General features: G+C 71.5%; 48 protein-coding genes and 2 pseudogenes (2 of these 50 only partly in view). 24 read left to right on the forward strand and 26 right to left on the reverse strand.

Features of this window, described 5'->3' with window-relative positions; genetic code table 11:
• The 5 genes in view from pabB to I8N67_RS05780 are tightly spaced (at most 42 nt apart) and all read left to right on the forward strand, a layout consistent with a single transcriptional unit that may run on beyond the window.
• Window positions 1-1,861, forward strand: the 3' portion of a protein-coding gene (pabB, locus tag I8N67_RS05760; RefSeq protein ID WP_200301483.1) for an aminodeoxychorismate synthase component I. Its footprint begins 260 nt before the window's first position; the window shows 1,861 of its 2,121 coding nt (coding positions 261-2,121); its start codon lies off the left edge, out of view; it ends in the stop codon at window positions 1,859-1,861.
• Window positions 1,858-3,474 carry a benzoate-CoA ligase family protein gene (locus I8N67_RS05765; protein ID WP_200301484.1) on the forward strand — a complete coding sequence of 539 codons (1,617 nt, stop codon included), beginning with the start codon at window positions 1,858-1,860 and terminating at the stop codon, window positions 3,472-3,474. Before pabB ends, I8N67_RS05765 begins: the two co-directional genes overlap by 4 nt.
• A gap of 42 nt (window positions 3,475-3,516) precedes the next feature.
• Window positions 3,517-5,100, forward strand: a complete 1,584-nt coding sequence (locus tag I8N67_RS05770; protein WP_200301485.1) for a class I adenylate-forming enzyme family protein — start codon at window positions 3,517-3,519, stop codon at window positions 5,098-5,100.
• Window positions 5,097-6,278 carry an FAD-dependent monooxygenase gene (locus tag I8N67_RS05775; protein ID WP_200301486.1) on the forward strand — a complete coding sequence of 394 codons (1,182 nt, stop codon included), beginning with the start codon at window positions 5,097-5,099 and terminating at the stop codon, window positions 6,276-6,278. Before I8N67_RS05770 ends, I8N67_RS05775 begins: the two co-directional genes overlap by 4 nt.
• A 25-nt stretch (window positions 6,279-6,303) precedes the next feature.
• Window positions 6,304-7,098, forward strand: coding sequence for an aminotransferase class IV (locus I8N67_RS05780; RefSeq protein ID WP_200301487.1), 795 nt, complete (start codon window positions 6,304-6,306; stop codon window positions 7,096-7,098).
• A 120-nt stretch (window positions 7,099-7,218) separates the two neighbouring features.
• Here I8N67_RS05780 and I8N67_RS05785 read toward each other — a convergent pair whose 3' ends face one another.
• Window positions 7,219-7,704 (reverse strand): carboxymuconolactone decarboxylase family protein, encoded by a 486-nt coding sequence (locus I8N67_RS05785; RefSeq protein ID WP_200301488.1) that lies wholly within the window; start codon window positions 7,702-7,704, stop codon window positions 7,219-7,221.
• Between the two features lie 134 nt (window positions 7,705-7,838).
• Here I8N67_RS05785 and I8N67_RS05790 point away from each other — a divergent pair, with 134 nt between their 5' ends.
• A complete protein-coding gene (locus I8N67_RS05790) occupies window positions 7,839-8,537 on the forward strand; it encodes a L,D-transpeptidase family protein (protein ID WP_200301489.1) in 699 nt (232 codons plus the stop codon).
• A 30-nt stretch (window positions 8,538-8,567) separates the two neighbouring features.
• On the opposite strand, the gene I8N67_RS05795 is transcribed toward I8N67_RS05790, so the two are convergent.
• The 4 genes from I8N67_RS05795 to I8N67_RS05810 are packed head-to-tail and all read right to left on the reverse strand — an operon-like array spanning window position 8,568 to window position 13,017.
• On the reverse strand, window positions 8,568-9,767 hold the full coding sequence (locus I8N67_RS05795) for a Gfo/Idh/MocA family protein (protein WP_200301490.1): 1,200 nt from the start codon (window positions 9,765-9,767) through the stop codon (window positions 8,568-8,570).
• A 26-nt stretch (window positions 9,768-9,793) separates the two neighbouring features.
• The gene (locus I8N67_RS05800) at window positions 9,794-11,137 is read right to left on the reverse strand and encodes an ABC transporter substrate-binding protein (RefSeq protein WP_200301491.1); all 1,344 of its coding nucleotides are present in this window, start codon (window positions 11,135-11,137) and stop codon (window positions 9,794-9,796) included.
• 11 nt (window positions 11,138-11,148) lie between these two features.
• Entirely contained in the window at window positions 11,149-12,099 is a 951-nt protein-coding gene (locus tag I8N67_RS05805) for a carbohydrate ABC transporter permease (RefSeq protein ID WP_200301492.1), read from the reverse strand.
• A gap of 18 nt (window positions 12,100-12,117) precedes the next feature.
• Window positions 12,118-13,017, reverse strand: a complete 900-nt coding sequence (locus I8N67_RS05810; protein ID WP_200301493.1) for a carbohydrate ABC transporter permease — start codon at window positions 13,015-13,017, stop codon at window positions 12,118-12,120.
• 170 nt (window positions 13,018-13,187) lie between these two features.
• On the opposite strand from I8N67_RS05810, the gene I8N67_RS05815 reads away from it, so the two are divergent.
• Entirely contained in the window at window positions 13,188-14,348 is a 1,161-nt protein-coding gene (locus I8N67_RS05815) for an ROK family transcriptional regulator (RefSeq protein WP_200301494.1), read from the forward strand.
• Between the two features lie 90 nt (window positions 14,349-14,438).
• Window positions 14,439-14,609 carry a hypothetical protein gene (locus tag I8N67_RS05820; RefSeq protein WP_200301495.1) on the forward strand — a complete coding sequence of 57 codons (171 nt, stop codon included), beginning with the start codon at window positions 14,439-14,441 and terminating at the stop codon, window positions 14,607-14,609.
• Between the two features lie 27 nt (window positions 14,610-14,636).
• Here I8N67_RS05820 and I8N67_RS05825 read toward each other — a convergent pair whose 3' ends face one another.
• From I8N67_RS05825 to I8N67_RS05840, 4 genes are all read right to left on the reverse strand, one after another.
• Entirely contained in the window at window positions 14,637-16,004 is a 1,368-nt protein-coding gene (locus tag I8N67_RS05825) for a S1 family peptidase (RefSeq protein ID WP_200301496.1), read from the reverse strand.
• Window positions 16,005-16,102: 98 nt separating this feature from the next.
• A complete protein-coding gene (locus I8N67_RS42305) occupies window positions 16,103-16,624 on the reverse strand; it encodes a GNAT family N-acetyltransferase (protein WP_234045162.1) in 522 nt (173 codons plus the stop codon).
• Window positions 16,624-17,463, reverse strand: coding sequence for an SAM-dependent methyltransferase (locus I8N67_RS05835; protein WP_200301497.1), 840 nt, complete (start codon window positions 17,461-17,463; stop codon window positions 16,624-16,626). The genes I8N67_RS42305 and I8N67_RS05835 overlap by 1 nt, the downstream gene beginning before the upstream one ends.
• 90 nt (window positions 17,464-17,553) lie before the next feature.
• Window positions 17,554-18,558, reverse strand: coding sequence for a hypothetical protein (locus I8N67_RS05840; RefSeq protein ID WP_372443641.1), 1,005 nt, complete (start codon window positions 18,556-18,558; stop codon window positions 17,554-17,556).
• Window positions 18,559-18,747: 189 nt separating this feature from the next.
• On the opposite strand from I8N67_RS05840, the gene I8N67_RS05845 reads away from it, so the two are divergent.
• Together I8N67_RS05845 and I8N67_RS05850 are read left to right on the forward strand one after the other, a co-directional pair.
• The gene (locus tag I8N67_RS05845; RefSeq protein WP_200301498.1) at window positions 18,748-19,383 is read left to right on the forward strand and encodes an HAD family acid phosphatase; all 636 of its coding nucleotides are present in this window, start codon (window positions 18,748-18,750) and stop codon (window positions 19,381-19,383) included.
• A 110-nt stretch (window positions 19,384-19,493) separates the two neighbouring features.
• Window positions 19,494-19,883: a PPOX class F420-dependent oxidoreductase gene (locus I8N67_RS05850; RefSeq protein ID WP_200301499.1), complete on the forward strand. Its 390-nt coding sequence runs from the start codon at window positions 19,494-19,496 to the stop codon at window positions 19,881-19,883.
• Between the two features lie 46 nt (window positions 19,884-19,929).
• Here the strand turns inward: I8N67_RS05850 and I8N67_RS05855 are convergent, their stop codons facing one another.
• The 4 genes from I8N67_RS05855 to I8N67_RS05870 all read right to left on the reverse strand — a co-directional run bounded on the left by I8N67_RS05855 (window position 19,930) and on the right by I8N67_RS05870 (window position 24,008).
• Window positions 19,930-20,613, reverse strand: coding sequence for a response regulator (locus I8N67_RS05855; RefSeq protein WP_200301500.1), 684 nt, complete (start codon window positions 20,611-20,613; stop codon window positions 19,930-19,932).
• A gap of 69 nt (window positions 20,614-20,682) precedes the next feature.
• Window positions 20,683-22,683, reverse strand: a complete 2,001-nt coding sequence (locus I8N67_RS05860; protein ID WP_200301501.1) for an FtsX-like permease family protein — start codon at window positions 22,681-22,683, stop codon at window positions 20,683-20,685.
• A 157-nt stretch (window positions 22,684-22,840) separates the two neighbouring features.
• Window positions 22,841-23,563: an ABC transporter ATP-binding protein gene (locus I8N67_RS05865; RefSeq protein WP_200301502.1), complete on the reverse strand. Its 723-nt coding sequence runs from the start codon at window positions 23,561-23,563 to the stop codon at window positions 22,841-22,843.
• A 76-nt stretch (window positions 23,564-23,639) separates the two neighbouring features.
• Window positions 23,640-24,008, reverse strand: coding sequence for a hypothetical protein (locus I8N67_RS05870; protein WP_200301503.1), 369 nt, complete (start codon window positions 24,006-24,008; stop codon window positions 23,640-23,642).
• A 163-nt stretch (window positions 24,009-24,171) separates the two neighbouring features.
• On the opposite strand from I8N67_RS05870, the pseudogene I8N67_RS05875 reads away from it, so the two are divergent.
• The 3 genes and pseudogenes from I8N67_RS05875 to I8N67_RS05885 all read left to right on the forward strand — a co-directional run bounded on the left by I8N67_RS05875 (window position 24,172) and on the right by I8N67_RS05885 (window position 28,738).
• A pseudogene (locus tag I8N67_RS05875) lies at window positions 24,172-25,427 on the forward strand (sensor histidine kinase).
• 76 nt (window positions 25,428-25,503) lie between these two features.
• A complete protein-coding gene (locus tag I8N67_RS05880; protein WP_200301504.1) occupies window positions 25,504-26,265 on the forward strand; it encodes a peptidoglycan-binding domain-containing protein in 762 nt (253 codons plus the stop codon).
• Between the two features lie 82 nt (window positions 26,266-26,347).
• A complete protein-coding gene (locus I8N67_RS05885; RefSeq protein WP_200301505.1) occupies window positions 26,348-28,738 on the forward strand; it encodes a SpoIIE family protein phosphatase in 2,391 nt (796 codons plus the stop codon).
• A 54-nt stretch (window positions 28,739-28,792) separates the two neighbouring features.
• On the opposite strand, the gene I8N67_RS05890 is transcribed toward I8N67_RS05885, so the two are convergent.
• Window positions 28,793-30,697 (reverse strand): phosphatase PAP2 family protein, encoded by a 1,905-nt coding sequence (locus tag I8N67_RS05890; protein WP_200301506.1) that lies wholly within the window; start codon window positions 30,695-30,697, stop codon window positions 28,793-28,795.
• A gap of 94 nt (window positions 30,698-30,791) precedes the next feature.
• Window positions 30,792-31,706, reverse strand: coding sequence for a BadF/BadG/BcrA/BcrD ATPase family protein (locus tag I8N67_RS05895; protein ID WP_200301507.1), 915 nt, complete (start codon window positions 31,704-31,706; stop codon window positions 30,792-30,794).
• Between the two features lie 242 nt (window positions 31,707-31,948).
• Here I8N67_RS05895 and I8N67_RS05900 point away from each other — a divergent pair, with 242 nt between their 5' ends.
• The 6 genes and pseudogenes from I8N67_RS05900 to I8N67_RS42310 form a co-directional block, all read left to right on the forward strand.
• Window positions 31,949-33,070 (forward strand): ROK family protein, encoded by a 1,122-nt coding sequence (locus tag I8N67_RS05900; RefSeq protein WP_200301508.1) that lies wholly within the window; start codon window positions 31,949-31,951, stop codon window positions 33,068-33,070.
• A 278-nt stretch (window positions 33,071-33,348) separates the two neighbouring features.
• Window positions 33,349-34,671 carry an ABC transporter substrate-binding protein gene (locus I8N67_RS05905; protein WP_200301509.1) on the forward strand — a complete coding sequence of 441 codons (1,323 nt, stop codon included), beginning with the start codon at window positions 33,349-33,351 and terminating at the stop codon, window positions 34,669-34,671.
• 129 nt (window positions 34,672-34,800) lie between these two features.
• Window positions 34,801-35,721 (forward strand): carbohydrate ABC transporter permease, encoded by a 921-nt coding sequence (locus I8N67_RS05910; RefSeq protein WP_200301510.1) that lies wholly within the window; start codon window positions 34,801-34,803, stop codon window positions 35,719-35,721.
• Window positions 35,718-36,620, forward strand: a complete 903-nt coding sequence (locus I8N67_RS05915) for a carbohydrate ABC transporter permease (protein WP_200301511.1) — start codon at window positions 35,718-35,720, stop codon at window positions 36,618-36,620. Before I8N67_RS05910 ends, I8N67_RS05915 begins: the two co-directional genes overlap by 4 nt.
• Window positions 36,621-36,622: 2 nt before the next feature.
• Complete coding sequence (locus I8N67_RS05920) at window positions 36,623-38,341, forward strand: hypothetical protein (protein WP_200301512.1); 1,719 nt, start codon at window positions 36,623-36,625, stop codon at window positions 38,339-38,341.
• A gap of 48 nt (window positions 38,342-38,389) precedes the next feature.
• Window positions 38,390-38,620, forward strand: a pseudogene (locus I8N67_RS42310) (hypothetical protein); the annotation flags it as partial.
• Here the strand turns inward: I8N67_RS42310 and I8N67_RS05925 are convergent.
• Window positions 38,619-39,272 (reverse strand): nucleoside/nucleotide kinase family protein, encoded by a 654-nt coding sequence (locus I8N67_RS05925; protein ID WP_200301513.1) that lies wholly within the window; start codon window positions 39,270-39,272, stop codon window positions 38,619-38,621. The pseudogene I8N67_RS42310 and the gene I8N67_RS05925 overlap by 2 nt on opposite strands.
• Before the next feature lie 94 nt (window positions 39,273-39,366).
• Here I8N67_RS05925 and I8N67_RS05930 point away from each other — a divergent pair, with 94 nt between their 5' ends.
• Window positions 39,367-40,245: an ANTAR domain-containing protein gene (locus I8N67_RS05930; RefSeq protein ID WP_200301514.1), complete on the forward strand. Its 879-nt coding sequence runs from the start codon at window positions 39,367-39,369 to the stop codon at window positions 40,243-40,245.
• A gap of 81 nt (window positions 40,246-40,326) precedes the next feature.
• On the opposite strand, the gene I8N67_RS05935 is transcribed toward I8N67_RS05930, so the two are convergent.
• The 5 genes from I8N67_RS05935 to I8N67_RS05955 all read right to left on the reverse strand — a co-directional run bounded on the left by I8N67_RS05935 (window position 40,327) and on the right by I8N67_RS05955 (window position 44,939).
• On the reverse strand, window positions 40,327-41,490 hold the full coding sequence (locus I8N67_RS05935; RefSeq protein WP_200301515.1) for a serine hydrolase domain-containing protein: 1,164 nt from the start codon (window positions 41,488-41,490) through the stop codon (window positions 40,327-40,329).
• 197 nt (window positions 41,491-41,687) lie between these two features.
• Complete coding sequence (locus I8N67_RS05940; protein WP_200301516.1) at window positions 41,688-43,019, reverse strand: CAP domain-containing protein; 1,332 nt, start codon at window positions 43,017-43,019, stop codon at window positions 41,688-41,690.
• Window positions 43,020-43,059: 40 nt separating this feature from the next.
• On the reverse strand, window positions 43,060-43,377 hold the full coding sequence (locus I8N67_RS05945; RefSeq protein WP_200301517.1) for a YkvA family protein: 318 nt from the start codon (window positions 43,375-43,377) through the stop codon (window positions 43,060-43,062).
• 105 nt (window positions 43,378-43,482) lie between these two features.
• Complete coding sequence (locus I8N67_RS05950; RefSeq protein WP_200301518.1) at window positions 43,483-43,866, reverse strand: hypothetical protein; 384 nt, start codon at window positions 43,864-43,866, stop codon at window positions 43,483-43,485.
• Between the two features lie 149 nt (window positions 43,867-44,015).
• Entirely contained in the window at window positions 44,016-44,939 is a 924-nt protein-coding gene (locus I8N67_RS05955; protein ID WP_200301519.1) for a MurR/RpiR family transcriptional regulator, read from the reverse strand.
• Window positions 44,940-45,140: 201 nt separating this feature from the next.
• On the opposite strand from I8N67_RS05955, the gene I8N67_RS05960 reads away from it, so the two are divergent.
• On the forward strand, window positions 45,141-45,527 hold the full coding sequence (locus tag I8N67_RS05960; RefSeq protein ID WP_200301520.1) for a hypothetical protein: 387 nt from the start codon (window positions 45,141-45,143) through the stop codon (window positions 45,525-45,527).
• Window positions 45,527-46,360, forward strand: a complete 834-nt coding sequence (locus I8N67_RS05965; protein ID WP_200301521.1) for a DUF1206 domain-containing protein — start codon at window positions 45,527-45,529, stop codon at window positions 46,358-46,360. Before I8N67_RS05960 ends, I8N67_RS05965 begins: the two co-directional genes overlap by 1 nt.
• Before the next feature lie 71 nt (window positions 46,361-46,431).
• Here the strand turns inward: I8N67_RS05965 and I8N67_RS05970 are convergent, their stop codons facing one another.
• Complete coding sequence (locus I8N67_RS05970) at window positions 46,432-48,126, reverse strand: cholesterol oxidase substrate-binding domain-containing protein (RefSeq protein WP_200301584.1); 1,695 nt, start codon at window positions 48,124-48,126, stop codon at window positions 46,432-46,434.
• Between the two features lie 168 nt (window positions 48,127-48,294).
• Here I8N67_RS05970 and I8N67_RS05975 point away from each other — a divergent pair, with 168 nt between their 5' ends.
• Window positions 48,295-48,816 carry a DUF6328 family protein gene (locus I8N67_RS05975; protein ID WP_200301522.1) on the forward strand — a complete coding sequence of 174 codons (522 nt, stop codon included), beginning with the start codon at window positions 48,295-48,297 and terminating at the stop codon, window positions 48,814-48,816.
• A gap of 92 nt (window positions 48,817-48,908) precedes the next feature.
• Window positions 48,909-52,112, forward strand: coding sequence for an amidohydrolase family protein (locus I8N67_RS05980; RefSeq protein ID WP_200301523.1), 3,204 nt, complete (start codon window positions 48,909-48,911; stop codon window positions 52,110-52,112).
• A 49-nt stretch (window positions 52,113-52,161) separates the two neighbouring features.
• Here the strand turns inward: I8N67_RS05980 and I8N67_RS05985 are convergent, their stop codons facing one another.
• From I8N67_RS05985 to I8N67_RS06000, 4 genes are all read right to left on the reverse strand, one after another.
• Complete coding sequence (locus tag I8N67_RS05985) at window positions 52,162-53,379, reverse strand: 4-hydroxybenzoate 3-monooxygenase (RefSeq protein WP_200301524.1); 1,218 nt, start codon at window positions 53,377-53,379, stop codon at window positions 52,162-52,164.
• Between the two features lie 48 nt (window positions 53,380-53,427).
• A complete protein-coding gene (locus tag I8N67_RS05990) occupies window positions 53,428-54,393 on the reverse strand; it encodes a threonine/serine dehydratase family protein (RefSeq protein WP_200301525.1) in 966 nt (321 codons plus the stop codon).
• Between the two features lie 139 nt (window positions 54,394-54,532).
• A complete protein-coding gene (locus I8N67_RS05995) occupies window positions 54,533-56,038 on the reverse strand; it encodes an ATP-binding protein (protein ID WP_200301526.1) in 1,506 nt (501 codons plus the stop codon).
• Window positions 56,039-56,081: 43 nt separating this feature from the next.
• Window positions 56,082-56,956 carry the 3' portion of an NAD(P)/FAD-dependent oxidoreductase gene (locus I8N67_RS06000; RefSeq protein ID WP_200301527.1) on the reverse strand. It continues 802 nt past the right edge of the window, so 875 of the gene's 1,677 nt are visible here — the last part of the coding sequence; its start codon lies beyond the right edge, outside the window — the gene reads right to left on this strand; the stop codon is at window positions 56,082-56,084.

Below are 56,956 nucleotides of genomic sequence, written 5' to 3' on the forward strand. Positions count from 1 at the left end.
AATCGCGGCGGGGGAACGGGCCGAGGTCGAGCCCGCCCCGTGGCCGCGCCACGGGCACCTGTCCACGGTCCGGCACGACGGGCGCGACCTGTTCCAGGGTCTGCCGCAGAACTTCACCGTCGTCCGCTACCACTCGTTGTCCGTGCGCGAGCCGCTGCCGCCCACCCTGGAGGCCACCGCCTGGTCGGAGGACGGCGTCCTGATGGGGCTGCGCCACCGCGAACGGCCACTGTGGGGCGTCCAGTTCCACCCCGAGTCCGTCCTCACCGACCACGGCCACCGGCTGCTGGTCAACTTCCGCGACCTCACGGCGGAACGGGCCGGCACCACGCGGACCGGGAAAACCTCGGTCACCTCCCTCTCCGGCAAGATCCCCCGCCCCCGGCGGGCCCCCGCCCCCGCCTACCGGCTGCACACCCGCCGGATCGCCGGCGCGATCGACCCCGAGGCCGCCTTCACCCGGATGTACGCCGACGCGCCGCGCGCGTTCTGGCTGGACAGCTCCCGCGTGGAGCCCGGCCTGTCCCGGTTCTCGTTCTTCGGCGACGGCAACGGTCCGCTCGCCGAGTTCGTCCGCTACGACGTCGACACCGGCCTGTGCGAGATCCAGCGGGAGGGACGGCCCACCCGCAGGGTCCACGCCAGCGTCTTCGACTATCTGAAGCGGCAACTGGCGAGCCGCAAGGTCGACGCGACGGGCCTGCCCTTCGACTTCACCGGCGGATACGTCGGCTACTTCGGCTACGAACTCAAGGCCGACACCGGCTCCCCGAACCGGCACACGGCGGAAACCCCCGACGCCTGCTGGCTGTTCGCGGACCAGCTGATCGCCGTGGACCACGAGGAGGGCCACACCTACGCGGTCTGCCTGGCCGAGGACACCCCGCAGGCGGCCCGCGAGGCCGGCGACTGGCTCGACACCGCGCTGGCCCAGCTCACCTTCGTCGGCTCGGACGCCACGGTCCCCCTCCGGTCGGCCACACCGCCCTACCCGCGCGCCGCCGAACCCTGGCTGGTCCGCGACCGCGCCACCTACCTCGCCGACATCGAGGCCTGCAAGGCGGAGCTGAAAGCCGGCACGAGCTACGAGGTCTGTCTGACCAACGCGGTCCGGTTACCCGCGCCGTACGACCCGTACGACTTCTACCGGGTGCTGCGGCGGATCCACCCGGCCCCGTACGCCGCCTTCCTCAGGTTCGGCGACCTCGACATCGCGGGCTCGTCCCCCGAGCGCTTCCTGCGGATCACCCGGGACGGCGTCGCCGAGGCCAAGCCCATCAAGGGCACCGCGCCCCGGGGCGGCACCCCGCAGGAGGACGACCTGCTGCGGGACGAACTGGCCGCGGACGCCAAGACCCGCGCCGAGAACCTGATGATCGTCGACCTCCTCCGCAACGACCTGGGCCGGGTCTCACGGACCGGCTCCGTGAAGGTCTCGCGTCTCATGGCCACCGAGACGTACGCCACCGTGCACCAGTTGGTCTCCACGGTGGAGGGCAAGCTCCGCGAGGGCACCGACGCCGTGGACTGCGTCCGGGCCTGCTTCCCCGGCGGATCGATGACCGGGGCGCCCAAGCTGCGCACGATGGAGATCATCGACTCGCTGGAGACCGAGGCGCGGGGCGTGTACTCCGGGGCGCTCGGCTACCTCGGGTGCAGCGGCGGCGCCGACCTCGACATCGTGATCCGCACCGCCGTGTTCCAGAACGGCCGTATGCACCTGGGCGCGGGCGGCGCGATCGTCCTCGACTCCGACCCGGCCGCCGAGTACGACGAGATGCTGCTGAAGACCGCGGCACTGATGCGGGCCCACCGGGACCACGCCTCGGCACCGGCCGTCACCGAGGAGCCGACCCGATGACGACGACCACGACCGCGCAGCCCACCCGTCGCCGGGCCGACGCGCCCGCCCCCGGCAACCTCGCGGCCCACCTGGCGGCCCTCGCCGAGCGGCGCGGCTGGACCGGCCGCCCGGCCTTCCACCAGGGCCACCGCGCCTACTCCCACGGCGAGATCCACGACCTCGCGGCCCGCGCCGCCACCGTCCTCACCGACTACGGAGTCCGCCCCGGCGACCGAGTCCTGCTCGCCCTGCCGGACTCCGTCACCTGGGTCACCACCTTCCTCGCCCTCGCCCGCCTGGGCGCGGTCGCGGTCCTGGCCAACCCCGAACTGACCCCACCGGAACTCCAGTTCATGGCGGAGGACACGGAGGCGGTCCTCTGGGTCACAGGACCAGGCCTGGACAACTACACCCCGGCCCGCAACACCGCGCCCCAAAAGGGGCGCGGGGAACTGCGCGACCAGCCACAACCGACCCGCGCCGTCTCCACAGCCCTCCGAGCGGAGCGCCTGGGCGCCGACCAACTGATCGCTCTGAGCACCACAGCCACACCCACCACGCACGCCCACCCGGTAGACGCCCACAGCCCCCTCTACATCCAGTACACCTCCGGCACCACAGGCCACCCCAAGGGCGTCGTACACGTCCACGGCGACCCGAAGACCTACCACGACCTGATAGGCCGAAGGCTCCTCCGCATCACCCCGGACGACGTGACCCTGTCCGTCTCCCGGCTGTACTTCGCCTACGGCTTCGGCAACGCCCTCGTCTTCCCGCTCTTCTCCGGCTCCGCCGCCGTCCTCGCCGACCGTCGCCCCACCCCGGCCGCCGTCGACGAACTCGTCGCCCGTCACCGGGTCACCCTCCTGTACTCGGTGCCGTCGGCGTACGCCGCGCTGGTCGCCGACCGGGGCAACGGGCACGCGGACTGCTTTGCCTCCGTGCGGGCGGCGGTGTCGGCGGGCGAGGGCATGCCTGCCGGGCTCGGCAAGCAGGTGACCGAACTGCTCGGCGCCCCCGTCCTCGAACAGATCGGCTCGACCGAGGCCGGACACGCCTTCTGCGCCAACGGCTTCGACCACAACCACCCCGGCACGGTCGGCCGCCCCGTACCCGGCTTCGAGGTCGAACTCCGCGACCGCGCGGGCACCCCGGTGCCGGACGGCGAGACGGGCGAACTCTGGGTGCGCGGCCCGACGGTCACCCCCGGTTACCTCAACCGGCCCGAGGAGACCGAGCGCGCCCTCGTCGGCGGCTGGCTGGGCACCCGGGACCGGGCCCGCCGCGAACCGGACGGCACCTACCGGCATCTGGGCCGGGCCGACGACATGGAGATGGTCGGCGGCATCACCGTCTCCGCCCTTGAGGTGGAGGCCCTGCTGCGCACCCACCCCGGGGTCCGGGACGTCGCGGTCGCCGCCGTCACCGACGAGCGCGGCGCCAGCAGGCTACGGGCCTTCGTCGTCCCGGTGCCGCCCATCGCGGTGGGCCTGGAGGCCGAACTGATCCGCATGGCCCGCGACACCCTCGCCGCCTTCAAGGTCCCCCGCAGTGTGAGCTTCGTGCCCACGCTGCCCCGCACCGCGACCGGCAAGCTCCGCCGACACCTCGTCCGCCAAGGAGCATGGTGAGCCGTGGCCGACACCGCCACCCCCGCAGAAAGGTTCGGTCCCATGCGAGAGAAGCTTCAGGCCGATCGGCAGCCCGCACTCACCGGACGCGGCTTCTACCTGGGCTCGATGCTCAGAGAGGCCGCCGACCGCCACGGGCACGTGTTCGTCACCCTGGACCGGCCCCTCGACGTCAACCCCGACCTCGGGACCGACCTCGCCTACACCACCCTCGCCGACGTGGTCGACGAAGTCTCCGGCCGCCTCTGGGAAGCGGGCGTCCGCCCCTCCGAGGAAGTGGTCGTCCACAAGACCGACAACGTCGACATCGTGCTGCTGACCTGCGCGCTCTCCCGCATCGGCGCCGTCCCCGTGCTGCTGTCGCCCGGCCTCGCGGGCCCGGTCGTCGGGCAGCTCCTCGAACGCCTCCACAAGCCCTGGCTGATCACCGACCGGGCCAAGCTCGAAGGCCCCCTCCAGGACGTCGGACTCACCGGCCTTGTCCGGCGCACCCTCTCCGTCGACGACGCCCCCGGAGCCGAACCGCTGCAGAAGTACGCGGGCGCACCGACCCCCGCCGCGGTCCGCCTCCACCCCCGCGACCCCTCCCTCATCACCCACAGCTCCGGCACCACCGGCCTGCCCAAGCTGGCCGTGCACTGCCCGAACACCATGTGGAACCGGCTCGTCCCGCAGAAGGCCATGGGCTGGCCCACCCGCGGTGAGACCGCCGCCCTGCACATGTCGTTCGTGCACTCGCGCTTCTACCACCTGCTCGGCGTCCTGCTGCACTTCGGCAGCCCGCTGGTCCTGATCACCGACCCGGAACCGGCGAACGTGGGCCCGCTCCTGGCCCGCCACCGTCCCGGCATCGTCGAGACCCACCCCAACACCTTCGCCCTGTGGGAGGAGCTGGCCGACGCGCCCGGCGCACCGCTGTCCCGCGTCCGCTCGTACGGCTCCACCTTCGACGCCATCCACCCGCGCACCGTGCAGCGGCTGCTCGACGCGTCGAAGCGGCGCTCGCCGTGGCTCATCCAGCTGTACGGGCAGAGCGAGACGGGCCCGGTCGCCTTCCAGTGGTTCACCCGCCGCAGCGCGGCCCGCGCCGACGGCCGCCGGGTCGGTATCGGCATCCCCGGCTTCACCCGCGTCCGCGTCGCCGACGACGCAGGGCGGCGGGTCGGTGCCGGCACCGCCGGCCGGATCGAGGCCCGCACCCGGGGCCGCATCCTCACCTGTCTCGGCGCCCGCGAGCGCTATCTGCGCCAACTCGACAGCGGCTGGTGGCAGATGGGCGACATGGGCTACCAGAGCCGCTGGGGCGCCCTCTACCTCATCGACCGCGAGATCGACCAGATCGACTCCATGCACAGCAACCTGGAGGTCGAGGACACCCTGATGTCCCGCCTGGAGGAACTGCGCGAGGTCGTCATCGTCCCCGGAGCCGACCGCGAACCCGTACCGGTGGTGTGCGTACGCGGCGAACGGCCCCTGGACCTGCGGCGCTGGCACGAGGCCACCGCCGACCTGCCCACCATGGCCGAACCCCGGCAGTGGCGGTTCGAGGAGCTGCCGATGACCTCCACCTGGAAGGTCAAGCGCGTCGAGATCACCCGCATGCTCACCGAGAGCACCCGCGCATGACCACCCCCGTCCTCGTCGTGGGCGCCGGCCCCGTGGGCCTCTCCGCCGCCCTCGCCCTGCGCGCCCATGACCTCCCCGTCACCCTGCTCGAAGCCGACCCCGAGGGCCGCGAACGCCCCGGCAGCCGCGCCCTGTTCGTCCACCGCGAGACCCTGGAACTGCTGGAGGGAATGCGCCCGGGGCTCGCGGTCGAGATCGCCGCGTACGGCCGGACCTGGCACACCAGACGCACGCTCTGCCGAGGCCGCGAGGTCTACGCCCGTACCTTCCCGCCGCCCACCGGCACCCCGCCCTTCACCAGCCTCCGCCAGGTCGACACCGAGCGCTTCCTGCTCGCCGCCTGCCAGGACGCCGGGGTGGAGTTCGCATGGGACGCGCGGATCACGGACGTGCGGACCGACCCGGACGGCGTGACCCTCACCGGCGGGGACGGCCGCACCTGGACGGGCACCCACGCCATCGCCGCCGACGGCGCCCGCTCGGCCCTGCGACGCGCCCTGGGCATCCCCCTGGAGGGCACCCACGGCGAAGGCTTCCACGTCGTCGCGGACATCGCCGACATCCCCGGGGCCGAACTGCCCCTGGAACGGGTCTTCCACTACGAGCACCCGGCACTCGGCGGCCGCCGCGTGATGCGGGTGCCCTTCACCGGCGGCTTCCAACTCGACCTCCAGTGCCGCGACGACGACGCGGCGGAGGAGTACGGCACCGAGGAGGCCGTACGGCGCTGGCTGCCGGAGGTCGTCGGCGACGGGTACGGCGAGCGGATCCTGTGGGTGTCCACGTACCGCTTCCTGCGCAAGGTCGCCGCTTCCTTCACCGACCCGCACCACCGGGTCCTGCTGGCCGGCGAGGCGGCGCATCTCTTCCCGCCGTTCGGCGCGCGCGGCATGAACAGCGGCATCACGGACGCGGCCGCCGCGGCCCGGGCGATCGCCGACGGCACCCCCGAAGCGGTCGCCTCCTTCGCCGCACTCCGCCGCCAGGCGGGACTGTTCAACAGCGCCGCCGCCGGTACCGCCCTCGACCACCTGCGGCCCCGGCGCCGTATCGTGCGCGTCAAGCAGCGGGCGGCGGCGGCCCTCGCCCCCGTGGTGCCCAGGTGCGGAGCCTGGCTGGAGCACGCTCCCTACGGACCCCGGCACGGCTCCCCGGCCGCCGCGGGCCGCAAGTACTGAAGTGGAAGACCGACAGGAGCACCGAGTGACACAACCCGCCATCGCGGAAGCCACGCTGACCTGGTCACCCGACCATGGACTCGTCCCCGGCCCGGCACCGGGCGGACGCCTCCTCGTCGCGGACTCATGGCTGCTGCGCGACGGACGGGTGCGCGGCTTCGACCGGCACCGCGAACGGTTCCTGCGGTCCTGCGGCGAATGCGGCGCACCGCCACTGGGGCAGGTCGTCGACTTCTGGCAGACCATGACCGCGGCCCTGCCGCGCACGGGGGAGTGGTTCCCCCGCGTCGAACTCGCCGCCGGATCACTGGAGTTGAGGCTGCTGCTGCGACACGCCCCGCCGCTCACCGCCGAGGTGCGGGTGTGGGCGGCCGGCCAGCCCGACCCGCGCACCGTGCCCCGCCGCAAGGGGCCGGACCTGGACGCCCTGGCCCGGGTGCGCAAGCGGGCCTCCGGCGCGGACGCCGACGAGGCCGTACTGATCGCGCCCTCCGGGCTGGTGCTGGAGGCCGCCAACTCCAGCATCCTCTGGTGGGAGGACGACACCCTCTGCCTGCCGCCGCCCCGGCTGCCCCTGCTCGCCGGAGTCACCATGGCACTCCTCCAGGAGCGGGCCGCCCGCACCGGCGTCCGGATCGCCCACCGAGAGCGCTCCCTGGCCGAGCTGGACGGCCGCGAGGTGTGGCTCGTCAACGCCCTCCACGGCATCCGCCCCGTCGCCGCCTGGACCGGCCGGCCCATGACCCCGGGCCCGGCCGTCCACGCGCCGGAATGGCGGCAATGGCTCGACGACCTCATGGAGCCACTGCCGGACCACTGAGACGACAGATGACAAGAAAGCTGCGAGGGCGCGGAGAAGCGCCGGGCCGAAAGGAAATCGGCCCGGCGCTGAAAGTCGTTCTGAAATGAATTCGGGGAGCTTTTCCCGCGGGTTTCGCGGTTACTTCTTGGCGGGCTGATAAGCCCCCGGCGCCATCCGTGTCGCGATCGCGATCCGGTTGTACGCGTTGATCACGGTGGCCGCCCAGATCAGTGCCGCGACCTGCTCCTCGTCGAAGACCTCCGCGGCCGCCGAGTAGACTTCGTCGGGCACCTGACCTTCGTGTACCAAGGTCACGGCCTCGGTCAACGCCAGGGCGGCCCGCTCGCGGGCGGTGAAGAAGGGTGTTTCCCGCCAGGCGCTGAGCGCGTAGATCCGCTGCTCGGTCTCGTCCTGCGCGCGGGCGTCCTTGGTGTGCATGTCCAGGCAGAACGCGCAGCCGTTGATCTGCGAGGCGCGAATTCTGATCAGTTCGAGGATCTCCGGCTCGACTTTCGCGTCCCGCGCCGCGGAAACGGCGGCGGCGTGCAGGGAGCCCATCGCGCCGGACACATCTGGGGTGATTTTCTTCAAGGCCACGCGAGATATGGAATCGCTGTTGCTCATGCGGAGAACTCTATATCTGAATTACCGGCCGTGTAACTGTTTCGTCTCGACGTGCCCCGCCCCACAACCGCCGGCCCTCGTCGGCTGTCTACCACGCCAGAAGCAGCAAAGCGCGCGAAAGGGAAAGGCCCGCCATGGGGGACATAGGTAGAAGAGGCGCCGTCGCACTCACGATCACCGGTCTGCTGACACCGCTCGCACTGACGCTGGGCGCCGCCGCGCCCGCGCGGGCGGCGAGTTGCACGGCGACGACCGGGCCGTACCAGAAGCAGGTGGAGAAGTTCCTCGGCCGGCCGGTCGACGGGAAGCAGTCCACCGCCGACTGCAAGGCGGTCAAGGCCTTCCAGACCAAACACGGCATCACACCGAACATCGGCTACGCGGGGTCCGTCACCTGGGGCGTGATGGATCTCATGCTGAAGCAGAAGGCAGTCGGCAAGAACCCCGACAAGGCGGGCAAGTGCCCGGTGAACAAGGGCCGTATCGCCTGCGTCGACCTCACGCTCCAGCTGAGCTGGATCCAGGACGGCAAGAAGCTCGTCTACGGGCCCGTGCCCGTCCGCACCGGCCGCAACGGCTACGAGACCCGCACCGGCCTGACGAAGATCTACTGGCGGAACATCGACCACGTGTCGTCCATCTACCACGTGCCCATGCCCTACAGCCAGTTCTTCGACGGCGGCCAGGCCTTCCACTCCGTCGGCGTCAGCATGTGGAACCCGCCCGGCTCCCACGGCTGCGTCAACATGACCAAGACCGACGCCAAGAAGTACTGGTCGCTGCTGAAGAAGGGCGACGACGTCTACGTGTACGGCCGCAAGCCGGGCACCTGAGCGGGTACCCGGCCCGCACGCGCCGCCCCGCTACCGCGGCGCGTCCCCGAAGTCCGGGATCTCCAGCCGCACCCCACCCTGCCGCGCGGAGTCGTGCGCGACGATGCCCGGCAGGGTGTACCGGGCCGCCACCCAGGCGTTCACCGACGGCAGCGTCCGGGTGTTGACCGCGGTCACGAAGTCGTCCACCAGGAAGTGGTGGCTGCCCTCGTGCCCGTTGTGCAGCTCGTCGAACTCGCGCGGCAGCCGCGACCGGTCGTGCACCGGCGCGGACCCGGAGGTGAAGGCGGCCCGCAGATCCGGCGCGATGTGCTGGAGCGAGGGGTCGTCGGGCGACAGGGTCTGCTTCGGCTCGAGGAGTTCGCTGATGTCCTTCACCCCCTTCTTGTCCTGCCAGAACGCCACCGTGGCGAGCTGCTCCATGCTGGCGTCCGTGCCGAAGAACCGGAAACGCGACTCCCGGATCTGCGAGGGGTAGCCGACCCGCCGGAACTCGTTCGTCCGGAACGACCCGCCGCCCGCGACCTCGAAGAGCGCGCTCGCGTTGGAGAAGTCGTTGCCGAACTGGCTGACCTCCCGGTCGAACACCCCGTCCCCGCGCTCGTCCACCACCCCGATCGCCGACACACTCACCGCGTGCGTCTGCCAGGCGCCCAGCACCCCGCCCACGGAGTGCGTCGGGTACAGCAGCGGGGGATAGCTGGCGGTCCGCTTCCACTGCTCGCCGCCGCTGTACTGGTACGCCTCGTAGAACCCCAGATCCATGTCGTGGACGTAGTCGCCCTCGGCGTAGAAGATCCGCCCGAAGGCCCCCTCGGCTATCTGGTTCCGGGCGTGCACGGTCGCCGGGTTGTACTGGCTGGTCTCACCCATCATGTACGTCAGCCCGGTCGCCCGGACCGTGTCGATGATCGCCGCGATCTCCTCCGTGCTGATCGCCATCGGCACCGCCGAGTACACGTGCTTGCCGGCGCTCAGGCCCTGGAGCACCAGCGGCCCGTGGGTCCAGCGCTGGGTGAAGATCGCCACCGCGTCGACCGCCGGCGACTCCAGCATCGCCTCGTACGAGGGGAAGGTGCCGGCCAGGCCCTGCGCGGCCACGAGTTCCTCGGCCCGCTCGGGCAGCAGATCGGTGACGTACACGTCGCCGACGCCGGGGTGGGCCTGGAACAGCGTGGCGAACTGGCCGGAGAACTGGCCGGCGCCGACGATGCCGAGGGAGAACGTCATGGAGGAGGTGTCCTTCACTGGTGGAATCACTGGTCGAGAACGAGATTGATCTGGTCGTTGGTCTTGTCGAGGCCGCTCACCGGCGCGCCGTTGCCGTAGATGTCCTCCATCGCGGGCTGCATGAGGGCCGTGACGTCCGCCGCGTAGTTGGTGATCGGGTAGGAGAAGGTCCGGAAGTCCTCGGTGTCGGCCACGGGTTCGGTGAAGGCCGAGACGTCGATGCCCTTCTTCTCGTACGCGGCGACGGCGGCCTCGGTGCCGGCCGGTGTGGCGGGGAAGACGACCCCGTACCGGCCCACCACGCTCTGGCACCGGTCGGAGGCCAGATACGCCACCCACTTCCGGGCGCCCGCCTTGTTCTCGGAGGCCTTGGTGATGGAGTCGGCGAGGCCGTTCATCATGGTGGCGCGCCTGCCGGTCGGGCCGGCCGGGGTGACGGCCGAGCCGATGTCCATGCCCTTGAAGCCGTCGTACGTGGAGATCATCCAGGCGCCGTCGAAGGTGACGGCGGCCTTGCCCGCGGCGATCTGGGTGTTGGCCTGGTTGGACTGGACGTTGTAGTCGGCGAAGGGAACCATGTAGCCCTTCTCCGCCAGCCCGAAGTACCACTGGACGACCGACTGGAAGGTCTCGCTGTCGTACTGGTACTTCGTGCCCCAGCGCGCCTTGTCCGTGTAACTCCACCCGGCCGAGCCGGTGAAGGGGCTCCACTGGGTCTGCCCGTCGGCGTAGCCCCCGCCGTTGCTGGCCAGGCCGTACACCTTGACGTTGTTCTTGTCGAAGCCGGGCTCGTCGCCGCGCCTGCCCAAGTTGTCGACGGTGAGGTGGGCGATGGCCCGCTCGAAGGTGCCGCCGTCCTTCGGGTTCCAGGAGAGGCCGTTCAGTTCGGCGGCGGTGAGGCCCGCGTCCTTCGCCAGCTTCTCGTTGTAGAAGAGCGCGACGGTGTCCCAGTCCTTCGGGGCTCCGTAGCGGTGGCCGTCCTGGCCGATCCAGTTGGCGGCGAGGCCCGGCTGGTAGTCGGACTCCTCGATACCCAGGTCGTCGAGCGGCTCCAGGACATTCAGGTCGGCGAACTGGCCGAACTTCTGGATGTGGTCGGTGAACACGTCCGGCTGGGTGCCCGCGATGAACCCGGCGGTGAGCTTGGTCCAGTAGTCGCTCCACCCCAGCTGGGTGATCTTCACGTCCAGTCCGGGGTTCTCCTTCTCGAAGCCCTTGGCGCAGGCCTGGTAGGCGGGGAGCTGGTTGGCGTCCCACAGCCAGTACGTCACCGTGTTCGCGGACGCCCCGGTGCCGTCGCCCTGCGCGCAGCCCGTCACCAGGGACAGCGTCACCGCTCCGGCCAGCGCGCTCAGCGTACGAAGTCGCATCTTCACTTCCCTCACTTGATCCCGGTGAAGCCGATGGAGCTGACGATGCGGCGGGCGAAGCAGGCGAACAGCACCAGCATCGGCAGCGCGGCGATCAGCGTCGCCGCCGTGAGCCCCGACCAGTCCACGCCGGTCGCCGGGGTCTGCGCCCGGAAGATCGCCAGCGCCACGGTCAGCACCCGCGAGCCGTCGCTGTAACTGACCATCAGCGGCCAGAAGTAGTCGTTCCAGGAGGTGATGTACGTCAGCACGGACAGGGTGAGGACCGGGGTGACCGCCATCGGCAGGATCACCCGGAAGAAGATCCTGACCTTCCCGGCCCCGTCCAGCAGTGCCGCCTCCTCGACCTCGTGCGGGATGTTCAGGAAGAACTGCCGGAGGAAGAAGATCGCGAACGGTGTCATGAAGAGGCTGGGCAGCGCGATGCCGAGCAGCGAGTCCACCAGGTGGAGTTGCTTGATGAGCACGAAGTTCGGCAGCAGCGTGAAGATGGTAGGCACCATCAGCCCGGCCAGGAACAGCCCGAACACCTTGTCCCGGCCCCGCCAGCGCAACCGCGCGAAGGCGTACGCCGCCATCGCGGAGAAGAAGATCTGGCAGCCGGTGATCAGCGTCGAGACGATCACCGAGTTGAGCAGATACCGCCAGAAGTCGAGCCCGCCGCCCGCCCCGCCCTGCGCGATCGCCTCGTCGGCCGACTGGAGCCCCAGGGCCCGCTCGAAGCCGCTGCCGGTGAGATCGACGGGCAGCGGATCGGCGGGGTCCGCGTTGAGCCCCGCGTTGGTGGAGAGCGCGGTACGCAGGATCCAGTAGAACGGCAGCAGGGTGATGAGCACGATCAGGCCCAGCGCGGTCCAGGCCGCGGCCCGCCCGAAGGAGAACCCGCGCCGCACCGGCCGTACGGCCGACGGCGCTGTCGTCGTGGAAGTCGGGGGAGTCGTGGGAGTCGTCACGGCAGCCATGTCGGTGTCTTCCTTCCGTCAGCCGAGGTCGCTCTGGCCGGCCCGGGTGAGCCGGTACTGAAGGACGGTGATCGCGCTGAGCACGACCAGCAGGGCGACGGACATCGCCGAGGCGTAGCCGAACTGGAAGCGGCCGAAGGCGGAGCCGTAGATGTAGTACTGGAGCACGTTCGTCGCGTTCGCGGGACCGCCCGCCGTGGTCACCGCCACGGTGTCGAAGACCTGGAACGACCCGATCACCGTCATGATCAGCACGACCGCCAGCACCGGCCGCAGCAGCGGCATGGTGACCCGCCAGAACATCCGCCACTCGCTCGCGCCGTCCACCTTGGCCGCCTCGTACATGTCGTTCGGGATCGCCTGGAGGCCGGCGAAGATCAGCAGCGCGGTGTAGCCGACGTGCCGCCACACATTGATCAGGGCGATCGTGGGGATCGCCCAGGTCTCGTCGGCGAGGAACGGGATGCGGTCGAAGCCGAGGGCGCTGATGATCTCGTTGCCGATGCCGAGCTGGGTGTCGAGGATCCACAGCCAGACCAGACCGGCGACCACGTTGGACATCAGATAGGGCGTGAGCACGATGCCGCGCAGCAGGGACGACTGGGTGAGCCGCTGGAGGAGTACGGCGATGGCGAGGGCGGCTGTCGTCTGCACACCGATGTTGATGAGCACGTACTCGACCGTGACCGTCAACGAGTCCCAGAAGATGGGGTCGTTGACCATACGGACGTAGTTGTCGAGGCCCACCCACTCCGCCGGGGTGAGCAGATTGAAGCGGGTGAAGCTCAGGTAGACGCCGCGCAGCGTCGGCCAGAGCAGGAACACCAGGAAGCCCAGCATCGCCGGGGCGATGAAGACGGCGGCCAGCGCGCCGTCACCTCTCCGGCGGACCGGTGGACTGCTGGAGGCGATGGTCATCGGGGCTCCCTCATCGGCGGCTCTGCCTCATCCTCGGGCCACTTACTTTCGTCGCGGAAGAATTATGGCGTCAAGGGGCCTGCAGACATCTTCTGAAAGTGGAGATCCTGATCTATCGTGGGCTCATTACTTCCAGTGCGAAACAAAAAGTGAGTGGGAGTGTGACCTCCATGACCGCACTCGCTGCCAGCTGGCTGCCGCTCAGTTCCGGGGAACGCGCGGTGGCGATCGAGGTGCTCGTGCATGGCCCGCTCTCCCGCACGGACCTCGCCCGGCGCCTCGGCCTGTCCGCGGGCAGCCTCACCCGGCTGACCAAACCGCTGATCGAGTCGGGGCTGCTCGTCGAGTCCGCCGAGGGCGCCACGCTCCCCGAGGTCCGCCAGGGCCGCCCCTCGCAGCCGCTGGACATCGTCGCCGAGTCCCGCTCCTTCATCGGCTTCAAGATCACCGACGACATGGTGTACGGCGTGGTCACCACGCTCAGGAGCGAGATCGTCGCCCGCCACGACCGCCCGCTCGACACGCACGAGCCGGAGCGGGTCGCCGACCTGCTCGCCGAGATGACCGGCGAACTCGCCCGCGCCCACCCCTCCCTCGCCGGCATCGGCATCGGCGTCGGCGGGCTCGTCCGACGACGCGCGGTGGTCGGCGAGTCACCCTTCCTGTCGTGGCGCGATGTGCCGCTGGCCGAACTCGTCGAGGAACGCACCGGGTTGCCGGTGGTCGTGGAGAACGACGTCGCCGCGCTCGTCGAGGCCGAGACCTGGTTCGGCGCCGGACGCGGCCTCGACCGCTTCGTCGTCCTCACCATCGGCGCCGGCATCGGCTACGGACTCGTCCTCGGCGGAAAACGCGTGCCGTACGCGGAGGAGGACCGGGGATTCGGCCGCCACTGGATCGCGGACCCCAGCGGCCCGCTCACCCCCGAAGGGGAACGCGGCAGCGCCGTCTCGATGCTGAGCATCCCCGGCATTCGCTACCAGGTCCAGGCGGCGACCGGCCGCGAGGTGACGTACGAGGAGATCCTGGCCGGGGCGGCCGAGGGCGATCCGATGTGTGTGCGCGTCATCGGCGAGGCGGGGCGGGCGCTGGGCACGCTGGTCGCCCAGATCTCCAACTTCGTCATGCCGCGGAAGATCCTGCTCGCCGGGGAGGGCGTCGGGCTGATGGAGGTGGCGGGCGAGGCGGTCGACGAGGCGATCCGGGCCCAGCGGCATCCGCTGGCCGCGCCCGTCCGTCTGGAGACCAAGGTGTCCGACTTCCACGACTGGGCGCGGGGGGCGGCCGTGCTGGCCATTCAGGTGCTTGTGCTCGGAACCGCAGAGCCGTAAACGGAGAGTGATCAGCTTCACGTTCCGTAATGTCTGAAGTGGGACCTTTACTCACATCGGCTTCACGTTCGAGGGCATATGGTTTACACCATGTCCACCACTCCTGATGTCGTCCTGGAAAGATCGGAAACACCGGCGCGAACGGCCGCCGAGGTCAACGACGAGATCCGGGCGCTCTGGTTCCGGAGCGGCGGGATCCTGAACACGGAGCAGCGGAGCGAGTACGAGCGACTCGTTCTCGAATGGGCCGCAGCCGAGTAGTTCCCGGGCCGCGGCCCATTCGGGCGCTCAGCCCCAACTCTGCGAATACTGGCGGCGATACCTCTGCCGGTCCTGTTCCGTACGGATGAAGCGGGTCGCCGCCAGGGCGACCATGCTGCCGGCGATGACCAGGAGGCCCGGGCCCACATTGCGGGGGTCGGCGAGGCGGTCGAGGAGATCGGAGGCGGCGCCGATGGACTCCACGGGTTCCACGGAGCCCGGCTCGGCGGCGCCGGGAGCGGCGGCACCCTGGGCGTCGTCGTCGGCGGAGCCGTCGGCCGCGGCGGGGGCCTGGGGCAGGCCGGCCATCTCCACGCCGAGGTCGTCCAGGGCGTCGGAGAGCGGCTGGAAGAAGGTCGTACCGCCCTGATCGCAGTCGCCGTTGCCGCCCGAGGTCACCCCGAGCGCCACCCCCTCCGAGAAGAGCGGGCCGCCGCTGTCGCCCGGTTCGGCGCAGACCGTGGTCTCGATGAGCCCGCTGACCGTGCCCTCCGGATAGTTGACCGTGGCGTCGAGGCCGGTCACCTCACCGTTGCGGAAGCCGCTGGTGCTGCCGCTGCGGAAGACCCGCTGGCCCACCGCCGCGTCACCGACCGAGGTGATGCGCACCCCCCGGCCGTCACCGACCGAGACGACATTGGTCGAGTTGCTCGGCGCGTCCTGGAGGTACTGCACGAGCGAGAAGTCACCGCCGGGGAAGTTGGACTCGGTCGTCCGGCCGATCTCCTGCCGGCCCTGGTTGTCCGCGAACCAGACGGAGCCGGCGGGACCGCAGTGCCCGGCGGTGAGCATGAAATCGTTCTCGCCGTCGGTCACGTTGAAGCCGATCGAACAGCGCCCGCCGCTGCCGAAGATCGGCTGGGCCCCGTTGAGCCGCATCGTGTACGCGCCCTCGGTGCGCTCCATCCGCACGGACCCGCCGATCTCCTCGGCGAGATCCGTGAGACTTGCCCAGTCGTCGGCGGAGACCGTGTTGTCGGCCCGCACCACGACCTCGTTGGAGGCGGGGTCGACGGCCCAGGAGGTGCCCGACACCCGGGGCGCGGAACGCAGCGCCGCCGTGGCGGACTTGAGGTCCTTCGCGCTGTACTCGACCATCTTGGGCCGCGCACCCGCCTGCTTGACCTCAGCCGCCGCCTTCTCGTCGGTGACCGCGACTACCGGGCTGCCGTCGTCGGCGATCCAGGTGCCCGCCGTACGCGAGGCGCCCAGCTCGCTCACCAGACCGTTGCCGGCGCCGGACGCCGCCAGCACCGAACTCCGGATGGCGGGCGGCGAGGTGGTGGGTTCGGTCGCCATCGCCGCCTGCGTGACCATCAGGGCTCCGCAGAGCAGTCCCCCGACGGCCGTCAGCCGTGCCACCCGCTTCACGACTCGTCGTCGTGCGTGCCTCATCGCCTGGCTCCCGAACCCCGTCCGACACGGCGTCAACACCGTGAGGGCGTCCGGTCCTTGAGCGCCCTCCTTCCATACGTGCGCCGACCGGCGCGTGTTCACCAATCCGCGTCGACGTATCCCAACGTCCGGTTCATGGCGATCGCGCTCTCGTTGGCCGGATGGTGGACGGTACGGACCGTGCTCACGCCGCAGATCCCGGCGAACCCGATGCCGAAGGTCTTCATGGCCACCGAGATGCCCCGGCCCCGGTGACAGACCCGCACCCCGGTCATCTCGTTGAACACGAACCCGGAGCCCCGCCGGTCCGAGGTCGCCGCCATCCCGATCCACCGGTCGCCGTCCAGGGCCAGCACCACGCCGCGCGGATCGTAGGCGGGCACCTCGATGCGGAGCCGGTGGTACTCGTCGTAGGTGTGGAACTCGCCGCGCTCCGGGATGTCCGCCGAGCACTCCTTGTTGAGTTCATACAACGCCCGGCGGTGCTCCGGGGTGTCGCCGAGCTCGGAGAGAGTCGTCAGCCGGATGCCCGAGGTCCGGCACTTGTCGACATACGGCTGGAAACGTGCCAGGTCGAAGTCGGTGACGTCCAACTGGAGCCTGACCAGGTCGACCGCCATCAGCGCTTGCCTCCCACTCCGCAGTACATGGCCACTTCCGCCGGTTCCTCGGAAGAGGGATCGCCGGTGACCTCCGGCCGCCAGCGCGTGCACGAGACGACGCCCGGATCGAGGAGGTCGAGCCCGTCGAGGAAGCGGGCGATCGCCTCAGGGGTGCGCTGGGTCAGCGCCGGGATGCCGTGCGCGTTCCACCAGGCGGCCGCGACATCCACGTCGGGCCACGCCGGGCTGGTGATGGTGTGCGAGAGCACCAGATGACTGCCACTGGGCAGGGCGTCCATCAGGTGGCGCACGATGCCGTACGGGTCCTCGTCCTCGCGGATGAAGGCCAGCACGTCGAGCAGCATCAGCGCGACCGGCTGGGTCAGGTCCAGGGTTCGCGCGGCGTGTTCGAGGATCGCGTCGACGTTGCGCAGGTCCTCGTCGACGTGGTCCGTACGGCCCTCGGGCGTGCTCGTCAGCAGGGCGCGGGCGTGCACCAGGACCAGCGGGTCGTTGTCTACGTAGACGATCCGGGCGTCCGGGGCGATGCGCTGGGCGACCTCGTGGGTGTTCTCCGCGGTCGGCAGCCCGGCGCCGATGTCCAGGAACTGCCGGATCCCCACGTCGGCGGCCAGATGACGGACGGCCCGCCCCAGGAACTGCCGGTCCGCGAGGGCGTAGTCACGGATGCTCGGATGCAGTCGGCGTATCTCGTCCCCGGCCTTCCGGTCCACCTCGTAGTAGTCCCCGCCGCCGAGCCAGTAGTTCCAGATCCGCGCCGCGCGCGGCCGAGTGGTGACGATGCGGCTGTTCAGCGACGAGGAGGGGAAGTCCGCGGCTGCCGGATTGTCCGTCACGGCGTCAACTCCTGGATCGTCTGTGAAGGTGCTTCATCCAACGGGCAATGTAGACCCGGCCGTTGCCCTTTGCCGAGACTTCCGCGATCTTCACAGGGGCCGGATGCGGCGGGCTTTCGGGCCGAGCGCCGCCCAGCTGCTTTCGTCGCCCCAGACGGACGAGACACCGACGTACGGCCGCAGCAGCTCCGTCAGTTCGGCGTCGCCCTGACCATTGAGTTCGTCGGACGCGATCTTGCGCGCCGTACCCGCGAGGAAGTCGGCGAGCAGCACCCGTGGGTCCTCGCGCGCCACGACCAGCCGGAGGCCGGCCAGCTGGGCCCGCTCCTCGATCCAGGCGATCCGCTCGTCGGTCAGCAGATTCTGCCGGTCGTGCACCAGCGCCACCGGCAGCCCCTCGCGGCGCCAGTGCGCGGCGGTGTGGACGATGGCGGGCATCAGCGGATTGAGCACGGGGAACAGCTCGGGGCTCTCGGCGATCCGCGCCCGGTAGGAGTCGGCGCGGGAGCGGGCCCGCGCGAGCAGCTCCAGGATCTCGCCCACCGGCTCCGGGGAGGGCATGAGAAGCAGCGCGTCCACCGCATGGAAGAACGGGTCGACGGGGGACTCGACGGCCTCGGGGCTCCGCCGGGTGCGCAGCAGATTGTTGGCGGACTCCAGGAACTCCCGCCACCGCTCGCTCCCGAAGGAGCGCGGCCCCTCCCGGTGCAGGGTGCGGGCGGTGTCCGGGCCCCGGTCGGTGAGGAGGGCCACGACACGGTCCACGACGAAGAACGGCTTCTCCGTGAGGTGCACATGGGCATGACCGTGGATCGGTCCGTCGGCCCCGAGCAGCCAGGCCAGCACCGCTCGGTGCTTCTCGCGCAGGAGGATGTTGGCCTTGTACTCCTCCGCCGGGGAGCGGATGCGGTTCCGTATCTCCTGCAGATGGGCGGAGGCGACCTCCACCGGCATCCGGACGCTGCCGTGCGCGGACACATCGGTGTTCCCGGTGGTGAGGTTCTCGCCGTCCGCCCCCGACTCGTCGCAGGCCACCTCCATGACCCGGCTGCCCCCGACCGCCCCCGCCGGATCCGTACGACTCCAGGTCACCACGCTGCCCCCTGCCTCGATGTCCCGTGACCATCATCGCGCACGGGGCCGGTGGCGACGGAATGATCGTCGAGGCCTCTCTACCAATCAGTAACTTTCATGTGGTCTTCCGGCCACTAATGGGCATGACCATGACGAGCGCGGCGAAGGTTCGATCGACTCTCGCCGCTTTGACATGAGAAGAGGACGAACATGACAGCAAGCGGTATGGGACGCCGCATCACCACGGTCGCCGCGGTGGCCGTTCTGGGCCTGGGTGCTTCGATGACCGCCGCGGTGCCGGCGGCCGCTGCGCCGAGAGCCGCCGCGGTCGGCGCCGCGACGGCCGCCGAGGTGGACTACGCGACCTGGCAGGCGGACGTGAAGACCGTCATCGACACGGCCACTCCGTACATACAGCAGCGCACCGCGAACGCCTCCGGGCAGAAGCTCGCCATCGTCTTCGACATCGACAACACCACGCTGGAGTCGCACTACGCCCCCTGGTACCAGCTGCCCACACCGGCGATGAAGTCGTCCCTGGCGCTGGCCAAGTACGCCAAGTCCCGCGGGGTCGCCGTCTTCTTCGTCACCGCCCGCCCGGGCATCATCGAGAGCGTCACCGAGTGGAACCTGGAGACCGTCGGCTACCCCGTCGACGGCCTCTACGTCCGTGACCTGCCCGACCTGTTCGCCGAGGTCTCCGCCTACAAGACCGCGTCGCGCGCAGACATCGAGTCGGACGGCTACACGATCGTCGCCAACGTCGGCAACAACACCACCGACCTCGTCGGCGGCCACGCCGAGCGCGCCTTCAAGCTGCCGGACTACGACGGCCTGCTCGACTGACGCCGTTTCGCCGTTTCGCCCGCTTCACCGCTTCACCGCTTCGTCGTTTCGTCGTTTCAGGAGGTACGGCCGCCGGCTCGCGTCGGCGGCCGTACACCTAGACTCCCGCCATGGCCGACGACACCTCGCTCGACGCGCTCGGCGCGGGCAAGTACCTGCTGATCACCACTTACCGCAAGAACGGCACCGCCGTCCCGACACCGGTCTGGGTGGTGCGGGACAGGGACGCGCTCGGCATCTGGACGGTCACGGACTCCTGGAAGGTCAAGCGCATCCGCAATCGCGCCGATGTCCTCGTCGGCCCCTGCGACCTGCGCGGCAACCCCACCGGCGACTCCGTCCCCGCCCGCGCCGAGATACTCGACGCGGCCGGCTCCGCCGCCTACCGCCGTCTCATCGCCCGCAAGTACGGCCCCATCGGCCGACTCACCCTCTTCGGCAGCCGCCTGCGCCGGGGCGCCGACGGGACCATCGGCATCCGGGTCACGCTCACGACATGAGGCAACCGACGTGAGGTGAGGCGATCCGAGGTGGGGTGACGCGAGGTCACGTCCCGTCGCCCGCGTGCCCCGTGCGCCAGGCCCACGCCGCGATCTCCACCCGGTTCCGGGCGGCGAGCTTGAGCTGGATGCTGCCGAGGTGGGTCTTCACCGTGGAGAGGGAGACGAACATCGACGCGGCGATCTCGGCGTTCGTGTGTCCGAGGGCGACCAGCCGCACCACGTCGAGTTCCCGGTCGGTCAGCGGCTCCTGCGGACGCGGTGCCCCGGGCACGGCGGCGTTGTCCGGCTCGGCCGTGACGTGCTTCAGCAGCCGGACCGTCACCGACGGTGACACCAGCGAGTCGCCGACCGCGGCCGCCCGTACGGCCTCGGCCAGCAGGGTCGGCCCGGAGTCCTTGAGCAGGAACCCGCAGGCGCCGCCGCGCAGCGCCCCGTACACGTACTCGTCGAGGTCGAACGTGGTCACCACGACCACCCGCAGCGGGTCGGCGACGCCCGGTCCTGCCAGCAGCCGGGTGGCCTCCAGGCCGTCCAGCTTCGGCATCCGGATGTCCAGCAGACACACATCGGGCCGCACCTCGCGGGCCAGCCGCACGGCCGTCTCCCCGTCGGCGGCCTCGGCGACCACCGTGATGTCCGGCTGCGCGTCGAGGAAGAAACGGAAGCCGGTGCGGACCATGTCCTGGTCGTCGGCGATCAGGACCCGGATCGGGCTGCGGTCGGTCATGGGCGCATCATGCCTGACGGAGAGGACGGACGAGACGAGGGGAGTCCGGGGCGGACCGGGTCGGGCGGGTCAGTCAGGATCCTGGGCCCGTTCCGCCGTCACCTTCCGCAGCAGCGGCCGGCTGCCGGCGAGCGCCGCGAACATGGTGGCCGCGCCGAGGGCGACACAGAGGGCGAGCCGTACGGCCCCCGACGAGTCCGTCTCCATGTGGAACATCTCGTTGACCTTCATCCCGGCGTAGATCCCGGTCGCCGTCGTACCGCCGGCGAGGACCACCAGGGGCAGCGCGGTCTCCCGCATCCGCGCCCGGTCCAGGACCTTCAGCGGTGTACCGGCCAGCCGCAGCAGCCCGTACACCCGGCGCCGGTCGAGCACCGTGGCCGCCGCGGTGAGCCCGGCGGAGGCGGCGGCGACCAGGAAGCCCAGGGCCAGGACCGCGAGCCCCATCTCACCGATGACCCGCGTCGTGATGTCGCCCTCGGCGTTGACGTAGTCCTCGGTGAAGGGGAGGTTCCCGGGCGAGAGGGAGGACAGCGCGGTCGTGGCGGTGTCGATCTGCTCCTGGCCGCCGCGGACATGGACCACGACACCCTTGCTGCCGCTCAGGATTCCGTCCCACACATCGGCGCTTGCCGTCTCCACGCTCGCCTTCACCCTGGCCTTGGCAAGCAACTCCCTTGCCTGTACGGCGAGTTCGCGCGGCTTTCCGTGGTCGGCGCGGACCGCCACCTGCCCCGGACAGTCGTAGCCCCCGATGCCGACCTGGCCGACGGTGAAGAACCCGGCGACGAGCCCGGCGAGGACCAGCCCGCTGACCGTGCGCCAGGCGCCGCGCGGGTCGTCGCTGAGCCGGCGCGCGGCCAGCAGGGTCGCCGGGCGGCGCGCGAAGCGGCTCAGCAGCCGGCCGAGCATGTCGACGACCCAGGGGCCGAGCATCCAGAACGCCCCGTACACCAGGACGATCAGCGCGAGCGACTGGCCGGTGCTCAGCCCGCCGCCGTGGGCGGTGACCGTCACGTACAGCCCGATGGCGACGAACAGCACCAGCCGGATCAGCCGCGTCCGGCGCGGATCGGCCTGTTGGGCGACGCCCAGCGGGGAGCGGGCCACCCCGCGCAGCGTCGACACGGCACTGACCGAGGTGAGCACGGCCACGGCCGCCACCACCGCGAGCAGCCACGGCAGTCCGACCCACAGCTCCCCGTACCAGGTGCCGATGCCGTACGGCACCCACGTGAGGACCGGCAGCAGCAGGGTGTACGCGACCGCGCCGAGCAGGCCGCCGGCCAGGCCCACGGCCGCCGATTCGACGCCGGTCATGGCCAGGATCTGCCGGGGTGTCGCTCCGGCCAGCCGCAGCGCGGCGAGCCGCTGCTCACGGCGGGCGACACCGAGACGTCCGGCCGCCGAGGCCAGCACGATCACGGGCACGACGAGGAGGGCGCCGCCCAGTACCGCGGCCTGTTGGTCGAAGGAGGTGAACATGCTCGGCTTGGTGCCGGTGAAGCCGGAGACGCGGGCGCGGGCGGCGAGGGTGTTGAGGGCGTCGCCCTCGGGCGCGCGGGTGATCGCGGGGTCGTCGGGTGTGCGGCCGACGACCGCGACGAGTTCCTCGGGGGCGCCGAGACCCGCCTCGCCGAGGGTGCCGTAGTCGGTCTTGGCGGGGAAGCGGTTCGCGAGCTGCCCGGCGGGCAACCGGTCCATCAGGTTCGCCAGGGCGGGGGAGAGGTACGTCCGGCCTGGGGCGGGGAACCGGTCCAGGCCGGGTGGGGCGGGGGTGTCCGGCCGGTTCGGGAGCTGGGCCAGTGAGACCACCGTGACGGGGCGGTGGTTCACGTACGTCGTGCCGAGGGTCTGGATCGCGGTGGCCTGTGCCGCCGATACGGCGTCGGGGGTACGCCAGGCCGTGCGGTCGGCGCGGGTGCCGGAGCCGAGGTGGGCGGAGAGGAGGGTGAGGAGGATGAGGGCGCCTGCGGCTGCCGCCGCGGCGGACAGGAGGTGGCTCTGGAGGCCGCGTCGGCCGGAGGAGCGGGTCAGGTGCCAGGTGAGGGGGAGGACGGGGGAGCGCATGGAGGTCTCCGGGGAGGAAAGGGGGCGCGGTGCCTGGGAGCTCGGGTGGTTCTGTGGGATGGCGGGTGCGGGTCGTTCGTGGCTTGTCGCGCCCACGCGGCGGAGCCGCATATCGATACGGCCCCGCGCCCCTTTGGGGCGGGGCCGTGGTTGCCGGTTACGCCACCGTGTACTGGCTGTAGCCGCTCACGCGGCCGTCCCTCACCTGGAGGACGCGGTCGCAGTGGGCCGCCACCTCGGCGTCGTGGGTGACCATGACGAGGGCGGCGCCCTGGTCGCGGGTGACCGAGGTGAGGAGGCGGATGACCTCCTCGCCGGTGGACTGGTCGAGGGCGCCGGTGGGTTCGTCGGCGAAGACGACGTCGGGTTCCACGGCGAGGGCGCGGGCGATGGCGACGCGCTGGGCCTGGCCGCCGGAGAGCTGGCCGGGGCGGCGGTGCTCCAGGCCCGCGAGGCCCAGCGGGGCGAACCAGCGGCGGGCCCGCTGCACGGCCTGGCGGCGTGGCACGCCCTCCAGCATCAGCGGGAGGGCGACGTTCTCCTCGGCGGGCAGTTCGGGCAGCAACTGGCCGAACTGGAACACGAACCCGAAGCGCTTGCGGCGCAGGGCGCTGAGCCGGTTCTCGCCCCAGTGGTCGACGCGCCCCCAGCCTTCGGCCGGGGGGATCTCCATCTCGCTTCGCTCGCCGCGCAGCAGCACCTGACCGCGGTCGGGGCGGATGATGCCGGCGAGGGTGTGGAGCAGGGTCGACTTGCCGGAGCCGGACGGGCCCATGATGGCGAGGGACTCACGCTCGGCGACCTGCACGTCCACGCCGGCCAGGGCGTTGGTGGTGCCGTACTTCTTGATGAGGCCGTTGCCGGCCAGGACGGTGCTCATGAGGGGTGACGGGTCCTTCCTGCGGGGTCCTGCGGGCCCTGTGGGGTCTTGTGGTTCTGTCGGGTCCTGCCGGGATCTAGGCGCGCTCGAACTTCCAGGTGACGCTGGAGGCGTCGGCCTTGACGACGGTGACGGGGATGGAGAGGTCCTTGCCGTCGCCGTCCTTCGCGGTGCACGTCACCTTGGTGTCGGCCACCGCCTTGAGGTCGGGGCACTTCAGGCCGGAGATGTCGCCGCCGATCCAGGGCAGCGGGCTGTACTTGGACTCGGTGCGGCCGGCGACGAGGTCCCCCTTGAGCGCCTTCTGGCCGTCCACGGTCACGGCGCTGTACCGGTCGATCCCGGTGGTGGATTCGGTGCCGCTCATCGCATAGGTGAGGGCCCCGCCGCCGAGGGCCACGGCCGCCACGGCGGCACCGGTCATGATCAGGGGCTTGCGTTCCATGATGTGCTCCTGCGTTCGGGGGAGGTGAGGTTGTGGCACCAACCTCTCCCGGCGGCGGGGGCGCGCACCTCGGCCGAACGGCCAGGCTTCGCGGCCCGCCGGACACGCTCCCTCAGCCGTACGGCCGATACGGGCCACCGCGGGGCTGCCTACTGTGATCTGCGTGAACCTCGCGCTCGACACCAAGGAACCCGCAGGCGACACCGGACGGCCGGTGCGCCCCGCCGGGCCGGGCTGCGTACGCGTCGGCGGCCTCGTGGCCCTGGTCCTGGCCTGCGGGTCCGACTTCCTCGTCCTCGGGACGGAGGAGGACACCGCCTACCTCTGGCTGCACCTGGTCGCCCTGGGGGTCGGCCTCGCGGCACTGCTGTGGCCCGAGCGCCGCCGACCCGCCCGGCTGACCCCGCAGGTGCGGACCGCCCTCCCCGCCCTCCCCGCCCTCGCCGCCGCCGCGAACGTGGTGACCCTGCTGGTGGCCGGGCAGAAGGGCGGCTTCGGCCCCGGGCAGGCGGTCGTGCTGCTGTGCCTGCTCGTGGTCGCCGTCCGTGGCTGCCCGCCCGGCTGGGCGCTGGCCTGCGGACTGCTCGACGGTCTCGTCCTGTTCGCGCTGCCGCTGCCGTACTACGCCGTCGAACCGGACGCCAGTCTCTTCGGCGTGAGTGCGGTGTTGCTGCTGGTCGCGGGCGTCACGGCCGCGATCGCCGCCTATCTGCGCACCCTGGACCACCGGCGGACCCAGGTCGTCACCGAGACCCGCCGGGCCGAGCGGCTCGCCATGGCCGCCGACCTGCACGACTTCGTCGCCCACCACGTCACCGGGATCCTGGTGCAGACGCAGGTCGCGCGGATGATGGCCGCCGGCGGAGCCGGGCGATCCGGGACGGGGGCCGCCCCGGACGACGTGGGGGAGCGGCTGGACCCCGTCCTCGCGGGCATCGAGCGGGCCGCGACCGAGGCGTTGGCCTCGATGCGCCGCACGGTCGGCGTGCTGCGTGACCACGACGACGAGGCCGGGTCCGCCGACCGGCGCCCGGTCGGCGATCTGACGGGCATCGACGAACTGGTGCGAGGCTTCGACGGCGTGGGCGGTGTCGACGGCCGCACCGCCCGGCTGCGCCGCGACCCGTCCGTCCCCGACGGCAGGAGGCGCTGACGAACGTCCGCCGGCACGCCGCCGACGTCACCGAGGTCACCGTCGCCCTCCGCTGCGCCGGCGGCGACCTGGAGGTCTCGGTGCGCGACGACGGTCGCGGCGGCGCCCGCCTTCCGGAGGCGGCCCGGGGCGGTGGCTTCGGCCTCGTCGGTCTCACCGAACGCGTCACCGCGCTCGGCGGCCGCATCCAGGCACGCCCGCGCGCCGACGGACCCGGCTGGGAGGTCGTCGCCGTACTCCCGGCCGGACCGGCGTCCGCCGGGTGAGCTGAACCTCCCGGCCGGAGTTCCCGTATCTCCTCACGGGGATGGCGGGAGACCGCGTGCACGGAAGGAGACCAGCGTGTCGATACCGCCCGAACCGGGGCAGACGGCGAAGCGCCCGACGATCGAGCCCACCTATGTCATACGCCGACGCCGGACCGAGGCCCTCGCGGAACTGCTGCGCGAGATGGAGCTGCACAAGGGGACGACCGACGCAAACGACGAGTACGAGACGGTCGCCGTCCCGCCGATGCCGGACCCGACACCGCCCCCGCCCCCGGCCCGTGAGCGGATCCTGCCCCGGACGGAGTACGAGACCGAGGAACTGCCCCCGTTCATGGTCGGCGAGGACTTCGGCGCCGACACGGTCCAGAGCGGTGGGCGAAGGCAGCGGCGGCGCCCGGCACGCGGCGACGGACCGGGGCTGAAGCGTGCCGCGGTGGTCGTCGGCGTCGGCGCGGCGGCCCTGATCGGCTTCGGCGCCGCGCTCCTGCTGCCCGGAGGCGACACGGAGAAGGAGGCGAAGACCGTCACCCCGGCCACGTCGGCACCCGCGACCTCCGCCCCGCCGCGGAACGACGCCGCCGACTCGGACGCCGCCGACCCGGACGGCGCCGGCACCCTGCGCGAGGGCGACACCGGCGCCGAGGTCCTGGAACTCCAGCGACGGCTGCTCCGCATTCCGAATGTGTACGACAACGGTTCCACCTCGGGCCAGTACGACGCCGTACTGAAGGAAGCGGTGGCGCGTTTCCAACTCTGGTACGGCATTCGGGGCGACGAGACGGGCGTGTACGGCGACGACACCCGCCAGGACCTGGAATCCCGCACCACTCGGTAGCCGCACGGCGGGGCCGCCACCCCCGGTACGTCACGGGCGTATCCGGGTTGTTGCCCCGCCTGGGACGGACCATCCTGGCCATATGGTGACGAAGGCGTCCGGCGCCTCGCGGGCTGCCACGGCCGGTGAGGCGATGGCGGTGGTCGATGCGCGCGGCCTCGTCTCGGGCTGGAGCGAGGGCGCCCGGCGGCTCACCGGACACCCCGCCGAGGACGTCGTCGGACGGCCGGCGGCGGACCTGGTCGACGGGGACGCGGCGGCGGTGTGGCGGACCCTGCTGACGCACGGCGACGCCTTGGTGGACCTGCGCTACCGGGACGGGCGGCGGCAGAAGGTGGCCCTGCGGATGTGCCCGCTGCGGGGCGGCGCGGGCGAGCGGCGGGGTTTCGCCGTCACCGCCACACCGGACCGGACCGAGCGGGGCCTCGGCGAGCTGGCCTTCAAACAGGCGTCGATGTCCATGTCGATCTTCGACACCGGGCAGCGCTATCTGCGGATGAACGACTGGGCGTGCCGGGTCATGGGCCAGCCCGAGGAGGAGTTCCGGCACCAGTACTTCCCCGACACCGTGGAGAACGCCGAACACAGCCGCGGCTTCCTGCGCCACCTGGAGATCGTCGTGGAGACCGGACAGCCGGTCCACTACGAGAGCTGGACCCGCTCGCCGTCCGGCCGGCGCATGCACGCCTGGAGCTTCGAGATGTGGCCCGTGCGGGACCACGCCGGAGAGCTCATCGGCACCGCGCTCGCCGGGTTCGACAGCAGCGAGCAGTACTGGGCGCGCCAGCGCCTGGCGCTGCTGAACGAGGCCGCGCGGACCATCGGCACCAAGCTCGACGTCATCCAGACCGCCCGCGAACTCGCCGAGCTGGTGGTGCCCCGGCTCGCCGACTTCGCCAGCGTCGACCTCCTGGAGTCGGTGCTCCAGGGCGAGGAACCGGAGACGGGCCCCCTGGACGGCGGGGTGGAACTGCGCCGGGCCGCCCACCACTCCCGTACCCGCGGCGTCCCGGAGGCGGCCATCGGCCTGGGCACCGCCGACGTCTATCCGCCCTCCTCGCCACCCGCCCGGGCCCTCCTCACCGGCGCGCCCGTCCTCACCCGCACCGGCGACGGCGATCTCGACACCTGGTTCGCCCAGCACGGCACCCGCTCCGCCAAACTCCAGGAGGCCGAGGACCACGACCTGTCCCTGATGGCCGTACCGCTGGTGGCCCGCGGCACGACCCTCGGGGTGGCCGTCCTGGTCCGGACGCTGACCCCCGAACACCCCGACGCCTTCGACCAGGACGACGTGTCGCTGGCCGAGGAACTCTCCAGCCGGGCCGCCGTCTGCGTCGACAACGCCCGCCGCTACACCCGGGAACGTACGACGGCGCTGACGCTCCAGCGGAGCCTGCTGCCCAAGACGGTCGCCGGACAGGCGGCCGTCGAGTTCGCCTCCCGCTATCTGCCGGCGCTGTCGCAGGCCGGGGTGGGCGGCGACTGGTTCGATGTGATCCCGCTGTCCGGGACCCGGGTGGCGCTGGTCGTCGGGGACGTCGTCGGCCACGGCATCCACGCCTCCGTCACCATGGGCCGGCTCCGAACAGCCGTATGGGCGCTCGCCGACGTCGACCTGCCGCCCGACGAACTCCTCACCCACCTCGACGACCTCGTCGAACACCTCGCGGCCGGCGACGACACGGGCAACGGGGAGATCGGCGCCACCTGCCTGTACGCGGTGTACGACCCGGTGGACCGCAGCTGCACGATCGCCTCGGCCGGGCATGTGCCGCCCGTGGTCGTGCGCCCCGACGGCAGCGTCGAGGTCGTCGAGGTGGCGGCGGGACCGATGCTCGGCGTCGGCGGACTCCCGTTCGAGGCGACGGAGCTGGAGCTGCCCGAGGGCTCGGTCCTCGCCCTCTACACCGACGGCCTGGTCGAGGCCCGCGACCGGGACCTCGACACCGGCACCGCCGCCCTGTGCGCCGCCGTGGCCGGACCGGTGGGCGGGCTGGAGAGCGCCTGCGACGCCGTGCTGAAGGCGCTGCTGCCCGACACGCCGGCCGACGACGTGGCTCTGCTGCTCGCCCGGACCCGCGCGCTCGACGCGGAACAGGTGGCCGTCTGGAATCTCTCCGACGACCCGGCGCTGGTCTCCAACGCGCGCAAGCTCGCCACCGAACAGCTCGTCCGCTGGGGCCTGGACGACGCGGTCTTCGTCACCGAACTCGTGGTCAGCGAACTCGTCACCAACGCCATCCGCTACGGCGGTGCCCCCATCCAGCTGCGCCTCATCCGCGACCGTACCCTCATCTGCGAGGTCTCCGACGCCAGCAGCACCTCACCCCATCTGCGCCGGGCCCGCAGCTTCGACGAGGGGGGCCGCGGCCTGCTCCTCGTCGCCCAGCTCACCGACCGCTGGGGCAGCAGGCCCAGCGGCGCGGGGAAGACCATCTGGGCCGAGCAGGCGCTGCCGCCCAGCCTGTGAACAACTGTTGGGGGCGGCTCGCGCCACCCCCAACAGCCTTACGAGCTAAGGAAGTTACTTCTTCCGCAGGCGCACCGACACCCCGTGCGCCGTGCGGACCTGCTCGGCCGTCCAGCCCTCGACGGCCACGGAGACCTCGGCGAACCGGCCCCGCAGGGAGCGCGCCCCGACGACCGCCACCGTGCTGCCGGAACGCGGCGCCTGCTCGGCGTCGAAGCGGACCACCAGCGAGCTGCCCCGCTCCAGGACCGCGTGCCCGTCCACCACGAGGGCGGCGTCGGTGCCCCGGTCCAGGGTCACGTCGAGGACACCGGCCTGCGTGTAGCCGCCGCGCACCCGGACGGTGTGGTCGCCCGTGCTCAGCGTGCCGCCCTTCACCTGGACGTCACCGCGGCCGAGGGCCTCCTTCGAGGCCGCCGCGAGGACACCGGCCTCCACGACGGTGCCGCCCGTGTACCGGTTGGCGCCGGTCAGCGTCAGCGTGCCGCTGCCCCGCTTGACGACACCGCCCGAGCCGGAGATGTCGTGGCGCCAGGTGTCGGCCGCGTGGAAACCACCGAGCGCGGCGTCCAGCGTGACGGTCACCTTCGAGTCGAAGGCGCCGTAGCCGTCCGCCGCCGCGAACAGGTTGAGCCGGCCCCACTGCTCCCAGCCGTCCAGCAGCACATACCCGGACGGCAGCGCGGTCGTGCGCAGCACCTCGCGCCGCTGCGCCGCGTCGAGGTACGGCAGCCGCGTCTCCAGCAGGACCTCGGCGCCCTTCGGCACGGTCAGGTCCGTGGAACGGCCGGCGCGGGTCAGCACGTACGTCAGCTTCGGCTCGACGGTCCGGGCGTTGGCCCGGCGGTCGGCGTACCGGTCGTCGGCGTCCGAGTGCGCGTACGTGAACAGCGTGTCGGCCGTCGTGCCCGTCTTCGCCTGGAAGTACTCGGCGGCCTGCTTGCGCGCGGCGGCCTTCAGGGCGGCGTTCTTCGGGTCGGCGAGCGCGGCGGCGGCCAGCGCGGTGGCCATGACCCGGCCGCCGAGGACGTCGACCGTGGAGTGCATCCCGGACATGATCCGGGTGTGGCTCAGCTCGAAGGCACGGGTCACGATCTCCTGGAACCGCTCCGGGACCGCGTACGCGAACGCCAGCGCCGCCAGGTGGAAGGCGTTGGTGTGGCCGCTGGGGAAACCGCCGTCCTCGGCCGCGTTCTCGCCGCGCTGCCGCAGCAGCTGTGTGACGACGACGACGTCGGAGTCGTAGACGGGGAACCCGAGGTCGTCCGTCTTCCCGGTGTCGACGACCTCGCTGTTCTCGTTCATCCGCCAGGGACGCGGGTACTGGAAGCTGAACTTGGCGGGGTTGCCCGAGGCGAACGGCCCGCGCACGGTGTCGACGAGCTTCGCCACCTGACCGAGGTCCGAGTCGTACGATCCGGCACCCAGCGCGGACCCGGCGGGCGCGTCGGCGGGCACGGCGTCGTTGATCTTGGTTGCCGGTATGCCGTCCGGGGCGGCGGTGATCGAGGTGACCGCCTTGGCGCCCGAGCGGTACAACTCGGCCAGCGGGCCGAGGGCGTTGATCATCGCGTAGCTCTGGTGCTGCCGGTCGTAGACGAAGGCCTCGCGGGCCTGTGCCTCGGTGCGGCGGTTCGTGATGCGCGCGCAGTAGCGCATGTTGGCGCGCAGGATCTCCGGCAGGAGCGGGGTGCCGGTGTTCCAGGCGCCGCCGGTCTTCCAGATCTCCGCGAAGCCGCCGAGGGCGCGGATCACGGCGTTGGTCTCGGGGGTGAGGTTCGCCGTGATGTTGGTGGTGTAGTCGTCGACGAACGCGGCGAACGCGGTGGCGGCCTTGGCTTCGGGGGCCTGCCACAGGTTCGCGAGGGTCGGAGCGGCGATCAGGCCGGCCGACACGCCGAGGGAGTTCCTGAGGAAGACGCGGCGGTTGAGCGTGTGGTGCCCGGCAGATGACGGCATGGAGCGCCGCTCCTTTCGCGGTGTGATGATCGTGCGGGCTGAGCGTGGAGGTGATGTGTGACCGGTTGGTGGCCGGTCGGTGACCGGTGGGTGGTCAGCGGGTGACCGGTCGAAGGAGAGTGCGTGCGAGTGCCAACGCCCCCTCGACCGGCGGCACTTGGAGTACATGTGGTCGCGCGGACGGTACGGCATCGAGGAGTGCTTCGGCGAATGCCGAGTACAGGGCGGGCCGGGAGCGGATCGTCCCGCCGGCCACCACCACGTCGTCCACGGCGATCCCGCGGGCGGCGAGCCGCGCCACGAGCAAGGCGAGTGCACGACCCCCTTCCGCGATCACCCGACTGGCGAGAAGTGAGCCCTCCTCGGCGGCGTCGAACACTACGGTCGCGTGTCGGCCCCAGTCGGCGGACACGTCGGTGGCGGACTCCAACGCCCCGCCGAGAGCCGGGACTTCGCCCACCCCGAAGACGGCGGTCAGCCGGTCGGCGAGCGCGTCGGGCGCCTCGCCGCGGTCGTGTGCCGCCCACACGGCACGGGCCGCCTCACGGACCAGACCGGCGGCGCCGCCCTCGTCCCCGAGGACCGCGCCCCAGCCGCCGACCTGCACCGAAGAGCCGTCGGCGGACCGGCCGACGGCCACCGAACCGGTGCCCGCGACCAGGCCCACCCCCCGGTCGAAACCGGCGGCGGGCACCAGCAGCTCGGCGTCCCCCACCACCAGACACGGCACCTGAAGCCGTTCCTGGAGGGCGAGACGTATCCCCTCGCACTGCCGGGGTGTCTCGCAGGCGTGCGCGCCGACGGCCACGGCGGACGGGAGGGTGTGCGCGGGCAGCGCCTCCCCGACCAGCGTGGCCAGCCATGCGGTCGCGGCCGCCGGGTCGTGCGGCCGCCAGCCACGGCTCGGACGGACGTGATCGGCGACGGAGTCCGTCCCCGCGACAGCGCGGAGATGGGTCTTGGTGCCGCCCACGTCGATACCGACCGCGACGGGCCTGGAGTCCTGCACGAAGGGCCTCCCTCGTCGTTGCGTTGCGATGGCGCAGCGACGGTGGGGCGAAACCGTGCCTGGACACACAGGGTCTGTGGGGGGTGCTAGTGAAGCCCCGGGACGGGCTTCTGCTGGTGCGGCAGGCGAGTACCGCTTGACTTCGTTAGGAAATTAACTAACGAATATGGGTGAGTCAAGGGTTACGACCCGGATACCGCACAACCGTGCGGTCGGACGATCGCGGCACGACTGGGGAGAGCATGCAACTGAGCGAGAGCGCCCGCGCTGTGTTCGCCGTACTGGCCGCGTCGAGCACCGCCACCCGCCCTCAACTGGCGACCGGGGCGCGCCTTTCCAAGCCGACCGTGTCCACCGCCGTGGCCGAGCTGGAGGCCGCCGGTCTCGCCGCCCGCTCCGGCACCCTCAACGGCGGAACCGGCAGGTCGGCGGCCGTATACGATCTCGGGCGCGCCGCCGGCGCGGTGCTCGCCGTCGACCTCGGCCCCAGCGTCACCCGGGTGCGGGTCTGCGCCCTGGACGGCACCCTGCTAGCCGAGGGCACCGGCCTGCGGGCGGACACCGTCGACGTGGTCGCGGACGCCCTCTGCGTGCTGTCGGCCGGGGCGCCGCTGCGCGCCATCGTCGTCGCTGTCGGGGATGTCACCGTCCAGAGCCGGGAGGGCACGGCCGTCCGCCCCGCCACCGCCAAGGCGGGACCCATCTTCGACGCCCTGACCGTGGCGCTCCCGCCGGGTGTGCCCGTCCACGTCGAGAACAACGTGAACTGCGCCGCCCTGGCCGAGCTGCACGAGGGCGCCGCCCGGGGCCGGGACACCTTCGGCTATCTGCGGATCGGGGTCGGTATCGGTCTCGGTGTCGTCATCGGCGGCCAGGTCCTGCGCGGTGCGAACGGCGCCGCCGGTGAGGTGGCCCGGCTGCCCTACCCGTGGGACGCGGACCGGGAACCCCGCCACGAGGGCCTGGAGGCGCACATAGGCGCGGGCTCCCTGCTGCGCCGGGCGGCGGGCGCCTGGCGGGGCTTGGACGACCCGTGCCCGGACACCGTCGACGGGCTGTTCGCGCTGGCCGACGCCGGACACGCCACGGCCTGCGCGGTCGTCGACCGGCACGCCGCCGACGTGGGCAGACTCGCCGCCGCGGCGACCGCCGTCCTGGACCCGGGCCTGATCGTGCTGGGCGGCGCGGTGGGCTCCAAGCCCCTGCTGCTGCCCGGCGTACGGGCCGAACTGGCCCGGCTGAGCTGGCCCACCGAGGTCGTGAGCAGTGCGCTCGGCGACAGTGGCACCGTCGTGGGGGCCAGTCGGCTGGCCGTGGCCCGGGGAATCCAAACCGTGACCGGAGGCGCGGCGGTGAAGCATTGACGGACTCCACCGGCATCTGCCAATGTCCGGACAAGCGCTTTCTAAGTCGGCCGGGACGCCGGCTTGGGGCGAGCCTCCCGCCCGTACTCGACGTACGGCAACCGCACGAGGGCGTGCCCGTGCGGTGACGGCCAGAACGGCCGGGGATCCCGCCCCGCGTGGACGACGCAGCCGGGCGAGGCTGCGCCCCCGGAAAGCGAACTTCTCCTGCAAACTGCACCCGTGCCGCCTCGGTCGGCGCCGTGCTCTGTCCCCTACGACGAAATAAGGGATCGAAGATGATCACTGTGGGTGTGCGGCGCTCCCGCCGACTCGGCCGCGGCGGTATGCGCCGCCTGGTTCCCCTCGCTGCCGTTGCCACGGCAGGTGCCCTGCTGCTCTCCGCCTGCGGAGGGGAATCCGACTCGGGCGGGACCTCCAAGGCGCTGACGTTCTGGATCTCCACGGTTCCGGGGCAGGACGCGGGCTGGAAGAAGATGGTGGCGCAGTACGAGAAGGAAACCGGCGTCAAGGTCAAGCTCGTCAACATCCCCTACGACGGCTACGACGCGAAGCTGCGCAGCGCCGCGCAGGCGAACTCCCTGCCCGACGTGGCGGCAGTGCCGAAGCTGGACCCGATCTGGTCGAACAAGCTGCTCGACCTCAGCTCCATCGCCAACAACAAGACCAACAAGATCAACACCAACTTCGTCGCCAAGGACTCGTCCGGGAAGGTGCTGTCCATCCCCTCGGACGTCACCGCGTCCGGCATGTTCATCAACAAGACGCTCTTCGAGAAGGCCGGTGTCGACTACCCGACCTCGCCCGACAAGACCTGGACCTGGACCGAGTTCATCAAGGCGGCGAACGAGGTCCGGGAGAAGACCGACGCCAAGTACTCCCTGACGTTCGACCAGTCGCCGTCCCGGCTGCGCGCCATGGTGTACGAGATGGGCGGGAAGTACGTCCACGCCGACGACTCCGGTAAGTTCTCGGTGGACGCGGCGACCAAGAAGGCCGTGAACACCTTCGTCGGATGGAACGACGACAAGACCATGCCGAAGTCGGTGTGGACCAGCGGCGCCGACCCGTCGGCCATGTTCCAGAGCGGTGACGTGGTCGCCTACTGGTCCGGTGTGTGGCAGGTCGCCGCCTACGCGGAGAGCATCACGAAGTTCGAGTGGGCGAGCGTCCCGAGTCCCGCCCAGCCGGTGCAGGCCAGTGACGTCAACAGCGGTGGCATGACGGTCGGCTTCAACAACAACGCCGACGCGGCCGCCGCCGCGGAGAAGTTCCTGTCCTGGCTGTACGAGCCGGACCACTACCAGGCGCTGTGCGAGGCGTCCGGCTTCCTGCCGGTCGAGAGCGGTCTGAACCCGAAGTACCCCTTCGAGTCCGAGGCGGCGCAGGCGGCGTTCAAGCTCTACAACGAGTCCATCCCGCTCTACGACCCGATCTCCGGCTACTTCAACACCGCGCAGACGAACTGGGTGCTGAAGGGCAAGAGCCTCACCGACGACCCGACCAAGGCGGAGCTCGGCAAGGCGATCAACGGCGAGCAGTCGGCCGACAAGGCCCTGCAGAACATCGTGGACGGCTACAACCAGCAGGTCGGCGGCTGAGTGTAGGCCGACAGTCCCGGGCGGCGGTGTCGAGACACCGCCGCCCGGGCCCGCGGACCCCACCCCACGTGATGCCGGGCTCATGGCCTGAGCCCCCAGGACCCATTCCACCAGCACGGAGTCAGGAAGATGACAAAACGCGCCTCGGACGCTTCGGACGTGTCCGTGAGCCCGCCCAGGAGACGAAGCAAGTACACCCTCGCACCGCTCGTCCTCATCACGGGCAATGTCGTGCTCTTCGCGCTGTTCTTCGTCTGGCCGGCGGTGATCGGGCTCGTCTACTCCTTCACGAACTACACGGGCGTAGGGGCGTTCCAGTTCGTCGGACTGGACAACTACCAGAAGCTGCTCGGGGACTCGACCTTCTACGCCGCGACGACCCGCACGCTCCTGTACACCGTGCTCTTCGTTCCGCTGAACTTCGTGTTGTCGCTGCTCATCGCCAACGTGCTGGTGAGCAAGCACGCCAAGGGCACGTCGGTCGCCCGCATCTTCTTCTTCATCCCGTGGCTGCTGTCGCCCATCATCGTGGGTGTCCTGTGGCGGTGGCTGTTCGGTGAGAACTTCGGACTGGTCAACTACTTCATCGAGAAGGTCGGCGGAAGCGCCGTTCCATGGCAGTCGAACGCGGACCTGTCACTGATCGTGGTCGTGGTGGCGGCAGCCTGGGCCTGGACGGGCTTCTCCATGCTGCTGTTCATCGCGGCGATCAAGAACGTACCGACGTCGTACTACGAGGCGGCCGCGCTCGACGGCGCCGGTCCGTGGCGCCAGTTCATCAGCATCACCCTGCCGAGCATCGCCCCCACCTCCTTCATCGTCATCCTGCTCAACACGATCCACGCGATGAAGGAATACGCGGTGTTCGCCTCCCTCAACAACGGTGGACCCGGAACGTCGAACAACCTGCTTGTCCAGTACATCTACCAGACCGGCTTCGACCAGGGCCAGATCGGCTACGCGAGCGCCGCGTCGTTCGTGCTCATGCTCATCCTGATGGCCGTCGCGATCATCCAGATGATGGTCAACCGGCGGGTGGAGAACCGATGACAACCACAGACACAGTGCGCAAGGTCGACGCCGATTCCGTGCCGGCCGTCTCCAGGAAGCAGCGCCGCGGCGCGGCAAGCGGCGGGCTTCGGCGCGCGATTGCCCCGACGACTCTGCTGTGGGTCCTGGCGGCCCTCTACGGGCTGCCGGTGCTGTGGTTCGTCCTCAGCTCCTTCAAGCCGGCGGGAGACCTGTTCTCCCTTCCGCTGACGGTGTTCCCGGACGACCCCACCGTGTCGGGTTACAAGGAAGCGTGGGCAAGCTCCAACTTCTCCGGGTACTTCATCAACACGATCATCGTGTGTGTGATCGCGACGATCCTCACGGTGGGGGTCAGTTGCTGCACCGGGTACGCGCTGGCCAAGTACGACAACAAATGGCTCAAGGCCTTCTTCCTCTGCATCCTGGCCACCACGATGCTGCCGGCCGAGGTCATGCTCGCCCCGCTGTTCCTGGTGGTCCGCGACCTCGGCTTCTACAACTCGCTCTCCGGCATCATCCTCCCGGCCCTGCTCACCGCGACCGGGTGCTTCATGTTCCGCCAGTTCTTCCTGACGGTCCCCGACGAGCTCATCGAGGCCGCCCGCATCGACGGCGCGCGTGAGCTGTCGATCTTCATGCGGATCATGGTGCCGCTCTCCCGGCCCATCATGCTGACGCTCGCCATCCTGTCGTTCCAGTGGAGGTGGAACGACTACATCTGGCCGCTGCTGATGCTGAACGACCCCGAGAAGTTCACGGTGCAGATCGGCATCCAGAGCCTCGTCGGCGCGCAGAACATCAACTGGTCGGTGCTGCTCGGCGGATCGGTCATCTCCATGGTCCCGCTGATCGTCGTCTTCCTGGTGTTCCAGAAGTACGTCATGAACGCCGACATCAACGCCGGACTGAAGGACTGACCTTGCCCACCCCGCTCGACCACGAGTTCGTCCGGTCGGCGGCCCGCGCCGCCGACCGGCTGGCCGCCCTGCTCGCGGCCCGCCCCGACGAGGAACCCGCCGGTGTGCCGCACCGCGGCCTGGCGCGGCGGGTGAAGACCCTGGTCGCGGCATACCGTTCCCCGGACTCGGCGCTGCACGGAAGTGGGCGGGCCGTCGCCGCCGCGATGACCCACCTGGGCGCCCTCAGGGCCGCGCAGACCCCCACCGGCCTCTTCGCCGGCGGCGACAACGTGCAGTCACCGCCGGACTCCGCGTTCACCCTCAACGACGTGTGCGACGCGCACGTCCTCGCCGCCGGCGCGGGGCCGGAACTGCGCGACGTCACGGCCGCCCTCGCCGAGATCGCCGGCGCCGCCACCGGCAGCCTCCTGACGGGCGGGGTGCACACCCCGAACCACCGCTGGGAGCTGTGCGCGGCGCTGGCCCGGCTGCACCGGTCGTTCCCGGACGACCGGCTGCTCGACCGCGTCGAGGAGTGGCTCGCCGAGGGCGTCGACATCGACGCGGACGGCCTGTACTCGGAACGCAGCGCCAACTACGCGGCCCATGTGTCCAACCCGTCGCTGCTGCTCCTGGCCGAAGTGCTCGGCCGCGCCGACCTGCTGTACGCCGTCGAACGCAATCTCGCCACGACCCTGGACCTGATCAGGCCGGACGGCACGGTGGAGACCGTCCATTCGCGACGGCAGGACCAGAACCGCCCGTTCCCGCTGGCGCCCTACCTGCCGCACTACCGGCTGCTCGCGATCCGCACCGGCCGGGGCGACTTCGCCCGGGTGGCGCGGCTGGCGGCCGCCGGCGGTATCGACGACCCCGGCCTGCTCGCCGAGACCCTCCTCACCCCGGACCTGTGCCGCGCCCTGCCGGCCCCGACTGCGGAGCCCCTTCCGCGCGACCGGTACCTCACCACCGCACGCCTCGCCGCACGCGCCTCGGCCACCGCGCACACGGTGGTGTACGGCGGCTCCGACGTGCCCGGGCACCGGCGCATCCGCTCGGGCCTCGCCTGCAACCCCACCTTCCTGCGCCTGTTCGCCGGCGACGCCGTCCTCGAAGCGGTCCGTCTCTCGCGGGGATTCTTCGACCTGGGCCCGTTCCGCGCCGCCGACATGCAGCAGCTTGCCGACAACCGGTACCTGCTCGCCGAGACCCTCACGGCCGCCTACTACCAACCGCTCCCGACGGACCAGCGCCGGAACGACGGCGTCTACCGGATGGCGGACGAGGGACGCTTCTCGGCCGCGATGGCCTTCCCGGACCGGCCTCGGGACGAGGTCTCACACACGACCCGCGTCGAGGTGGACCTGCGGGAAGACGGGGCCGACCTGCGGATCGACATCAGCGGACCACGGGCGCCCTGGGCCCTCGAACTGACCTTCCGGCCGGGCGGCGTGTCAGAGGGCGCCGTACCGTTCGGCGACGGACGCTGGTGCCTGACGACCGGGCCGATGACCTACCGGGTCGGTGACGACGAGATCCAGGTCAGGGCCGACATCGAGGCAGGCGAACCACTTGCCGGGCCGGACCGGAGCGAGGTACTGCGGTACGACCCGGGTCAGGACTACACCGTGGGGGGAGGCACCGATGCGACGACCGGGAACCGTGTCTACATCGGTGGACTGGGCCCGCACACACTGACCGTCGCACTGCGCGCGCGCCGGCCCGCACCCGTCGTGTGATCCGGCGAACCACGCCATGGCCACCCCAGGCATGAAGGGCTGATCCCCGTGCGCCTCACGCATCGGCGCGGCCCCCTGCACGACCTGCCCGCCACCCCTGAGGCGTACGACGAGGTCCTCGCCGCGGTCACCGAGGAGGCCCTCGCCCGGCTCATGCCCGAGGGCAACCTCGAACACCCCGACTGCGCCGACGACATCGGCGACACCTCCCTCGGCATCACCTCGCTGCCGGCCCTCGCCCGGCAGCGCACGAAGGACCCGCGCCTGCCGGAGGCCGTCAGTGTTCTCCACCCGGCATCGCGGCCGCCGGCACCACGAGATCCGCGTGGTGCCGGGTCGCCGCCACCAGGTCGGCGTTGCGCTGGTCCGTGCCCAGGACCCAGGCGACCGCCTCGTCATGGCCCTTGCCGAACTCCTCGTGGCGGGCGACGAGCCGGCGTACGCGTTCGGTCTCGTCGAGGTCGCAGAACCAGACCTCGTCGAGACGCGACCGCACGCGGGTCCAGTCGCCGTGCTCCAGCAGGAGGTAGTTCCCCTCGGTGACGACCAGCCGGGCAGCCGGCGGCACCGGGATCGAACCGGCGATCGGCTGCTCCAGGGTCCGCTCGAAACCCGGCGCGTAGACGAGGTCGTCCACGTCACGGCGGAGCCTCTCCAGCAGCGCCGCGTAGCCCACCGCGTCGAACGTGTCGGGCGCGCCCTTGCGGTGCCGGCGGCCGAGCCGCACCAGTTCGACATCGGCGAGATGGAAGCCGTCCATGGGGACGTGCGCGACCCATGGCTCACCGTCGCCGTTGAGCGCGCGCGTCAACCGCTCGGCCAGCGTGGTCTTCCCCGCGCCGGGGCTGCCGGTGACACCGAGCAGCACCCGGCGGCCGGGGCGGGCGAGGGACGCGGCCCGCTCCAGCAGGTCGTCGAAGGTCAGGGGCATGCGGACGACGGTAGACCGGATTCCGCGTACTCGGGCCTGGACCGGGCAGACGAGCCCTGCTGCCGGTCGGAACGAGGAGAGCGGGAGGTGCCGGATGCGCGAGGAGTCCTGGTCGGAGCCGGACCACGACGGCGACGCGACACGGGAGGAACTGGCGCGGCTGCGCGCGGAGGTGCGGCAACTGCGCGCCCGGACGGCGGGCCGGCCGCTGGTCGCCCAGGCCCAGGGCATGCTGCGGGAACGGTACGCACTGCCGGACGCGGAGACCGCGTTCGCGCTGCTCCAGCGGGCCTCGCAGCAGCACAACGTCAAGCTGCGCACCCTGGCCGGGGCCGCCGTGAGCGCGCCGCGACCGGACGGACGCGACGCGCTGTGGTTCCCCGGCCGGGCCCGGCACGCGGAGCCGCCCCTCAGCTTCGAGGAGGCACGTGGCCGTCGCGTCGGACGGGGCAACCGGAGCGAGGTTCTCGACGCCGTGCTCAGCCAGGCCCTCGCCGTCGTCGGCACCGACATGGGCAACGTCCAGATCGCCGACCGCGCCGAGGGCGGACTGCGCATCGAACGGCACACGGGACATACCGTGGACTTCGTCGACTTCTTCGCCCACGTCGGTGAGGACGGCACCGCGTGCGCGCTGGCCGCGCGGAACGTCGCCCAGGTGACCGTCCAGGACGTGGCGACCCATCCGGTGTTCGCCGAGGACGCCCGCTCGGCGATCCTGGAAGCGGGCAGCCGCGCCTGCCACAGCGTGCCGCTGACCACCGCCTCCGGGACCTGCGTGGGCATGGTCTCGGCCCATCTCGAAGACCCGGCCGAGGAACTGACACCCGCTCAGATCAAGGCGCTGACCGTCGTGGGAGCCGAGGCCGGCGAGTGGCTGTCCTGGTACGACCGGACGGTGGTCCTGGACGCCCTGGAACACCTGCACACCCTCGGCCGCGCCCACGGCGGCAGCCGCGTCAGCCGCCGCTGACCCGCCTCGCGCCCACGGCGGCAGCCGCGTCAGCCGCCGCTGACCCGCCTGCCCGCCCCGAGCCGCCGTTCGGTCATCGGGTCAGCCGCAGAACGTGGACTCCAGCGTGCGGTTCATGGTCGCGTACACCGTGCCGTTGTTGGACGTGTTGGCGAACGAGGTCACACCGCGCTTGCCGTTCTTCGAGGTGAACGCCCAGGTGTAGTAGCCCTGCACGGTGCCCGTGTGCCCGTACACCGAGATCCCGCACGACAGGTCACGCCGGCGCAGCCCGAGCCCGTACGCCTGGGTGCTGTTCACCGGCGTCCACTTCAGCATCTGCTTCAACTGGGCGGGAGAAGTGAGCTTCCCCCGCATCAGCGCGGAGAGGAACTTGTTGAGATCCTTGGCGCTGGACACCATGGCCCCCGCGCTCTGCGCCCAGGACGTCGTCTGCAGCGTCGAGTCGACCTTCCGGCCGGTGGAGTCGGCGGTCAGATAGCCGCGGGAGTACTTCCCCGGGATCGTGTTCTTCGGGTGGACGTAGAACGTGTCGGCCAGCCTCAGCGGCTTGATGACACGGTTCTGGTACGCGGTCGCCACCGGCTTCTTGGTGATCTTCTCGATGAGCATGCCCGCGACGACGAAGTTGGCGTTGGAGTACGCGTAGGTCGCCCCCGGCTTGTTGGTGAGCGGCTTGGCGAGCGACAGGTCCATCAGCCGTTGGTAGGTGAAGACCTTGTTGCGCACGTTCTCGAACCCCGAGACCGTCTGGGCGAAGAGGGTGTTGGTGTAGTCGTACAGCCCGCTGCGGTGACTGAGCACATGCCGCACGGTGATCCGCTTGTCGGGCAGCAGCCCCGGCAGATATGTGTTGACCGAGGTGTCGAGCTTGATCTTGCCCTCGTCGACCAGTTGGAGCAGGACCACCGCGGTGAACGTCTTGGTGACGCTGCCGATGCGGATGAGGTCCCCGGTGCCGATGGCCCGCTTGGCGGACCGGTCGGCGAGGCCTTCCGCCAGATGGTGCACCTTGCCGTGGTCGTCGATCCTCGCGAACGCGCCCGGCGCCCCCTGCGACAGCGCGGTGCGCAGCACTTTTCGTAGCGCCACTTGATCGGGTGCCGCCAACGCGGCGGCGGCCGTCGTCGTGTCGGGCCGGGCGGGGGAGCCGGCCGGAGCCGCCGCCTGGGCGGGGACCGTCACGAGGGACAACACCACCGCGCCCAGCGTCGCCACACCCGTGCCCACCGTTCTCGAAACCATCTGACTCGTCTCCCGTTGCCTTCTGTCGGCGCGGAACTCCGGCCGTACCACCGCCGCGGGTCGGGCGTCGGCGTGACCTGTACGCGTCGGAGACACCGACAGGTTGCATTGGAGTCGAGTGATAACAGAGAGTCAAGTAGCCAAGTGGGAAGGCGAGTTGACCAACTCGAAAGAGGGAGAGTCCGGCCGGCCCGGTTTCAGCCGCCGAAGAGCTGCGTCCAGTACGTGCCGGCCGCGCCGCCTCCGGCGAAGCCGATACCTATACGGGTGAAGGTGGGTTTGAGGATGTTCGCGCGATGCCCGGGGCTGTTCATCCAGCCCCGCACGACCTCGGCGGCGGACCGTTGGCCGCACGCGATGTTCTCCCCGATGGACCGCCGGGTGGAACCGGCCGCCGCCGCGCGGTGCCACGGCTCCCTGCCGTCGGGCGAGGTGTGCGCGTAGAAGTCCCGCGCGACCATGTCCGCGCTGTGCGCCTGGGCGGCGTCGGTGAGCGGAGCGTCGGGGGAGAGCGGGGGCAGACCGGCGGCGGTTCGCTCGGCATTGGTGAGGGCGATGACCTCCGCCGCCGTACGTGCCAGGCCGGACCGGCTGAAGGGCTGCGCCCACAGTGCCGTCCAGAACAGCGTGCCCGAGCGCCGGCCGGTGACGTACGCCAGACCGGCCTCGCTGTACGCGGGCTCGTGCAGCGTCTGTCTGGCCCGCTCGTCGGAGAGGCAGTACTCCACGAACTCGGCGGGTGTGCGGGGGCCCGAGACGAGGTGCTCGCCGATGGTCAGATAGGCGTAGCCGCGAGCGGTGACCTGCTGGTGGACGGAGAGACCGTCCGCGCCTTCCGACGCCAGTCGGCCCTGGGCGGCCATCGCGGCGGCGTGGGCTCGGGCGGCAGCCGTGAGTCGGTGGTCGAGGGAGATCGGTGGGGAACCTGCTGAGGCGCGGGTGGAGTTGATCAGGCGGAGGCAGCCGTCCGGGTCCGTGGGTACCGTGCGGGCCGGTGGGGGTTGATCGCGCGGTCCCCCGCGCCCCTCGCGGGGCGCCGGTGGCGGTGCTTCCTCGATCACGTCCACGCCGAAGTCCCTCGCGACTCCCGCCAGTCCGTCCGCGTAGCCCTGTCCCAGCGCCCGGAGCTTCCAGCCGGGGCCTCGGCGGTAGAGCTCCGCGAGCAGCAGTACGGTCTCCCGCTGGGGTCTCGCCGGTGTGAAGCGGGCGATGAGCCGGCCGTCGGCTCCCGTGACCCGCATCGTGGGTGCGGGCAGGTTGCCCAGCGGTGTGCCGGGGGTGGCCGGACTGACGGCCACGGTGAGACGGCTCGCCCCGGCGCGCAGCCCGGCCGGGTCGACCGTCAGTGCCTGGCCGTCGAGGCCGGCGCCCGGGGCGGTCGGCTGGTTGAAGAAGACGAAGTCGGCGTCGCCGCGGACCTTGCCGGTGTCGTCGGTGATGAGGGCGGAGACGTCGAAGGGGCCCGGCACCCTGATCGTCAGGATGCCGCCCGGCAGGGGGACATTGCCCCCTGGTACCAGCTCGCTCATCGGTGCCGTCCGTCGCAGTGACCGTCAGCCCGACAACGTCTCACCCCCGCAGGGCGGTTCCCGTACCCTCCTGGCGCTCGGCGGCCAGGGAGTCCTGACGGCCGGTGCGCATCGACTTCAGGGCGAGCAGCAGGACGCCGATGTCGTCGAGGTAGACCGGGTCCGGTACGAGGTCGGTCGGGAGGACGAGATAGAGGACAGCGCCCCAGAAGACCCACTTGGGGCCGGTGGGCAGGCCCGCCCGACGCAGTTCACGGCGGGTGCGTACCAGTCGCAGGAGCAGCCAGACGGCCACGCCGAGGACGGCGGCCGCGACCAGCGCGATCGCGACGATCACACCCCATGTCCAGGAATCCATCGGTCCCGCCCCTCACTCGCGCCGTGCGGTGCGCCCGGCTGCTGCCTGTCCATCGTCTTCCCTGTGGAGGCGCCGTCTACCGCGGCGCGCGGGGGCAAGGGGACTTCAGTTCGAGGCGCGGGCGAGGTTGTGGTCGACGAGGGCCTGGCTGACGGCACGGATGCTGCGGGCCATGTGGCTCAGCTGCATGACCTCGGCGGCGTACATCTTGATCGTGTGCTCGATGACCGACTCGGACATACCGAGGCTGGGCAGCTCGGAGCGGGCGGTCTGCAGGGCGGTGCGGGCCACCCGGATCTCGTGCTGGACCTGGATCTGCGCGTGCCGGGCGAGCAGGACGGGGTGGCGCATCATCGCCGGGTAGCTGCCGTAGCGGGCCGGCACCAGCTCGCGCAGCCACTTGGCCGCTGACCGCTCCCAGTCGTAACTGCCGGGGGTCTTGACCTGACACGGCCAGTCCGTGCGGATCGGCGAGGAGGTGAGGGCCATGTTCAACGCTCCGGTCTTGCATCGAAGCCTGGTCCAGCGGGTGTGGAGTCTGGGCGGCCCCGGTCCAGGCACCGGGTCACGATCCGCGAGCAGTATTTATATATACCGATGAGTATGCAAGAACATGAAAAAATTCATGTCGTGAGACGTCACTCCTTCAGAAAGAACTGATGCTGCTCCGAGACCTGCTCGTACGCCTCCAGGCGGGCCTGGGTCCGCTCGGGGTCCGCGTCGGTCATGGCCTGGAGCAGTGCGGAGGACATCACCACGGGGGCGGCGTAGGAGTCGAAGACGAGGCGGGAGCCGGTGCCGGTGGCGAAGACGGCGTCGGCCTCGTCCGCGAGCGGCCCGAGCCCCAGGTCGGTGACCAGGGCCACCTTCAGTCCGGCGCCGTGGGCGACCCGCAGCGCGGTCAGCGTCTCCTGCGCGTGCCGGGGCATGGAGAACGCCACCACCCAGGTGCCGCCCGCCTCCCGGGACTGCAGCAGCGCGTCGTAGGCGACCGTGCCGCCCTTGGTCACCAGCCGGACGTCGGGGTGGATACGGCGGGCGGCGTAGGCGAAGTACTCGGCGAGCGCGCCGGAGATCCTGAGGCCGAGGACGGTCAGCGGCGCCGAGTGGGACAGGGCGCGGCCGACCCGGATCACCTCGTCGGGGTCGGCGAAGTCGCGCCGCAGGTTCTCCAGATTCTCGATCTCGGCGTCCACGGCGGCCTGGAGCTCATTGCTGCGGTCCGCCGCCACGGCGCCCGGCGCGCCGCCCAGGGTGGCGAGCGCGATGGACTGGAGCTGTTCGCGCAGTGCGGGGTAGCCGCTGAAGCCGACGGCCGCGGCGAACCGGGTCACCGAGGGCTGGCTCACGCCGACGCGCTCCGCGAGGTCCGTGATCGACAGGAACGCCGCCTCGGTGATGTGCTCGATGAGGTACTGCGCGATCCGCCGCTGCCCGGGGGAGAGCCGGGGGCCGTCGAACAGTTCCCTGAGCCGGGACGTGGGCGACTGCTCGGTCTCCGGGGCGGTCCGTCCGGACGTGATCGCTGATGCCTGCGCACGTGTCTGCTGCGGCGATGGCACGCGCGCGCCTCCTTCGTCTCCCACGACCACTCAACATAGCCCACGGCCCGTGCCGTCCCGGGCGGATGGGGTCACGCGCTCCGGGCCCGCCCGGCCGGCTTCAGCCGCCGCGGATCTCCTCGCGCGCGACCTGCGAGAACCCCGTTTCGGGCCCACCATGGGGGTACCCGCACCCTGTCGTCCACACCAGGGAGAAGGACCGTGATCCTGCCCAGTCTGCCCGTGTCCCAGGTCGAGGTCGTGGTCTGCGACTGCTCCGCCCAGGACGCCGAACGCGTCTTCGCCTGCCTGTGCGCCCACTTCGAGTCGGACCGGCATCCAGCCGACCCGCCCCACGAGACCGGCACCGACCGCCCCACCATGTGGACCGGCACGTACGACACCGCCGCGGTCCCCACCGACACCGAGGAACACCACCGACCGCTGTCCGCGCCCGTCACGGTCGACGTACAGGGCAGCCCGCCCGCCGTACGGCTGCTGCGGGAGGCCCTGGAGGAGACCTACACCGTCCACCAGGTCGGCGTGGAGGCCGGTGACCAGGAGGTGCAGCTCCAGCTGCGGGTCGAGGAGCCGCGGGGACGCCACTGATGACGACACTGGGGGTGGGGAGCGCCCGAGGGGCGCGCAGTTCGCTGACGGAGGGCGCGGCCCGCGCCGGGCTCACCGCACGCGGTGTGATCTATCTGCTGGTCGGGGCGCTGGCCCTGCAGATCACCTTCGGCGGGAGCGGGCAGGAGGCTGACCGGCAGGGCGCGCTGGAGGAGATAGCCGAGAGGCCGCTGGGCTCCGTCCTGCTGTGGGCCCTCGGCATCGGCGTCGTGGGCATGGCGCTGTGGCGGCTCTCGGAGGCCGTGTTCGGCGCGGCGGGCCCCGAGGGCCGCAAGTGGACCAAGAGGCTCGCGTCCGCCGCGCGCTTCGTCTTCTACGCCTTCGTCGCCTACTCGGTGCTGACCTTCGCGGCGGGCGAGGGCGGCGGTGGAAACGGCGGCGGCGGGGGTTCCAGCGACGAGCAGTCCCGGGACGTGACGGCCCGGGCCCTCGAACTCCCCGGCGGGCGGTGGCTCGTGGGCGCGGCGGGCGTCGCCGTGATCGTCGCCGGCGGGTGGATCGGCGTACGGGCCCTGATGCGCTCGTACCACAAGCACCTTCGGCTCGGGGAGATGTCCCGCCGGACGCGCCGGGTCGTCGATGTGACCGGTGTGGTCGGCGGGGTGGCGCGCGGCCTGGTGTTCGCCATGGCCGGCGTCTTCGCCGTCCGTGCCGCGATCGAGTACGAGGCGGACAGGGCCAAGGGCCTCGACGACACCCTCCGCTCCTTCGCCGACGCCCCGGCGGGCCCGGCCCTGCTGGCGTGCGTCGCGGCCGGACTAGTCCTCTTCGGGCTGTTCTCCTTCGCCATGGCGCGCCGGCGCCGGGTGTGAGGCTCCGCGTTCCGCACGGCGGGCGGTTCCGGCCGGGGGCCCGTCCGGGCCCGGAATTCGCTGGCACTCGCTTACGGGAACAGTCGGTCGAGGAAGGTGTTCCCGTACACCCGGTGCGGATCGAGCCGGTCCAGGATCTCCGTCGCTCCGTCCCATCCCGGCCCCTCGCCGTCGTCGAAGGACTCCGGTACGACGGTGCCGAGGACCTCCTCGTCGCTCCAGGCGGCCTCGTCGGTGTAGCCCCAGCCCTTGGACCACTCGACGCGGGTGAGGGCGTGCTCGCCGTCGTACGTCGTGAGCAGGAACCGCTCCAGCTCGCGGAAGAACGCCTCGGCGTCGGGTGTCCCCGGCAGCGTCAGCACGTCCAGCCACACGGCGGTGTCCCACTCCGGCCGGTCGGCGCGCGGTCGCAGCGCCGACAGCAGCGGGGCGCGGGCGCCGGCCAGTCCGACGTCCGCCGGGTCGTCGAAACCGGACACCCGGATCTCGACCGAGCCGTTGACGGGGAAGCGCCCCCGGGCGGCGTACGCGGTGAGCCGCTCCCGGTAGAACGCGGCGAACTCGCAGACCACGCGCTGCACCTGGTCCCGTGAGGTGAGCACCGCGTACCCGTTCGCCGTCACTCGCAGGGTCGTCGGCTTCAGATACAGCAGCGTGTTCTTCGACGGCCCCCAGATGTCCGCCGACAGCGTCGTCGCCAGCCCCAGCGAGGCCACGCCCGCCTGCGTGTTGCCCAGCACCGGGGCCAGATACCAGGCGCCCTCGGACGCGATCCGCCCGACGAGATCCGCCACCACCGTCGGCACATTGTCCGAGAAGGGATAGTTGTACGGCGAGGTCACGCGCCGGGAGGTGAGCGGGCGGGTCGGCTCGACACTCCACACCTTGAACCAGGGGAACTCGGTGAACGCGAACCAGATCGCCTCCAGGCGCCCCGCCTCGTCCAGGAAGCTCTCGAACGTACGCCCTGTACTGCCGGGCGCGGCGAACAGCTCCCCGGCGGGGATGTCGGTCCGGCTCAGGCACCGCAGATTCGTGTTCGCCCCCACCCGCAGCACGAACTCGGTGACCAGCGCCCGTCCGACATGGGTGAGCAGCGCGGCACCGTCGGCGTCGTCCCGCCGATATGTCCGCAGGACGTACGCGTCGCTGTCGGCGTCCCACACCACGGCCGTCAGCGACAGCACGAGATTGCTGAGCGAGCCGTAGGTGTGACCGGGCAGCCGGGTCTCCCCTTCTGCCGGTACGGCCGTGCCGTGGGCGTCGACGGCCAGGGCGCCGCCGATCGAGAGATCGCCGGGCGCCGGGCAGGCCGTCACGCCGAGCCCGTGGCCCTCCAGGAAGGTGAGCAGGCCCTCAAGGGTGGCACCGGAACCCACCCGGACGGCGGCGGGGCCGGTGGATTCGAGCGCCGTGCCGGTGAGGTGCGTCGTGGTGTCGACCAGCAGCACCGGCGCGCCGGCGTCGGTGCCGGGGGTGACGGTCAGTGGCGACCAGCCGTGGGAGAGGCCGCGCGCCCGGACCGTCCAGCCCTGCCGCCGGGCCCAATTCACCACCGCCACCACCTGGTCCGCGTCGGCGGGCGCGCACGCCCACAGCCCGGACGCGGTGATCTCCCCGCCCCAGTTGCGGTACGCCGACCGGTACAGCTCGACGTCCGCCGGGAAACCGGGCAGCTCGGCCGCGGCGGCGGCCGGATCCTGGCGGACGAACTGCGGTGTGAGGGCGAGCGCGGCGGCGCCCAGGAGGAGACCCCGGCGGGACATTTCTGAAGAGTCGGTCACCGCAGCCACGCTAGGCCGCAGATTGACACAAGTGACCGATCCGCCAACCGGATTCACTCGTGCGAGTGAAGTGTCGGGTGTGCCCGCTTGGTCGTTCGGGCCGCGGCGCCATCCAGGGAAGGGGACATCGACCGAAGCCGGGAGAACACCGTGACCGAGGGGTACGACAGCCGGGACGGGGACCCGCGGGACGACCGGAACCGGAACCGGGGCCGCGACGAGACCGAGGAGGAGCGCGCCGACCGCCGCTGGGGCGAGCTCATCCAGGAGGTACGGGTCGCCCAGACCGGGGTGCAGATCCTCTTCGGCTTCCTGCTCACCGTCGTCTTCACCCCGCGCTACGAGCAGCTGCCGCAGACCGAGAAGACCATCTACATCGTCACCGTCGTCCTGGGCGCCGCCGCCACCGGCGCCCTGATCGGCCCTGTCTCCTTCCACCGGATCGTCGCCGGCCGCCGCATCAAACCCGCCGCCGTGTACTGGGCGAGTCGGCTCACCGTCGTCGGCCTGATCCTGCTCCTCGCGACCATGACCGCGGCGCTGCTGTTGATCCTGCGGGTCGCCACCCACGACGAATACGTCCCCTGGCTGGTCGGCTCTGTGCTCGTCTGGTACCTGCTCTGCTGGTTCGCGCTGCCGGCGTGGATCCGCCGCCGTCACCACACCGAGTGATCCGGGGCGCCGTCACGCAGGGGAGTGACACCGCCGATGGCGTGAATGGCGGTGTTGCCCCTGGGCCCCGTGGTGCGCCAGCGTGCCGTGTCATGGACCGTGACCAGAGTCGCTCCACCCCGCCCCTGACCCGCCGTCAACTCCTGGCCGCCACCGGGGCCGTCGCGGTCCTCGGCACCGCCGGCACCGCCGCGCCCGCCACCGCCCGGCCCCGGACGACCGGCACCGGCCTCTCCCTCACTTTCACCCGGGCCACCAACGGCTCGGCGACCCTCGCACCCGCCGGCGACACCCTGATCGCCGAGATCCAGAGCGGCCTGTGGTCCCTGCCCCGCACCGGCGGCAAGGCCGTCCCCCTCACCCCGGCCGGCCTCGAACCCAACCGGCCCACGTACGCCCCGGACGGCGCCCTCATCGCGTTCTGCGCGTACCAGGGCGGCGGCTTCCACCTGTGGACCATGCGCCCCGACGGTTCCGACCTGCGCCGGCGCACCGACGGCCCCTGGGACGACCGGGGACCGGCCTGGTCGCCCGACGGCACCCGGCTCGCCTTCGGCTCCGAACGCGGCGGCGACCCCGTCACGGGCGGCCCGTACCGCATCCACGTCCTGGACCTGAGCACCGGCGACCTCACCCGCGTCACCGGCCTGTCCGGGCAGGACGGCCCCCTCCAGGACGGCGCGTGGGAGGACTTCGACCCCACCTGGTCACCGGACGGCGACCGACTGCTGTTCGTGCGCGCCAAGGCCGTCATCTCGGGCGGCACGCCGTCCGTCGAGTCCAGGACCGTCGCCGCCGTGGCCGCCGACGGCACCGGCCCGGTGACCGTCGAGCACACCGAGACCGCGGCCGCCCAGGTCATGACCCCCGTTCTCGCGCCCGACGGCCGCCGCCTCGCCTACCTGCGCACCACCGCTTCCCCCAACGCCTCCTGCACCCTCGTCGTCGACGGCGAGCCCGTCCCGGTCGACGGAGACCTCGCGCCCGTACCACCCCGCTGGACCGCCGACGGGCGACTCCTGCTGACGCTCGACGGCCGGTTCACCCTCGTCCGCCCCGAGGACCCCGCCGAACCCGAGGCCATCCCCTTCGAGGGCGTGCTCCCCGTGGACCGGCCCCGCTACCGGATCAAGGAGTACGACCTCGGAGAGGCGCGCGTACGGCCCGTGCGGGGCATCCACCTGCCCGCGCTCTCGCCCGACGGCCGGAGCATCGCCTTCGCCGCGCTCAACTCGCTCTGGCTGGCCGGGACTTCGGGCGGCCGCCCGCCCAAGAGACTGCGCGAGTCACCGCCCACCCGCTACCTCCTCGCGCCCGCCTGGGCACCCGACGGCAGGTCCCTCGTCTACGCCGACGACCGTGACGGCCTCCTCGGCGTGTACCGGCACGATCTCGCCACCGGCGAGGAGACCGCCCTCGCCACCGGCGGCCGTGTCATGCCCGCCCTCTCGCCCGACGGGAGGCGCCTGGCCGCCCTCGACCTGACCGGACGGCTCGTCGTACGCGACCTGGAGAGCGGCGAGGACCACGTCCTCGCGACACCGCTCGGCGGGGGCGGCATCCCCGGCAGGCCGAGCTGGTCGCCCGACGGACGGTATCTCGCCCTGTGCGATCGCAACCGGCTGAGTGCCCGCTTCCGGGAGGGCTACAACCTCGTCCGGATCATCGACGCCACCACGGGCGCCGACCGGCTGCACGCGGTCGCGCCCCACACCTCGATCGCCGACCGGTACGACTCCGGTCCCGTCTGGTCGCCCGACGGCCGCTGGCTGGCCGTGATCGTCGAGTCGGCCCTCTGCCTGCTGTCCGTCACCCCCGACGGCACCCCCCGAGGCGAGCTCCGCACCCTCACCACCGAACCCGCCGACCACCCCACCTGGTCCGGCGACTCCAAGACCCTCCTCTACCAGTCCGGCACCCGCCTGCGCCTCATCGACGTCTCCGGCGACCACGCCCGCACCGTCCGCGTGCCGCTCGACCGCACCCGGCCCACCCCCGCCGACACCGTCGTCCACGCCGGACGCCTGTGGGACGGCACCGGCGAGACGGTACGCGACGACGTCGACATCCTCGTACGCGCCGGCCGCATCACCGCCGTCGAACCCCACCGGGCCAACCGCCGGGCCGCCCTCCACCGCCTCGACGCCTCCGCCCGGACCGTCATCCCGGGCCTGTGGGACACCCACACCCACCCCTGGCACAGCACCTACGGCAGCCGCCAGGCCACCGGACAGCTCACCTACGGCGTCACCACCGCCGTCTCCCTCGGCGGCTTCGCCTACGAACAGGTCCGCATCCGCGAGGAGGTGAACGCCGGCCGGCTCGCCGGACCCCGGCTGCTCACCACCGGCGAACTCCTCGACGGCTCGCGCGTCGCGTACAGCATGGGACGCGCCCACCGGACGAGGGCGGGACTGCGGCGCACCCTGGAGCGCGGCGCGGCACTCGACTGGGATTTCGTCAAAACCTATGTGAGAGCGCCCGGTTGGGTGATGAGCGAGGCCGCGCACTTCGCCCACGAACGGCTCGGCGTACGCACCGGCGGCCACCTCCTCTCACCCGGAGTACAGCTCGGCCAGGACCTGACGACCCACCTCCAGGCCACCCAGCGCGCCGAGTTCGGACACGCCATCACCGCCACCGGGCGGGCCTACGAGGACGTGCTGGAGATCTACAGCGCCCAAGGCGTCGACTTCTCCCTCATCGCCACCCCCTTCACCGCCGCGCCCCTCCTCGGCGCCGACCCGTCCCTCGCCGACGACCCGCGCGTGAGCGTCGTGATGCCCCCGTGGGACGCCGCCCTGGTACAGCAGTCCGCGGGCGTCCCGCCGACCCCCGCCCAGCTCGCCGCGCTGCGCACGGAGACCGACATCTACCGGCGGATCCTCGCCGCCGGCGGTACCGTCGCCCTCGGCACCGACCAGCCGCTCGGCCCCGTCGGCCTCTTCCTCCATCTCGCGCTGCGCGCCCTGCACGAGGGCGGACTCAGCCCCGCCCAGACCCTGCGCACCGCGACCGTCCTCCCGGCCCGGCTCTTCGGCCTCGACGACGACCTCGGCACGGTCGAGACGGGCAGGCTCGCCGACCTGACCGTCATCGACGGCGACCCCTTCACGGACTTCACCGACCTCGTCCGCACGGTGTCGGTCCTGAGAGGCGGAGTCCCTTACGAGACCGAGGAGTTGGTGGCCGCGTACCAGCCCACCGCCCGGCGCGCGAAGGCCGCCGAGACACGGGACGACTGGCTGGAGATCGGGCGGGCGATGCGACGGGACGGGTGCTGCGGCGACCACTGAGAGGCTTGGGCCGGGCGTACGGTTCGCCGCGCCCGGCCCGTCCTGGTCGCTAGTGGTCGGTGTCCTTGCCGATGAACAGCTCCGCGAAGGTCGACGCGGCGGCGGGGGAGCCGAGGACGCGGCGCAGCCGGGCGGTCGCCGCGCCCGCCCGGAACGCGTCGCCCGACGACGGCCCGTGCAGCAGCTCCGCCAGCCACTGCGAGAACTCCTGGTAGTGCCACACCCGGCGCAGACAGGCCTCCGAGTATCCCCGCAGCCCACTGTCGTCACCCTTGCCGAGGTACGCGATCAGCGCGTCCGCGAGGAGCAGCGAGTCGTGCAGCGCGAGGTTCATGCCCTTCGCGGCGATCGGCGCGACCAGGTGGGCCGCGTCGCCCGCGAGATACAGCCGGCCGTACGTCATCGGCTCGACGACGTAGTTGTGCATGTCGAGCACCCGCTTCTCGACCAACGGGCCCTCCGTGAGCGGCCGGGTGCCCGGCACCGTCAGCCGGGCGTGCAACTCCGACCACACCCGCTCGTCCGGCCAGTTCGCCGGGTCGTCACCGGCCGGGACCTCCAGGTAGTAGCGGGTGACCTCGGGGCTGCGCGCCATGTGCCCGGCGAAACCCCGGGGATGTACACCGAGGATGACGCAGTCCGACGACGGCGGCGCCTCGGCGAGCAGCGCCAGCCAGCCGACCCCGTGGTCGTGCCGGGCGACCGTGGCGTGCTCCGCCGGCAGCGCGCTCCGCGTGACACCCCGCGCGCCGTCGCAGCCCGCGACGAACTCGCAGTGGATGAGCCGCCGTTCACCGGTCGCCGGATCCGTGTACGACACCGAGGGCCGCTCGCTGTCGACGTCGTGCAGCTGCACATCACGTACGCCGAAACGGATGTCGCCGCCCCGGACGTCCGCGTACTCCCGCACCAGGTCGGTCACGAGCAGCGGCTGCGGATAGACGAAGTGATGATGCCCCGTGATCTCCGTGTACGGGAACCGCTGTCGCTCACCGCCGAAACGGAACTCGAACTCCGTGTGCGTCGGCGCCTGTTCCGCGATCCGGCCGGCGAGCCCGCGCCGCTCCAGCGCCCGCACCGCCCACTCCTCCAGGAACCCGGCGCGCGGCCGCCGCTCGATGAACTCCCGGCTCTCCGTCTCCAGCACCACACAGTCCACGGCGGCGGCCCGCAGGATGTTGCCGACGGTCAGCCCGGCGGGGCCCGCGCCGACGATGACGACGGGGGCGCGTTCGGGGGACGTGGGGGTGGGGGTGGGGGTGGTCATTCGAACATTATGCCGGTCGGCGCGTGCGGACCGTCGGCGTCATTCCGGCTACAGGCCGAATCGCCGGGCCCACTCCGTGATGTCCGCCGTGGTCGTGTTGCCCCCGCACACCACGAGCCCCAGCCGGGCTCCGTCTCCGACCCGCTCCAGCACCTGCCGGGCCGCCGGCAGCAGGCATCCGGCGGCGGGCTCCGCCCACAGCTTGGCGTGCTCTGCGAGGTCGAGGACGCCCCGTACCGCTTCGGCGTCCGGGACCACGAGGACGTCCTCGACGAGGGCGGCCACATGGTCGTAGGTGAGCTGCGAGGCGGAGGGGGCACTGAGTGTGGTGACGACGGAGGAGAGGGGGACCGTCACGGGGCCGCCCGCCGCCAGTGCCTCCGCCATGGCTGTGGCGCCCACCGTCTCCACGCCCCAGACGCGGACCTGCGGGCGCAGCGCCTTGAAGGCGGTGGCCACGCCGGCGATGAGGCCACCGCCGCCGATGCTGACGAGCACGTCGGTGAGGGAGTCGGCGTTTTCGGCGTCCTCGGAGAACTCCAGGCCCACGGTGCCCTGGCCGGCGATCACCAGCGGGTCGTCGAACGGATGGACGAGGGTGAGGCCCTCCGCGCGCAGTCGCTCGGTGAGCGCGAACGCCTCGGCCATGCCGTCGGTGAGGCGCAGCGAGGCGCCGCTCGCCTCGACGAGGTCGGCGGCCCGCTTCGGGGCGGTGCGGGACATCACCACCGTCGCCTTGATGTGCAGTGCGGCCGCCATGTGTGCCAGGGCGATGCCGTGGTTGCCGCCGCTGACGGCGACGACGCCTGCGGCGCGCTCCGCGTCCGTCAGCGTCAGCAGCTTCGCGGTCGCGCCGCGGGCCTTGAACGAGCCGGTCCGTTGCAGTAGCTCCAGCTTGGTCGTGACCGGGGCGCCGAGCAGCGTCTCCAGCCCTGGGCTCCGCACGGTCGGCGTCCGTACGACGTACCCGGCGACCCTCTCGGCCGCCTCCCGGATCTCAGAGATCCCGATCAACACACCCTCCTCGCACCATGGGTTTTCGCCCCCGCCGCCCCTACCCGTCCCATCCCGTACCGGAGGGGCTAATTCAGCCCCTCCGGCGTTTGAGGAGCGGGGTCCGGGGCGGAGCCCCGGGGGTGGGGCCGGTGGCGGGTCATGACGCCTCCTCAGGCGCATCGGGCTCGGGCTCGGGCTCGTCGGCCAGTGTGAGGTCGAGGTCGGCCGCGGGGGCGGTCAGTGGGAGGAAGACCTGGAAGCGGGTGTCACCGGGCCGGGAGTGCACCTCGATGTGCCCGTGGTGCTTGTTGACGACGATCCGCCAGGAGATGTCGAGCCCGAGCCCGGTACCCCGCCCGACCGGCTTGGTCGTGAAGAAGGGATCGAAGATCCGTCCGCGGATGTCCGCCGGAACACCGGGACCGGTGTCGCGGAACTCGACCAGCACCAGGTCACGATGGTCCAGCGCCGTCCGCACGGTCAGCGTCCCCGCCCCACCCGCGTCACCGATCGCCGAGACCGCGTTGTCGATCAGATTCGTCCACACCTGGTTCAGCTCACCCGGATAGGCCGGAATCCTCGGCAGCGTACGGTCGTACTCCTTCACCACCTCGATCCGGTCACCGATCTTCCCGGACAGCATCAGCAGCGTGCTGTCGAGGAGTTCGTGCACATCGGCGTTCTGATAGGGCGCGCGGTCGAGCTGCGAGTACTGCTTCGCCGCGTCGACGAGCTGCGTGATGCGGCTCGTGGAGTCCTGGATCTCGTTCATCAACAGCTCGGTCTCGACGGTGTAGTTGAGCCAGCGGACCGCCCCTTCGAGGGTGTGCTCGTCCACGGCGGCGGCGACCTGGTCCAGCCAGTCGGTGTCGAGCCCGGCCTGGACGAAGTTCGGCGCGAGCTGCCAGCCGCCCGCGATGCCGTGGTCGTCGAGCCAGTCCGCCAGCTCGTCCTCCCGGTCGGCCGCCTCCAGAGGACTGAGCGGGGTCGCCTTGGAGACCTGCTCGGCCGTCCGCTCCTGGAGCTCGACGAGTGACTCCAGCATGGCGCGCTTGTACGGCCCGGCGGCGATGGCCCCCAGCTTGTGCCGCATCCCCGCCACCCGCTCCCGCAGCGCGGAGGTGGCCCGTACGGCCGCCGCCGCGGGGTTGTTGAGCTCATGCGTGAGCCCGGCCGACAGCGAACCGAGCGCCAGCAGACGTTCGCGCTGGCCGATGGTCCGCTGGGTGTTCTGGTTGCCGAAGAACAGGCCTTCCAGCAGATGGACGGCCATGGGGAACCAGTCGCGCATGATCCGGGCGAAGGAGGCCGCGGGCAGGACGAAGAACCGCGAAAGGGCCGTGACCCGCATGGAGCCCTTGTAGCGGGCCTGGTCGGCCTGGTCGCCGAGATACGCCTGGAAGGCGCCCGCGTACACCCCGACCTGGGAGCTGCGGCTGACCTCGACGTCGTCGTCGCCGACCCGGCGGGTCATCACGACCGCGCCCTCCAGGAGCACGAAGAAGCAGGTCGCGGGCTCACCCTCGCGGTAGACGTAACCGGGCTCGAACCGCTCCACCCGGCCCTCACGGCACAGCCGGTCCAACTGCCCGTCGTCCAGCTTCTCGAAGAGGAACAGCGCGCCGAGTTCGGCCCGGTCGCACGGCGACGGCTGCCCGCTCACGACGGCCGCCCTGCGGCTCGTACGACTGCCTCCGACACGCGATTCATGACTGCTCCAGGTACCGGTGCACCAGCATCACGGCCATCGCTCCCTCTCCCACGGCGGACGCGACCCGCTTCGCGGACTCGGACCGCGCGTCCCCGGCGACGAACACGCCGGGCACATTGGTCTCCAGGTGGTACGGCGGCCGGTCCAGCTCCCAGCCCGGCGGCGGCCCCCCGTCGCTGGTCATGTCGGGCCCGGTCACGATGAACCCGCGCTCGTCGCGGAGTACGGTCCCCGCCAGCCACTCGGTGCGCGGCTCGGCGCCGATGAACACGAACAGCCACTGCGCGTCGACCAGTTCCTCGCGCCCGCTCGCCACGTCCTTGAGCGTCAGCTGCTCCAGGTGGTCCGTGCCGTGCGCGGCCTCGACGACCGTGCCGCCGCGGACGAAGATGTTGGGCGCCTCGCCGAGTTGCTGGATCAGATAGTGCGACATGGACGCGGTCAGCGAGTCGCCGCGGACGAGGAGGGTGACCGACTTGGCGCCGCGGGCCAGGTACATCGCGGCCTGCCCCGCCGAGTTCGCGCCGCCCACGATGTACACGTCGTGCCCCTGGCAGCCGGCTGCCTCGGTGAGCGCCGAGCCGTAGAAGACGCCGCAGCCGGTGAGGTCCGCGCAGCCCGGCGCGGCGAGCTGCCGGTAGGCCACACCCGTCGCGAGGATCACGCTGTGCGCGGCGACCGCCGAACCGTCGGAGAACCGGACGGTCCGCGCGGCCCCGTTCAGCTCCAGCCCGCTGACCTCGCGGGCGGTGAGGATCTCCGCGCCGAACCTGGTGGCCTGCCGCCGGGCCCGGCCGGTGAGCTGGGCGCCCGACACCCCGTCGGGGAAGCCGAGGTAGTTCTCGATCCGCGAGCTCTGCCCGGCCTGAC

Origin of the sequence: Streptomyces adelaidensis (assembly GCF_016598475.1) — a bacterium.
Taxonomy (GTDB): domain Bacteria; phylum Actinomycetota; class Actinomycetes; order Streptomycetales; family Streptomycetaceae; genus Streptomyces; species Streptomyces adelaidensis.

Excerpts from the sequence above, each read along its gene's own strand:
- I8N67_RS05865 (WP_200301502.1), bottom strand. The coding sequence starts at position 23,563 with ATGAGCACCGTCCTGGCCGGCAACGGCCTCATCAAGAAGTACGGCACC.
- I8N67_RS05810 (WP_200301493.1), bottom strand. The coding sequence starts at position 13,017 with ATGACCATCGCCTCCAGCAGTCCACCGGTCCGCCGGAGAGGTGACGGC.
- I8N67_RS05940 (WP_200301516.1), bottom strand. The coding sequence starts at position 43,019 with ATGAGCGAGCTGGTACCAGGGGGCAATGTCCCCCTGCCGGGCGGCATC.
- I8N67_RS05945 (WP_200301517.1), bottom strand. The coding sequence starts at position 43,377 with ATGGATTCCTGGACATGGGGTGTGATCGTCGCGATCGCGCTGGTCGCG.
- I8N67_RS05850 (WP_200301499.1), top strand. The coding sequence starts at position 19,494 with ATGGCCGACGACACCTCGCTCGACGCGCTCGGCGCGGGCAAGTACCTG.
- I8N67_RS05925 (WP_200301513.1), bottom strand. The coding sequence starts at position 39,272 with ATGCCCCTGACCTTCGACGACCTGCTGGAGCGGGCCGCGTCCCTCGCC.
- I8N67_RS05870 (WP_200301503.1), bottom strand. The coding sequence starts at position 24,008 with ATGGAACGCAAGCCCCTGATCATGACCGGTGCCGCCGTGGCGGCCGTG.
- I8N67_RS05800 (WP_200301491.1), bottom strand. The coding sequence starts at position 11,137 with ATGCGACTTCGTACGCTGAGCGCGCTGGCCGGAGCGGTGACGCTGTCC.
- I8N67_RS05855 (WP_200301500.1), bottom strand. The coding sequence starts at position 20,613 with ATGACCGACCGCAGCCCGATCCGGGTCCTGATCGCCGACGACCAGGAC.
- I8N67_RS05910 (WP_200301510.1), top strand. The coding sequence starts at position 34,801 with ATGACAAAACGCGCCTCGGACGCTTCGGACGTGTCCGTGAGCCCGCCC.
- I8N67_RS05765 (WP_200301484.1), top strand. The coding sequence starts at position 1,858 with ATGACGACGACCACGACCGCGCAGCCCACCCGTCGCCGGGCCGACGCG.
- I8N67_RS42305 (WP_234045162.1), bottom strand. The coding sequence starts at position 16,624 with ATGGCGGTCGACCTGGTCAGGCTCCAGTTGGACGTCACCGACTTCGAC.
- I8N67_RS05770 (WP_200301485.1), top strand. The coding sequence starts at position 3,517 with ATGCGAGAGAAGCTTCAGGCCGATCGGCAGCCCGCACTCACCGGACGC.
- I8N67_RS05885 (WP_200301505.1), top strand. The coding sequence starts at position 26,348 with ATGGTGACGAAGGCGTCCGGCGCCTCGCGGGCTGCCACGGCCGGTGAG.
- I8N67_RS05790 (WP_200301489.1), top strand. The coding sequence starts at position 7,839 with ATGGGGGACATAGGTAGAAGAGGCGCCGTCGCACTCACGATCACCGGT.
- I8N67_RS05825 (WP_200301496.1), bottom strand. The coding sequence starts at position 16,004 with ATGAGGCACGCACGACGACGAGTCGTGAAGCGGGTGGCACGGCTGACG.
- I8N67_RS05845 (WP_200301498.1), top strand. The coding sequence starts at position 18,748 with ATGACAGCAAGCGGTATGGGACGCCGCATCACCACGGTCGCCGCGGTG.
- I8N67_RS05950 (WP_200301518.1), bottom strand. The coding sequence starts at position 43,866 with ATGGCCCTCACCTCCTCGCCGATCCGCACGGACTGGCCGTGTCAGGTC.
- I8N67_RS05985 (WP_200301524.1), bottom strand. The coding sequence starts at position 53,379 with ATGACCACCCCCACCCCCACCCCCACGTCCCCCGAACGCGCCCCCGTC.
- I8N67_RS05980 (WP_200301523.1), top strand. The coding sequence starts at position 48,909 with ATGGACCGTGACCAGAGTCGCTCCACCCCGCCCCTGACCCGCCGTCAA.
- I8N67_RS05820 (WP_200301495.1), top strand. The coding sequence starts at position 14,439 with ATGTCCACCACTCCTGATGTCGTCCTGGAAAGATCGGAAACACCGGCG.
- I8N67_RS05775 (WP_200301486.1), top strand. The coding sequence starts at position 5,097 with ATGACCACCCCCGTCCTCGTCGTGGGCGCCGGCCCCGTGGGCCTCTCC.
- I8N67_RS05890 (WP_200301506.1), bottom strand. The coding sequence starts at position 30,697 with ATGCCGTCATCTGCCGGGCACCACACGCTCAACCGCCGCGTCTTCCTC.
- I8N67_RS05805 (WP_200301492.1), bottom strand. The coding sequence starts at position 12,099 with ATGGCTGCCGTGACGACTCCCACGACTCCCCCGACTTCCACGACGACA.
- I8N67_RS05905 (WP_200301509.1), top strand. The coding sequence starts at position 33,349 with ATGATCACTGTGGGTGTGCGGCGCTCCCGCCGACTCGGCCGCGGCGGT.
- I8N67_RS05900 (WP_200301508.1), top strand. The coding sequence starts at position 31,949 with ATGCAACTGAGCGAGAGCGCCCGCGCTGTGTTCGCCGTACTGGCCGCG.
- I8N67_RS05785 (WP_200301488.1), bottom strand. The coding sequence starts at position 7,704 with ATGAGCAACAGCGATTCCATATCTCGCGTGGCCTTGAAGAAAATCACC.
- I8N67_RS05935 (WP_200301515.1), bottom strand. The coding sequence starts at position 41,490 with ATGGTTTCGAGAACGGTGGGCACGGGTGTGGCGACGCTGGGCGCGGTG.
- I8N67_RS05970 (WP_200301584.1), bottom strand. The coding sequence starts at position 48,126 with ATGTCCCGCCGGGGTCTCCTCCTGGGCGCCGCCGCGCTCGCCCTCACA.
- I8N67_RS05815 (WP_200301494.1), top strand. The coding sequence starts at position 13,188 with ATGACCGCACTCGCTGCCAGCTGGCTGCCGCTCAGTTCCGGGGAACGC.
- I8N67_RS05860 (WP_200301501.1), bottom strand. The coding sequence starts at position 22,683 with ATGCGCTCCCCCGTCCTCCCCCTCACCTGGCACCTGACCCGCTCCTCC.
- I8N67_RS05930 (WP_200301514.1), top strand. The coding sequence starts at position 39,367 with ATGCGCGAGGAGTCCTGGTCGGAGCCGGACCACGACGGCGACGCGACA.
- I8N67_RS05795 (WP_200301490.1), bottom strand. The coding sequence starts at position 9,767 with ATGACGTTCTCCCTCGGCATCGTCGGCGCCGGCCAGTTCTCCGGCCAG.
- I8N67_RS05965 (WP_200301521.1), top strand. The coding sequence starts at position 45,527 with ATGACGACACTGGGGGTGGGGAGCGCCCGAGGGGCGCGCAGTTCGCTG.
- I8N67_RS05915 (WP_200301511.1), top strand. The coding sequence starts at position 35,718 with ATGACAACCACAGACACAGTGCGCAAGGTCGACGCCGATTCCGTGCCG.